40 protein-coding genes and 4 tRNA genes are annotated in these 43,440 nt (G+C 50.8%); 21 read left to right on the forward strand and 23 right to left on the reverse strand.

From position 1 onward, the window contains the following. The 4 genes from ppsA to upp all read left to right on the forward strand — a co-directional run. Nucleotides 1-2,388 (forward strand): phosphoenolpyruvate synthase (ppsA, locus tag F7B33_RS05185; protein ID WP_297073559.1); only part of this gene is annotated, 2,388 nt, incomplete at its 5' end. 123 nt (nucleotides 2,389-2,511) lie between these two features. Beyond that, on the forward strand, nucleotides 2,512-3,873 hold the full coding sequence (locus F7B33_RS05190) for an MATE family efflux transporter (protein WP_297063065.1): 1,362 nt from the start codon (nucleotides 2,512-2,514) through the stop codon (nucleotides 3,871-3,873). A 38-nt stretch (nucleotides 3,874-3,911) separates the two neighbouring features. Beyond that, nucleotides 3,912-5,372 carry an MATE family efflux transporter gene (locus F7B33_RS05195; protein WP_297063063.1) on the forward strand — a complete coding sequence of 487 codons (1,461 nt, stop codon included), beginning with the start codon at nucleotides 3,912-3,914 and terminating at the stop codon, nucleotides 5,370-5,372. Between the two features lie 33 nt (nucleotides 5,373-5,405). After that, nucleotides 5,406-6,074: a uracil phosphoribosyltransferase gene (upp, locus tag F7B33_RS05200; protein ID WP_297073562.1), complete on the forward strand. Its 669-nt coding sequence runs from the start codon at nucleotides 5,406-5,408 to the stop codon at nucleotides 6,072-6,074. Here the strand turns inward: upp and F7B33_RS05205 are convergent. The 4 genes from F7B33_RS05205 to F7B33_RS05220 form a co-directional block, all read right to left on the reverse strand. Beyond that, a complete protein-coding gene (locus F7B33_RS05205; protein WP_297073564.1) occupies nucleotides 6,068-6,397 on the reverse strand; it encodes a hypothetical protein in 330 nt (109 codons plus the stop codon). The two genes, upp and F7B33_RS05205, sit on opposite strands and share 7 nt — an antisense overlap. A 193-nt stretch (nucleotides 6,398-6,590) precedes the next feature. After that, the gene (locus tag F7B33_RS05210; RefSeq protein ID WP_297073566.1) at nucleotides 6,591-7,307 is read right to left on the reverse strand and encodes a DUF2334 domain-containing protein; all 717 of its coding nucleotides are present in this window, start codon (nucleotides 7,305-7,307) and stop codon (nucleotides 6,591-6,593) included. Between the two features lie 34 nt (nucleotides 7,308-7,341). Further along, entirely contained in the window at nucleotides 7,342-8,205 is an 864-nt protein-coding gene (locus F7B33_RS05215) for an alpha/beta fold hydrolase (protein ID WP_297063059.1), read from the reverse strand. 4 nt (nucleotides 8,206-8,209) lie between these two features. Then, nucleotides 8,210-9,535: an MFS transporter gene (locus F7B33_RS05220; RefSeq protein WP_297063058.1), complete on the reverse strand. Its 1,326-nt coding sequence runs from the start codon at nucleotides 9,533-9,535 to the stop codon at nucleotides 8,210-8,212. 150 nt (nucleotides 9,536-9,685) lie between these two features. Between F7B33_RS05220 and F7B33_RS05225 the strand changes: the two genes are divergently transcribed. From F7B33_RS05225 to F7B33_RS05260, 8 genes are all read left to right on the forward strand, one after another. Further along, on the forward strand, nucleotides 9,686-10,435 hold the full coding sequence (locus tag F7B33_RS05225) for a glycerophosphodiester phosphodiesterase family protein (protein WP_297063056.1): 750 nt from the start codon (nucleotides 9,686-9,688) through the stop codon (nucleotides 10,433-10,435). Then, nucleotides 10,425-11,168 (forward strand): glycerophosphodiester phosphodiesterase family protein, encoded by a 744-nt coding sequence (locus tag F7B33_RS05230; protein WP_297073568.1) that lies wholly within the window; start codon nucleotides 10,425-10,427, stop codon nucleotides 11,166-11,168. The genes F7B33_RS05225 and F7B33_RS05230 overlap by 11 nt, the downstream gene beginning before the upstream one ends. Before the next feature lie 69 nt (nucleotides 11,169-11,237). After that, nucleotides 11,238-11,975 (forward strand): hypothetical protein, encoded by a 738-nt coding sequence (locus tag F7B33_RS05235; RefSeq protein WP_297073570.1) that lies wholly within the window; start codon nucleotides 11,238-11,240, stop codon nucleotides 11,973-11,975. Nucleotides 11,976-12,018: 43 nt separating this feature from the next. Then, on the forward strand, nucleotides 12,019-13,500 hold the full coding sequence (glpK, locus tag F7B33_RS05240; RefSeq protein ID WP_297063050.1) for a glycerol kinase GlpK: 1,482 nt from the start codon (nucleotides 12,019-12,021) through the stop codon (nucleotides 13,498-13,500). Between the two features lie 56 nt (nucleotides 13,501-13,556). Further along, nucleotides 13,557-14,252, forward strand: coding sequence for a hypothetical protein (locus tag F7B33_RS05245; protein ID WP_297073571.1), 696 nt, complete (start codon nucleotides 13,557-13,559; stop codon nucleotides 14,250-14,252). A gap of 145 nt (nucleotides 14,253-14,397) precedes the next feature. Continuing rightward, nucleotides 14,398-15,888, forward strand: a complete 1,491-nt coding sequence (locus F7B33_RS05250) for an NAD(P)/FAD-dependent oxidoreductase (protein ID WP_297073575.1) — start codon at nucleotides 14,398-14,400, stop codon at nucleotides 15,886-15,888. Next, on the forward strand, nucleotides 15,888-17,141 hold the full coding sequence (locus F7B33_RS05255) for an FAD-dependent oxidoreductase (protein ID WP_297073600.1): 1,254 nt from the start codon (nucleotides 15,888-15,890) through the stop codon (nucleotides 17,139-17,141). Before F7B33_RS05250 ends, F7B33_RS05255 begins: the two co-directional genes overlap by 1 nt. Beyond that, on the forward strand, nucleotides 17,138-17,482 hold the full coding sequence (locus F7B33_RS05260; protein ID WP_297062455.1) for a DUF1667 domain-containing protein: 345 nt from the start codon (nucleotides 17,138-17,140) through the stop codon (nucleotides 17,480-17,482). The genes F7B33_RS05255 and F7B33_RS05260 overlap by 4 nt, the downstream gene beginning before the upstream one ends. On the opposite strand, the gene F7B33_RS05265 is transcribed toward F7B33_RS05260, so the two are convergent. The 4 genes from F7B33_RS05265 to F7B33_RS05280 all read right to left on the reverse strand — a co-directional run bounded on the left by F7B33_RS05265 (nucleotide 17,479) and on the right by F7B33_RS05280 (nucleotide 20,073). Continuing rightward, a complete protein-coding gene (locus tag F7B33_RS05265) occupies nucleotides 17,479-18,270 on the reverse strand; it encodes a hypothetical protein (protein ID WP_297073576.1) in 792 nt (263 codons plus the stop codon). The two genes, F7B33_RS05260 and F7B33_RS05265, sit on opposite strands and share 4 nt — an antisense overlap. A 160-nt stretch (nucleotides 18,271-18,430) precedes the next feature. Then, nucleotides 18,431-18,649, reverse strand: coding sequence for a hypothetical protein (locus F7B33_RS05270; protein ID WP_297062459.1), 219 nt, complete (start codon nucleotides 18,647-18,649; stop codon nucleotides 18,431-18,433). Further along, nucleotides 18,649-19,350, reverse strand: coding sequence for a PrsW family glutamic-type intramembrane protease (locus tag F7B33_RS05275; RefSeq protein ID WP_297073604.1), 702 nt, complete (start codon nucleotides 19,348-19,350; stop codon nucleotides 18,649-18,651). The genes F7B33_RS05270 and F7B33_RS05275 overlap by 1 nt, the downstream gene beginning before the upstream one ends. A 45-nt stretch (nucleotides 19,351-19,395) precedes the next feature. Then, entirely contained in the window at nucleotides 19,396-20,073 is a 678-nt protein-coding gene (locus F7B33_RS05280; protein ID WP_297073579.1) for a metallophosphoesterase, read from the reverse strand. 91 nt (nucleotides 20,074-20,164) lie between these two features. On the opposite strand from F7B33_RS05280, the gene F7B33_RS05285 reads away from it, so the two are divergent. Further along, a complete protein-coding gene (locus F7B33_RS05285; protein WP_297062463.1) occupies nucleotides 20,165-20,443 on the forward strand; it encodes a hypothetical protein in 279 nt (92 codons plus the stop codon). Here F7B33_RS05285 and F7B33_RS05290 read toward each other — a convergent pair. Continuing rightward, nucleotides 20,430-21,011 (reverse strand): hypothetical protein, encoded by a 582-nt coding sequence (locus F7B33_RS05290; protein WP_297073581.1) that lies wholly within the window; start codon nucleotides 21,009-21,011, stop codon nucleotides 20,430-20,432. The genes F7B33_RS05285 and F7B33_RS05290 overlap by 14 nt on opposite strands. A gap of 36 nt (nucleotides 21,012-21,047) precedes the next feature. Continuing rightward, nucleotides 21,048-21,731 carry an HAD family hydrolase gene (locus F7B33_RS05295; RefSeq protein ID WP_297062480.1) on the reverse strand — a complete coding sequence of 228 codons (684 nt, stop codon included), beginning with the start codon at nucleotides 21,729-21,731 and terminating at the stop codon, nucleotides 21,048-21,050. 175 nt (nucleotides 21,732-21,906) lie between these two features. On the opposite strand from F7B33_RS05295, the gene F7B33_RS05300 reads away from it, so the two are divergent. The 4 genes from F7B33_RS05300 (at nucleotide 21,907) to F7B33_RS05315 (ending at nucleotide 26,566) form a co-directional block, all read left to right on the forward strand. Further along, complete coding sequence (locus tag F7B33_RS05300) at nucleotides 21,907-23,205, forward strand: phospholipase (protein ID WP_297062467.1); 1,299 nt, start codon at nucleotides 21,907-21,909, stop codon at nucleotides 23,203-23,205. 123 nt (nucleotides 23,206-23,328) lie between these two features. Then, nucleotides 23,329-24,675, forward strand: a complete 1,347-nt coding sequence (gcvPA, locus tag F7B33_RS05305; protein ID WP_297073582.1) for an aminomethyl-transferring glycine dehydrogenase subunit GcvPA — start codon at nucleotides 23,329-23,331, stop codon at nucleotides 24,673-24,675. Continuing rightward, nucleotides 24,676-26,184, forward strand: coding sequence for an aminomethyl-transferring glycine dehydrogenase subunit GcvPB (gene gcvPB, locus F7B33_RS05310; protein WP_297073585.1), 1,509 nt, complete (start codon nucleotides 24,676-24,678; stop codon nucleotides 26,182-26,184). It abuts the gene before it with no gap. Nucleotides 26,185-26,272: 88 nt separating this feature from the next. Further along, the gene (locus tag F7B33_RS05315) at nucleotides 26,273-26,566 is read left to right on the forward strand and encodes a hypothetical protein (RefSeq protein WP_297062473.1); all 294 of its coding nucleotides are present in this window, start codon (nucleotides 26,273-26,275) and stop codon (nucleotides 26,564-26,566) included. 617 nt (nucleotides 26,567-27,183) lie between these two features. On the opposite strand, the gene F7B33_RS05320 is transcribed toward F7B33_RS05315, so the two are convergent. Together F7B33_RS05320 and F7B33_RS05325 are read right to left on the reverse strand one after the other, a co-directional pair. Beyond that, nucleotides 27,184-27,261 (reverse strand) — tRNA-Ile (locus F7B33_RS05320). A gap of 5 nt (nucleotides 27,262-27,266) precedes the next feature. After that, nucleotides 27,267-27,342 (reverse strand) — tRNA-Asn (locus F7B33_RS05325). A 97-nt stretch (nucleotides 27,343-27,439) separates the two neighbouring features. Between F7B33_RS05325 and F7B33_RS05330 the strand changes: the two genes are divergently transcribed. Beyond that, a tRNA-Thr gene (locus tag F7B33_RS05330) sits at nucleotides 27,440-27,516 on the forward strand. A 1-nt stretch (nucleotide 27,517) separates the two neighbouring features. Here the strand turns inward: F7B33_RS05330 and tmk are convergent. The 3 genes from tmk to F7B33_RS05345 form a co-directional block, all read right to left on the reverse strand. After that, on the reverse strand, nucleotides 27,518-28,138 hold the full coding sequence (gene tmk / locus F7B33_RS05335; protein WP_297062474.1) for a dTMP kinase: 621 nt from the start codon (nucleotides 28,136-28,138) through the stop codon (nucleotides 27,518-27,520). A gap of 64 nt (nucleotides 28,139-28,202) precedes the next feature. Then, nucleotides 28,203-28,913: a phospho-sugar mutase gene (locus tag F7B33_RS05340; RefSeq protein ID WP_297073606.1), complete on the reverse strand. Its 711-nt coding sequence runs from the start codon at nucleotides 28,911-28,913 to the stop codon at nucleotides 28,203-28,205. A gap of 10 nt (nucleotides 28,914-28,923) precedes the next feature. Then, on the reverse strand, nucleotides 28,924-30,009 hold the full coding sequence (locus tag F7B33_RS05345; RefSeq protein WP_297062484.1) for an NDP-sugar synthase: 1,086 nt from the start codon (nucleotides 30,007-30,009) through the stop codon (nucleotides 28,924-28,926). Between the two features lie 141 nt (nucleotides 30,010-30,150). On the opposite strand from F7B33_RS05345, the gene F7B33_RS05350 reads away from it, so the two are divergent. From F7B33_RS05350 to F7B33_RS05360, 3 genes are all read left to right on the forward strand, one after another. Beyond that, the gene (locus tag F7B33_RS05350; protein WP_297073587.1) at nucleotides 30,151-32,025 is read left to right on the forward strand and encodes a phosphoenolpyruvate carboxykinase (GTP); all 1,875 of its coding nucleotides are present in this window, start codon (nucleotides 30,151-30,153) and stop codon (nucleotides 32,023-32,025) included. Between the two features lie 96 nt (nucleotides 32,026-32,121). Continuing rightward, the gene (gene malP / locus F7B33_RS05355; protein WP_297073589.1) at nucleotides 32,122-34,620 is read left to right on the forward strand and encodes a maltodextrin phosphorylase; all 2,499 of its coding nucleotides are present in this window, start codon (nucleotides 32,122-32,124) and stop codon (nucleotides 34,618-34,620) included. A 131-nt stretch (nucleotides 34,621-34,751) separates the two neighbouring features. Beyond that, complete coding sequence (locus F7B33_RS05360; RefSeq protein WP_297073591.1) at nucleotides 34,752-36,062, forward strand: sodium-dependent transporter; 1,311 nt, start codon at nucleotides 34,752-34,754, stop codon at nucleotides 36,060-36,062. A 1-nt stretch (nucleotide 36,063) separates the two neighbouring features. Here F7B33_RS05360 and F7B33_RS05365 read toward each other — a convergent pair whose 3' ends face one another. From F7B33_RS05365 to F7B33_RS05400, 8 genes are all read right to left on the reverse strand, one after another. Then, nucleotides 36,064-37,782, reverse strand: a complete 1,719-nt coding sequence (locus tag F7B33_RS05365; protein WP_297073594.1) for a glutamate--tRNA ligase — start codon at nucleotides 37,780-37,782, stop codon at nucleotides 36,064-36,066. Between the two features lie 290 nt (nucleotides 37,783-38,072). Continuing rightward, nucleotides 38,073-39,446 (reverse strand): DNA primase DnaG, encoded by a 1,374-nt coding sequence (gene dnaG, locus F7B33_RS05370; protein ID WP_297063081.1) that lies wholly within the window; start codon nucleotides 39,444-39,446, stop codon nucleotides 38,073-38,075. After that, the gene (locus tag F7B33_RS05375) at nucleotides 39,443-39,844 is read right to left on the reverse strand and encodes a toprim domain-containing protein (RefSeq protein WP_297073596.1); all 402 of its coding nucleotides are present in this window, start codon (nucleotides 39,842-39,844) and stop codon (nucleotides 39,443-39,445) included. The genes dnaG and F7B33_RS05375 overlap by 4 nt, the downstream gene beginning before the upstream one ends. Nucleotides 39,845-39,888: 44 nt before the next feature. Next, nucleotides 39,889-40,200: a hypothetical protein gene (locus F7B33_RS05380; RefSeq protein ID WP_297063085.1), complete on the reverse strand. Its 312-nt coding sequence runs from the start codon at nucleotides 40,198-40,200 to the stop codon at nucleotides 39,889-39,891. Between the two features lie 70 nt (nucleotides 40,201-40,270). Further along, the gene (locus tag F7B33_RS05385; RefSeq protein ID WP_297073598.1) at nucleotides 40,271-41,542 is read right to left on the reverse strand and encodes a TIGR04013 family B12-binding domain/radical SAM domain-containing protein; all 1,272 of its coding nucleotides are present in this window, start codon (nucleotides 41,540-41,542) and stop codon (nucleotides 40,271-40,273) included. A gap of 71 nt (nucleotides 41,543-41,613) precedes the next feature. Continuing rightward, nucleotides 41,614-41,817, reverse strand: a complete 204-nt coding sequence (hpkA, locus tag F7B33_RS05390; protein WP_042688694.1) for an archaeal histone HpkA — start codon at nucleotides 41,815-41,817, stop codon at nucleotides 41,614-41,616. A gap of 272 nt (nucleotides 41,818-42,089) precedes the next feature. Further along, nucleotides 42,090-42,569 (reverse strand): dCTP deaminase, encoded by a 480-nt coding sequence (gene dcd, locus F7B33_RS05395; RefSeq protein ID WP_297063091.1) that lies wholly within the window; start codon nucleotides 42,567-42,569, stop codon nucleotides 42,090-42,092. Between the two features lie 744 nt (nucleotides 42,570-43,313). Further along, a tRNA-Arg gene (locus F7B33_RS05400) sits at nucleotides 43,314-43,391 on the reverse strand. Nucleotides 43,392-43,440: the final 49 nt, after the last annotated feature.

Consider the following 43,440-nt stretch of genomic DNA (forward strand, 5'->3'; position numbering starts at 1 on the left):
AAGGGTGCCAACCTCGGTGAACTTACCAACGCTGGAATACCGGTTCCGCCCGGATTCTGCGTCACTGCTGAGGCCTACAAGTACTTTGTCGAGAACGTTAAGCTCAACAAAGGTGACATCGAAAGGATAATGGGAGAGAAGGCCAAAAGTGGTGTCCTCGCAGAGGTTCTCGCAGAGGCCCCCGATGAACCGAGACCACTTCAGGACTGGATTATGGACATAGTAAGCAGAACCAATGTCGACGACAGCAGGGAACTGCTTGACAATACAGCTGTTATTAGAGAACTAATAGAGAGCATCCCAATGCCCGAAGAGATAAAGACCGAGGTTCTGGATGCATACCACAAACTTAGCCAGAGGTTCGGGAAGGAGGCTGTCTATGTCGCCGTTCGCTCCTCTGCTACTGCTGAGGACCTTCCTGAAGCAAGTTTCGCCGGCCAGCAGGAGACATACTTGGATGTTTACGGTGATAACGACGTCGTAGATAAAGTCAAGAAGTGCTGGGCCTCACTCTGGACCGCCAGAGCCACCTTCTACAGAGCCAAGCAGGGCTTTGACCACAGGAAGGTCTACCTCTCAGCGGTTGTACAGAAGATGGTCAACAGCGAGACCAGTGGTGTCATGTTCACCGCGAACCCGGTCACCAACGACAGAAACGAGATAATGATTAACGCTGCTTGGGGACTCGGTGAGGCCGTTGTCAGCGGTGCCGTTACTCCGGATGAATACATAGTCGAGAAGGGAACTTGGAAAATAAAAGAAAAATATATCGCCAAGAAGGAAGTCATGTACATCCGCAACCCGGAGACAGGTAAGGGTACCGTTCTCGTCAAAGTTGCCGACTACCTCGGTCCGGAATACGTTGAGAAGCAGGTTCTCACCGATGAGCAGATAATTGAAGTCGCCAAGCTCGGTGCCAAGATTGAAGAGCACTATCAGTATCCGCAGGACATCGAGTGGGCCTACGACAAGGACGACGGAAAGCTCTATATAGTTCAGTCCAGGCCAATAACAACCCTTAAGGAAGCGCCAAGCGAGGGCGAGGAAGTCGAGGAGACCGAGGAGATGGAGGTCATACTCAAGGGTCTTGGAGCCTCACCCGGTATCGGTGCCGGTAAGGTCGTCATCATCTTCGACGCCAGCGAGATTGACAAGGTCAAGGAGGGTGACGTCCTCGTAACCACAATGACTAACCCCGACATGGTTCCAGCCATGAAGAGGGCCTCAGCAATAGTTACCGATGAGGGTGGAAGAACGTGCCATGCCGCAATAGTTGGTAGAGAACTCGGAATCCCAACCGTTGTCGGAACCAAAGAGGCAACTAAGAAGCTCAAGGACGGCATGCTTGTTACTGTTGATGGAACCAGGGGTGTTGTCTACAAGGGCATAGTCAAGAGCCTCGTAAAGAAGAAAGAAGCGGAAAAAGCCGAGGGCGGTAAGGTTGTCGTCGCAGGCGCTCCACTCATCACCGCCACCGAGGTCAAGGTCAACGTCTCCATGCCGGAAGTTGCTGAGCGCGCGGCTGCAACCGGTGCAGATGGTGTTGGCCTCCTCAGGGCTGAGCACATGATACTAAGCATCGGTCAGCACCCGGTCAAGTTCATCAAGGAAGGAAAAGAGGAGGAGCTTGTCGAGAAGCTTGCTGAGGGCATCAGGAAGGTCGTCGAAGCCTTCTATCCGAGGCGCGTCTGGTACAGGACCCTTGATGCTCCGACCAACGAGTTCCGCGAGCTTCCGGGCGGAGAGGACGAGCCGGTTGAGAGAAACCCAATGCTCGGATGGCGTGGAATCAGGCGTGGTCTCGACCAGCCGGAGCTCCTCAGAGCCGAGTTCAAAGCCATCAAGAAGCTCGTTGATGAGGGATACGACAACATTGGCGTCATGCTCCCGCTTGTCAGCCACCCAGAGCAGATAAGGAAAGCCAAAGAGATAGCTCGCTCAGTAGGCCTTGAGCCGCACAAAGACGTCGAGTGGGGTGTCATGATTGAGACTCCTGCAAGTGCCCTCATCATCGAGGACCTCATCAAAGAAGGCCTCGACTTCGTCAGCTTCGGAACCAATGACCTCACCCAGTACACCCTTGCCATCGATAGGGACAACGAGCGCGTCTTCAAGCTTTACGACGAGAAGCACCCGGCAGTGCTCAAGCTCATCAAGCACGTCATCAAGGTCGCCAAGAAGTACGGTGTCGAGACCAGCATCTGCGGACAGGCCGGCAGTGACCCGAAGATGGCCAGAATCCTCGTCAGGCTCGGAATCGACAGCATCAGCGCCAACCCAGATGCCGTCGAGCTCATCAGAAAGACCGTCGCTCAAGAGGAGCAGAAGCTCATCCTTGAAGCTTCCAGAAAGAGACTCTTTGAGGATGCGGACGAGCTCGACTTCTGAATTCCTTTTCTCTTCTATCATATTTTGTTCTGTCATCTATAGCCAAACAACATTAATGCAACAATGGAACTTTTATCCATCTTAAGGTTTTTATACAAACGTTTCGACTGATATCTGATTAGAATGTCCCTGGAGGATGTCAGGGAAGATATCCTCAATGGCCCTGTGGAGAGAACGCTCTTCAGGTTAGCCGGCCCTTTAATCGTCAGCAACATGGTTCAGGTGCTTTACAACCTTATTGACACCTTCTGGCTCGGCAAACTCGGAAGGGAGGAGCTCTCGGCCCCCGGTGCCAGTTGGCCCTTTATAGCAACCCTCATGAGCATTGGCATAGGGTTCGCGGTGGCGGGCTTCGCCTTCGTGACCCAGTATATCGGGGCAAAAAACTTTAAGAGGGCAAACCGCTCTGCTGGGGCTCTCTATTCCCTGAGCCTCCTCTTTTCGGTTGGGGTGGCCGTAGTTGGCTCCCTCCTCGCACCCACGGTTCTCAGGCTCATGGACGTTTCACCAGACGTCTACCCATACGCTCTCAGGTACACCCTCGTCATCTTCATCGGCATACCCTTTGCCTTCACGTACTTTGCATTCACCTTTCTCATGAGGGCGGTTGGGGACACGAGAACGCCCATGTGGATAAGCTTCTTCACGGTTGGCCTCAACATGCTTCTCGACCCTGTTTTAATTTTTGGAATCGGCCCGTTTCCAGAACTCGGTGTCGTCGGGGCGGCAATAGCGACGATGTTCTCCAACAGCGTCGGCTCCCTGATAGGGGCCTACTACCTGATAACCGGCAGGAAAGGCATAAAGTTCACGCGCGAGGACTTGAAGCCCGACTGGGAGTTTTATAGGAAAATCTTCCGCATCGGTCTTCCCTCCGCGGTGGGTCAGTCACTCAACTCCTTTGGATTCATGGTCCTCACGAGGATAATCTTTCAGTTCGGAACAGTTGCCTTCGCCGCCTACGCGATAGCCAACAGACTCACCAACTTCATGTTCGCAATAGCGAACGGCATAGCCCAGGCAATGGGAACCATGGTCGGTCAGAACATAGGCGCGGGCAGGTTTGATAGGGCTAAGAGGATAGCCGAGAGGACGATGCTCTTGAACTTTGGAATTCTAACGGCGGGAACGGTGTTAATTGTTACCTTTAACGAACCCATTTTTGGTGCATTTATAAAGGACGACGCGGTTCTTCACGAGGCATCCCTCGTCGCGAAGTACTTCCTGACCTCACTTCCATTTTTTGGAATTTTCTCCGTGGTCACCAACGTCTTTCAGACCGCTGGAAAGACCCGGGTCAGTATGACGCTTGGCCTGATAAGGCTCTGGGGCCTGAGGATTCCACTGAGCTATATCCTCGGCTGGATTGTGAGTGCAAGCTGGGGTGTTTACCTTGGCATGGGTTTGAGCAACATCTTAAGTGCCTTCCTTGCCCTCATTTGGTTTTTGAAAGGTAGCTGGATGGAAAGGCTCATCGAGGAGTAGGTTTAAATAGGAACCCTTCGACGGCGGTCTGATAGACCATGAAGCTCAGCGAGATGCGTGAAGAAATAATCAACGGACCAATGGAGAGAACACTCCTCAAGCTAGCGGGCCCGTTGATAGTCAACAACCTCGTCCAGGTCGTTTACAACATAACCGATACCTTCTGGCTCGGCAAACTCGGAAGAGAGGCACTCTCAGCGCCGGGAGTAACGTGGCCGATTATCGGGACTCTGATGGCACTAGGGATGGGGTTTGCCACAGCCGGCTTTGCCTTCGTGGGTCAATACATAGGCGCAGGGGAGTTCAAAAAGGCAGGTCGCTCCGCAGGAGCCCTCTACTCCCTCATGGTCTTCTTCTCGGTGGTGACGGCAATCATAAGCGTCCTAATCCTCCCCTACGCACTTCGCTTCATGAAGGTAACGTCAAGCCTTTACCCCTACGCAAAAACCTATGCGACGATAGTCTTCCTCGGCGTTCCCTTCGCCTTCACATACATGGCCTTCTCGGCTCTGATGAGGGCTTCAGGAGACACGAAGACCCCGATGAAAATAACCCTCCTGACGGTTTTCCTTAATATAGTCCTAGACCCACTCTTCATCTTTGGTGTTGGTCCTTTCCCAAGGCTAGACGTTGCCGGAGCGGCAGTAGCTACCGTTATAGCGAACGCAACCGGCTCGGCAATCGGTCTCTACCTCATGTTCTCGGGAAGGGTAGCGTTAAAACTCACCCCCTCAAGCCTCAGGCCGGATTTGGAGTTCTATAAAAGGCTCTTCCGCGTTGGGCTTCCCTCAGGAATCGGCCAATCTGCCAACAGCTTCGGTTTCGTCGTTCTCACGAGGATTATAATGGGCTTCGGTGACGTCACCTATGCGGCCTATGTCATAACTACGAGGCTGGTGAACTTTCTAACGAGCATTTCCAGGGGTATAAGCATGGCCATGGGGACCATGATAGCCCAGAACGTCGGTGCCGGCAAGTTCGAGAGGGCCAAGAGAATAGCCGAGAGGGCGATGCTCATCAACTTCACCATAGCAAGCCTCGCAGTTCTAATCATTGGAACCTTCCGTGTTCCAATCTTCAAGGTCTTCCTCGACGACCCCAAGGTCATAGCCGAGAGCAAAATCGTCCTTGAGTACTTCCTCATCTCGGTTCCATTCTTCAACGGAATCTTCATCGTCGTCAACAGGACCTTCCTTTCGGCAGGACATACCAAAAAGAGCATGGCCCTAGGCATAATCCGTCTCTGGGGCCTAAGGATTCCACTGAGCTATGCCTTCGGCTACGTTGGGGCCATAACAATCCTTGGGCTAACGATACCCCTCGCGAGCCTCTTTGACTTCACGAGCAGGGGCGTCTTCTTCGGAATGGGCCTGAGTAACTTCATCGGGGCGTTGATAGCACTCGCCTGGTTCCTTCGCGGGAGCTGGATGAGCGCAATAATCGAGAAGAAGTCCAAAGGACTGAGAAAGCTTGGTAAGGTTAAACATTCGGAAGACTAATAAACCCTCCCTCCAAGGGCCAGCGGTGAGAACATGAAGGCCGAAAGGTGGGATGGCGTTTACTCCTTTGAGGACAGCCCCTTTTTGATGGAAATACTGACCGAACTGAGGGACGAGAGAACGGGGCCGATAGCATTCAGAAAGGGCCTCGTAAAGCTCGGTCGCTACATGGCCTACGAGCTGACGAAGACTATGGACGTCGAGAGAATTCCCGTGAAGACGTCCCTTGAGGAAACGGAAGGCGTAATCGTCAAGGACAGGCGCAACGTCGTCATAATAACCGTTCTTCGCGCAGCCATACCACTGATGGAGGGCCTCATCAAGGTCCTCGAACATGCGCGCGTCGGCATCATCTCCGCCTCCCGCGGAAAGGCGCCGAAGTTTGAGATTGAGATGAACTACGTTAAAATCCCAGAGATAAAACCTGAAGACACCGTTATCGTAGCCGACCCCATGATAGCGACTGGCTCAACGCTGATTAAGGTTCTCGACGAGGTCAAGCGCTACGGGAAGCCGAAGAGACTCGTTGTCCTTGGCGTTCTCGCCGCTCCAGAGGGGATAGAGAGAATAAAGGCAGAACACCCAGAGGTTGAAATATTCGTGGCAAAGGTTGACAGGGAGCTAAACGATAAAGGCTACATACTCCCCGGCTTAGGTGACGCCGGAGACAGGGCCTTTGGGGCACCGGTTAAACTTCAGTAAAGCCCTCCCCCTTCTTCCCTTAGTTTCTCCCTCTCCTTCTCGAGTTTCTTTTCGTCCTCAAAGAGCTTGGCCCTGTTTATAAAGGAAACCCTGCTGATGAGTTGAAGGGCGGTGTTCATAAATTTACCAGCGAAGGCACCGATGATAGACGCGACCACGAGCAGACCAACGAAAAAGCCCGCCTCCCCCCAGCTGTATCTACCGAGGGTGTGAAGGGAGTAACCCAGGGCCCCGAGGATAAAGGCGAAGACACCCCCAACGAGAACAACGAGGAGAACCTTGTAGCCATAGCGCTCCATGAACAGCGCGAAGTCCACCTTCATCACCGATTTAACTTCTTCAAAAGAAAGTATTTACGCCTTTCGGTCGGGTCGGCCAGTGCCAGTCTCATCACACATCAGACCGGTAAACGCTCGTCATCCCCCTTCAAATTTTCCCATGTCTTTTTAAACCCACCGACTAACAGGAGACGGCCGATGACGAGCGTTAGCCACGCTGACGATGATGAAAAGAGGGTTAGCCGAGGCCACTTTTTGAAACGAACCCCAGGAACTTCCTTAAAAACTCCATCCCGGCTTTGTTGTTAACGGCCTCCGGGTGGATTGAGAGGAAAAACGTCCAGTTCGTGTTCTCATAGGAGCTTTCGGCACTCGTGAGCTCGTATGGAAGAAGCAACGTGGGGGTATACCACGTGTATTCGTGGTTGTAGATGGGCTTAGTAGTTCCGTTCGGAAAGTAGATGAAATTCTCCCCAAGGACCGTGATATTGTGCTCAAGGAGAACATCCAGGGCTGGCCTTGAAAGGGAATACCTTGGGGCTATGAAGTACTTTGGCGTGAGGTTGAGATAGGAAAGGGCCCTTAAGCCCAGTTCGAGCTTCTTCTCGGCGACACTTGCGTTGCAGTTGAACTCATCTCCAATATGGGTGTATCCATGTAGCTCAATATGGTAACCCTCACGCTTTAACTCCCTGAGAAAGTCCATAAAAGTGCTGTACTTCCACATCGGCATCATTCCGCCGTGGTCAGGGATAACGAAGAGGTAAGTTCTGTTTTGAAGACCGTACTCATTTATAACGGCAGTTATGTTCCCCAGCTGTGGAAGATAAGCAGGGCTGACGTCGTGGACGAGTATGGCAAAACGCCCAAAGGGTTGAATATAGGCCGGACTCGACAGGGAACTTGAGGATAAGAAAACCAAGAGAAATATGACGAACACGAGCAGTCTCTTCATCGGGGAAAGATTGGAAAAAAGCGTAAAAACCTTTCTAGAGGTGCCTCCTCAGGAAGTCACCGACCTTCGCTTTCCACTCCTCGGGGTGAAACTTCAGCGTTCTGACGTGGGGCGAATCAGTGACCCAGAGCTCCACGTTCGGGTTCACCTTTTTGTTCCTCTCATAGAACTCTTTGACCTCATCAACCTTCACGAGGGGGTCCTTTTCACCCGCTATGAGGAGGAGAGGTTTTCTGATTTTTTCAGCGTAGGCTAGCATGTTGAGCTCCTTCGCACCGCTGAAAAGCTTTGTGAAGGGCTTGACAAAGGCGTAGAGCCACTCCGGGAGGTTGGCAAAGTATTTCAAACCGCGCGCACCCGTTCTATCAAGATAAATCGGCGGTGAATCCGCGACGCCGCAGGTAACTCGCTCGTCCTCAGCGAGGGCCCTTATCGTTACCACCGCACCCATTGAAAAGCCAACCAAACCTATTTTTCCGGCCTTCTCCGGGTGGTTCTTTTCCAGCCAGTCCACGGCAGAGATAACGTCAACGAGTTCCCTCTCTCCAACTGTGGTGTAGTTACCCTCGCTCTTCCCGTGGGCACGGAAATCAAAGACGAGAACGCTGTAGCCTTCCCTGAGTAGGAACTCAGTGGTCTGTTTCATGTAGACTTCATCCCACCTGCTCCTCGTATAGCCGTGCAAAGGAATAACCGTCGAGTCCTTCTCGTTGGGAACCCACCAGGCGCTGAGCTTAAGCCCGTCCCTTGTTTCGATGGTAACGTCTTCATATTTGTAGCCAAAGTCTTCCGGCGTCCAGTTCTTGATAAAGCGTGGTGGTTTGACCAGTTTGTAGGCAATAAAGGCAGAAAAAGCTATGAAGAGCAGAAATAGAAAAATTAAAACTTCAACCAACACCGGGTCATACCCCCACTTCCGTTTCTTCAATGTCTTCTATATCGGGCTTGTCTTCAGAGACAACATCGAGGTTCTTCATTCCCCAAATAAGGGGCAGGGCAATTATTACAAATATGGCACCAACGGGGAAAAGGACTCTATAATTACCTCCCGCAAGCTGAACTATTGCACCACCGACCAGACCGGCTATCAGTATCGGGAAGGATTTTGTTGCCTCAAAGAAGCCGTAATAGCGGCCGTTAAATGCTTCACGCTCGTACTTAGTGAGAAGGTCACCAATGACAGGCCAGGATGTAGCCATCAACATTCCCCAACCTATTCCGGCTATTCCAATCAAAGCCGTTATCTGTACTTTGGTGTAAACAAACCAGCCCGCGAGGAAGGGCACCAAGAAGATTATTCCCCCGAGAACAATGGACTTCCTCCTGCCCATTCTGTCGTAGAGTACTCCCCCAACAACGGCACCTACAAGTACAAGGACATTGAAAAGAGCCATTATTGCGTTTCCAAGGGCAGTGACATCCTTTGTTCCAAGAACTGATTCGAGGATTCCAAAGAGGAAGACAGCCACGAACTCGAAGCTCATCCACCATAGTATTTGAGCCGAATAGAACTTCAAGAAGTCTTTGTCGGAAACTATTGAACGGAGATACGCTGTAAGGCCCTCTTCCGGCATTTCCTCGGGTAAGGTGGGTTCTCTAACCTTCATATAGACGACGAGCGCTGAGAGCATCAGGAATCCAGAGACAACAGCAAAGGGAACCCACATGTATCCTGCCTGTATTAGGGCGTTTATTTCGTTTTTAATGTTTGTTTTCTTGGTTGCCTCAATTATTAAAAATGCTAAGCTTCCAAACAGGAAGAGGTTACCCGCCCACTCAAAGAGCGTTATTATACCGCTCGCCCTTCCGCGCTCGCCACTTGGGATAACATCCGGCATCAGTGAACGGTACTGGGCAACGTAGAAGTACATGGCGAAGTAGAACAGCGCGAGCATCGCTGCAAAAGCCAGCAATGGAACCTTTGCTATGTAGCTGAAGTAAACACCAAGGACTACAAAGCCAGCAAAGATACCACCAGCAAGAATAAAGGGCGTTCTCCGTCCCCTGCCAAAACGGCTCTTGTCACTGTAGTATCCCATTAGAATTGGAACAAAGATTCCCATCAGCCCTTGAAGTGAAAGCACAGCACCAATCACAAAGGCGGAATTGGTGTACTCATTCTGAAGCAACTTAAAGGAAAGTCCCTTGTTTAGGGCCCATCCTGTACTCATACTAAAGCCCAAGAGGGCCAGTCCCAAAACGGTTCCCCAGCTAAATTCCCGTTTCATATCCCTCCCCTCCATTTGAGGCCGAAGGCATTTTCATTATTCCAGCACAGATTCAACATTCATACCCCTTTTTCATTCGTAGAACATATTGATACGATGGTGCCATAGGGCTTTTAAGGGTTGTGAGTTCATTTTTGGGCGGTAGTAAAGATGACAATTCCGAACACTGAGAGAAACTTCATGCTATTAGGTCACAGAGGGTTTCGAGGTGTCTTGGAGAACACCCTACCCGCGTTCAGGAGGGCTCTCAAATACGCTGATGGAATAGAGTTCGACGTCAGGTTGACAGGTGACAGAAAGCTTGTAACACTCCACGATGGTGAGTTCCGGGCAAACGGAAAACTCTACAGAGTAAGAGAACTGACCTACAGGGAACTTCTCAGACTGCACCCTCACGGAAGATTAGTTCCAAGGGTGAAGGACGTTATAAAGCTCTCGCCGGAGATTTTAAACGCCGATATTAAAGACCCCGAAGTCGTTGAGAAACTGATTGAAAAACTCGAACGAAGAAATCTCCTGGAGAGAACCGTCATCTCCGCAGACAACCTCGGACTCGCCCTGAAAATTCAGAGGGAATGCCCAGACTGTCGGGTCGGATTTTCGATAATCAGCGCACGCAACCTTTTGATGAGCTTAAGATTAATGAGGAATGTTTACTCTATCCACATCCCCCTCGACCTGACCTCTTACCTCGGAGTGAGAGGAGTATTAACGCTGATAGAGCTCTACCGCCGGAAGGGTCTCAGGGTATGGCTCTGGAACTACAGAATGGACGAGCTTGCCCTCCTGCCGGAGCTTATGGACAGGGCGGATGCTGTTATAGCGGATGACCCTGCCAGGGTAAAAAGGTTTATATCTCTCCAACCCATTGGCATTGAGGCGACCAGATATGTGGGATGAGAAGGTAATAGTGCTCGGCCACAGGGGTTACATGGGCAAGTTCCCAGAGAACAGCCTTTTAGCGTTTAAAAAGGCCGTTGAAGCAGGAGCCGATGGTGTTGAGCTCGACGTCTGGCTAACAAAGGATGGAAAGGTAGTGGTAATGCACGATGAGACTATAGACAGGACAAGCAACATGAAGGGAAGGCAGAAGGAAATGACGCTTAAAGACCTCAAAAAGGCCGATATCGGCTTGGGCGAAAGGATTCCAACTCTTGAGGAGGTCTTTGAAGCCCTTCCAGAAAGCGCTCTAGTCAACGTCGAGCTCAAGGATAAGGATGCCGTTGGGGAAGTTGCTAGAATCGTCAAGAAAAACAACCCCGAGAGAGCCCTGATTTCTTCTTTCGACGTTGATTCTCTCAGGGAATACCGAAAGTTTGATGGGGAAACTAGAATGGGCCTCCTGATTGACAGGGAAGAGGTCGTCCCGCTCATCCCAAAGCTTAAGGAGGAGCTTAACCTCTGGTCAATAAACATCCCGATGGAGGCAATACCGCTTCTCGGCCTCGAAAAAACCCTTCAGGCCATAAAGTGGGCCCGCTCCCTTGGGCTAAAAGTCGTCCTGTGGACGGAAAACGACGAGCTCTTCTACCTCAACGACAACCTTGCAAAACTCAAGGGGCTTTTTGAGGTGGTCATTGCGAACGACGTGAAGAGAATGATTGAATACCTCAAGAAACAAGGGCTGAGATGAAAACCCTGTTGTCTATATTTTTTCCGTTGGCGGACTGTGAAGAGGAAATCCAGAGCGCAGGTGCGGGAAGTGAAGCGTGAGAACCTGAGGACATTCCTTCTACTCACACTTCTTTTTGTTTTCTCAATCACCCGTCTTCAGCTTTCAGGGGACGAATCTGTCCCGGCATATCTACTCCCGGTTGTGTGGGGGTGCCTTCTCCTGCTGGGAACAGCAGGGATACTTTTAAGTGTCAGGGAAGACAAGCGCGATTTTCTCGTGTTCACAGCCTTGGTAATTGTCGCGCTGTTCTTCACGGGAAGCTACATGGGGAACATCTATTTAAGAAAGGAAAGTGCCGAAGCCATCGCCTCAATACTGGCACTCTCTAAGGATTCGTATCCATGCGAAGGTTCCGATGTCTGGCTGACGTTGGGGATACCAATCAAAGATGACAAAGATGTCAAGAAGTTCGAGAACTTTCTGGAGGAGTTTAATCTCAGTCCCCACCTGCAGGATAAAGATACCATAGAAAACACCGCATACGTGTCAATGTGTGCAATGGGGAAAAGCTCAGAGCTCCCTGGTATGGAAAGAAAGGCACCGGAACTTGGCTGGTCATATTACGTCACCAACCTGACGGCACTGAGGCAAAAGACCTACAGAGAAGAGGTTGCAGATGAAAATACCATACGGATAGATTTCTTCATACAGGCATCAATGGGGCACACTGAATCCTATTTCACGTGCATCTCCCGGAAACTGACAGGGGTTGGCATTATACTTTCATTACTGGGCCTCTTACTGAGACTGCCCCGGGGAGAGTAAAGCATAATTATGGGAAGCACCCCATGTTCTAAGGTGGTCAAAGGTGGAGAAGTTCATACTCTCACTCGACGAGGGGACGACTTCGGCAAGGGCGATAATCTTCGATAGGGAAAGCAACATCCTTGGAATCGGCCAGTACGAGTTCCCCCAGCACTACCCTAGGCCCGGCTGGGTGGAACATGACCCGGAGGAAATCTGGGAAGCGCAGTTCAGAGCGATAAAGACTGCCATTGAAAGGGCCAAAATAGAACCTGGCCAGATAGCCGCTATCGGAGTTACCAACCAGCGCGAGACGACGATAGTCTGGGACAGAAACGGGAAACCACTTTACAACGCAATAGTGTGGCAGTGCAGAAGGACGGCGGAGATGGTTGAGGAAATAAAGAGGGAATACGGCGATATGATAAGGCAGAAGACCGGCCTTGTGCCCGATGCCTACTTCTCAGCCTCAAAGCTCAAGTGGCTCCTTGATAACGTGCCCGGTCTAAGGGAGAAGGCGGAGAAAGGCGAGGTCCTCTTCGGGACCGTGGATACCTTCCTCATCTACCGCCTAACCGGGGAGCATGTTACGGACTACTCGAACGCCTCCAGAACGATGCTCTTCAACATCAAGAGGTTAGACTGGGACGACGAGCTCCTTGAGATATTTGGAATTCCCAGAGACATCCTGCCCGAGGTGAGGGAGTCGAGTGAGGTCTACGGCTATACCAGGAGGGACCTCCTCGGTGCAGAGATTCCGGTAAGTGGGGACGCCGGCGACCAGCAGGCCGCTTTATTCGGTCAGGCGGGCTTTGAAACGGGAATGGTGAAGGCCACCTACGGAACCGGGAGCTTCATATTGGCAAACACGGGAAAGACCGTCCGCTACTCAAACAACCTGCTCACAACGATAGCGTGGGGGCTGAAGGGAAAGGTCACCTACGCCCTCGAGGGAAGCATATTCGTAACTGGAGCGGCAGTTCAGTGGCTCCGCGACGGAATAAAGATTATCAGACACGCCGCCGAAACCGAAGAACTCGCAGAAAAGCTGGAGAGCAACGAGGGGGTTTACTTCGTCCCGGCCTTTGTCGGCCTTGGAGCACCGTACTGGGACCAGTTTGCAAGGGGCCTCATAATAGGCATAACGCGCGGAACCGGCAGAGAACACCTCGCGAGGGCAACGCTGGAGGCGATAGCCTACCTCACACGGGACGTCATCGAGGAGATGGAAAAGTTGGTCGGAATAAAGGAGCTCCGCGTTGACGGTGGGGCAACTGCCAACGACTTCCTGATGCAGTTTCAGGCGGACATACTCAACAGGCGTGTCGTGAGGCCAGTGGTGAAGGAAACTACTGCCCTTGGAGCGGCCTATCTTGCAGGACTGGCCGTGGACTACTGGGAAAGCCTTGAGGAGATAGAGCGCCTCTGGAAGGTCGAGAAGATTTTCGAGCCAAAGATGGACGAAAAGACCCGGGAAAAGCTCTACCGCGGCTGGAAGGAAGCCGTGAAGAGGGCGATGGGCTGGGCAAAGGTCGTCGGAGAGTGAGTTACTGTTCTCCCCATATTTTTTATACTTTCGGGCGTATAACAATGGGGGAGAACATGAAGAGGCAAATAGTTCTTTTTAGCGTGTTTGTGATTCTCGTAATACTCGGATATGCCCTGCATGGGGACCAAGGCACACCAATCCACTCGGCAGTCCCCAATGAGAACTCCACGCACACCCCAGTCGGAGAGAAAGCTCCATCAGTCAACGAGGTACTTATTAGCTTGGGCTCCTATGAATCTTTCTGCTGGGTCGTTAATGGAACTTCACTTCCGGTTCCTTTCTTCGGGATTCAGGCCAAGTGGGTAAAGGGTTGCGTGAACTACGCCAACGGCTCCGCCGTTTACTGGGTTAAAAAAACAGACGGAAGAAGCTTCCATTACATAGTAAACGCCACTTTGGATGACCTTGACTGGTCAGTTATTACTCACACGTATTCCCCGGGACTCAACATCATGAACTTCCTGTCGTGGGTTCTGACAGACGGGAACGTCACGGACGTTAAACGAGCTGGGAATCTCTACCAGCTCAACCTGTCATTAGATTACGTGGACGAATCCAACGCAGGAACTATTGAAAATCCACACATAATCAGGATTTACATAACCTGGAACGTTACACTAATCGTCAACGCCGACGGGGAACCAATCGGGGGACACTTCGTGGGAAAGAGTCGCGGTCCCTCCAATGTTAACAGTGCCAACTGGTTCCAAGAGGGAAACTTCACCCTCCTCGGCGAGTGGAAGCAATGAACGTTCATGTCCATTCTCCTTCTGTTCTCCCCTGTTCTCCCTCTCAATGCCCCGAACAGTCCTCTCTACTCTTTTTCACAAAACCAAAGGTTTGAGAAAGCTTTAAAACGTGGAAGGAATTTTTAAGCTCACCGGAGGGTGGCGTATGAAAACGAAAGTTGCCATAATAGGCGCGGGAATAAGCGGTGCGAGCATAGCGCGCGTTCTGAGCAGGTTCGAGAACCTTGAGATTCACCTAATCGAGAAGGCACCCGACGTTGGCTGGGGTGTGAGCAAGGCCAACACCGCCTTAATTCACGGCGGTTACGACGACGACCCGGAAAAGTATCCGACGAGGGCGAGGCTCTGCATAAAAGGCAATAGGCTCTGGCATCAGTGGGTTAAGGAACTCGAGATTCCCCACGTCTGGAACGGGGCTTTGATAGTTGCAACAAAGGAGGAAGACTTTGACGAGCTCGAGAGGCTTTTGGAGCGCGGGAGGAAAAACGGCGTCCCCGAGATGAGAATAGTTGATAAGGAAGAGCTCTTCCACCTCGAGCCGGGCCTCACACCCAAGGCTATCGGCGCTCTATGGGTTCCTATAGTCGGCCAGATAGCACCGATTCCGGCGGTTATAGCAATTGTGGAAAACGCCGTTGCCAACGGGGTAAAGACCCACCTCGAAACGGAAGTGAGGGGCATAAAGGTTGAGAACGGGGAAGTTAAGGGCATTGAAACAAACAACGGTTTCATCGAGGCTGACATCGTAATAAACGCGACGGGCCTTTATGCCGATGAGATAGCGAGAATGGCAGGAATAGACTACTTTGAGATTCACCCGAGGAAAGGGGAATACTGGATTTTCGATGACGACGTCCCTGGGCCGAGGAGGGTTCTTTTCCCTACGCCGACGCCGATAAGCAAGGGAATCGTCGTGACCACGGAGATTTCAGGTCACCTCATGATAGGACCCAACGCCCAGGATTTGCCACCAGAGGAAAAGGAAAACTTCGCCACGACAGAGGAGGGTCTCGAACAGGTCTGGGAAGGTGCCAAAAAGCTCTGGCCCCGGCTACCCCCAAGGAGCAAGGTCATCAGAACCTTTGCCGGGCTGAGACCTGAGCCAACCGGGGGAGACTTCATAATCAAAGCGGAGGAAGAGGTCTGGGGTTTTATCAATGTTGCAGGCATTCGTTCGCCCGGTTTGACAAGTGCACCGGCAATAGCCTACGAGGTGGTTCAAATAATCGAGAGCGACCTCGGAATTGAGCTGAAGGAAAAATCCAAGTGGAACCCCTACAGGAAGGAGATAAGCCACTTCTTCATGATGACACCCGAGCAGGTGAACGAAGCGGTTAAGAGAAACCCGGCCTACGGGAAGATAGTGTGTCGGTGTAACAACGTCAGCGAGGGGGACATTCTGGAGGCAATCGAGAGGATGAAGTTCATAGGCGTTAAAACGCCGAGCGTTGATTCCGTCAAGTTCAGGACGAAAGCTACCACTGGAACCTGTCAGGGAAGCTTCTGCAGGCCGAAAATAGTCCAGCTTTTAGCCAAAGAGTACGGAGTCGAGCCCTGGAAAGTAACGCTGAAGGGCAGGGGAAGCGAGATTGGAATAGGAGACGTCAAGGTCCTGCTCAGGGGGGATGGTGCATGATGTTCCCAAATATCCCGGCCCTTAGCTACGACGTCGTCGTCATAGGCGGTGGGCCCGCGGGAATGGCCGCGGCAATAAAGGCCAAGGAACTCGGTTTAAATGTTCTCCTACTAGATGAAAACGACTACCTCGGCGGTATTCTGCCCCAGTGCATTCACCCAGGCTTTGGACTTCACTACTACAGGGAAGAACTAACCGGACCTGAGTTCGCCTCGCGCCTCGCCAAGAATCTTGTCGAGTTGGGTGTGGAGTACCGAACCTCGGCGAGGGTTCTCGAAATCAGGAACTACTCCGACCTCGAAAAGTTCGTGCTCTTCACGTCTCCAGCCGGAATCTATGGGGTCTGGGCCAAGGCGATAATCTACACCGCTGGGGCTCGCGAAAGGCACGCCTTTGAAATTGGAATAGTTGGTGACAGGGTTGCCGGGATTTACACGGCAGGAGAAGCCCAAACGCTTATGGACATTTACGGAATAATGCCGGGCAGAGAAGTCGTTATCGTCGGTTCCGGCGACGTTGGTCTGATAATGGCCCGGCGCTTTGCCCTTGAGGGAGCGAAGGTAAAGGCCGTTGTGGAACTTATGCCGTATCCCGGCGGACTGGCGAGGAACGTCATGATTCTCAGGGACTTTGGAATTCCCCTCTACCTGAGCCATAAGGTCGTAGAAGTTCGCGGAAGGAGAAGGGTCGAGAAAGTTAAGGTCGTTAAGGTTGATGAGAACCTCAACGAGACGGGCGAAGAGTTCTGGATTGAAGCCGATACCCTAGTTGTCTCAGCGGGCCTTGTTCCTGCGGTGAAGAAGCTGAAGAAGGTTGGGGTTGAAATTGACCCAGCAACCGGTGGGCCAGTTGTCAACGACAGGCTTGAGACGAGCGTTCCCGGAATCTTCGTTGCCGGGAACTCACTCCTTATAAACGACCTCGTTGATTACGTGGCAGAGCAGGGTGAACTTGCCTCTGAGGGGGCCAAAGAGTTCATTGAAAACGGCGGAATCGAGAGCAGAAAGTGGATTAAGGTTAATAGGGGAGAAAACGTTAGGCTCATCGTTCCCCACTACCTGAGCGGAGAGAGGGACGTTTACCTCTACCTCCGCGTTGCAAAGCCAATGGAAAACGTTGAGCTCAGGATTCCAGAGATAGACAAGAGGATAAAGCTTCCTGTGGCCAAGCCCGCTGAGATGCTCAGGATAAAGCTCAAAGCCGAGGAAATCAGGAAGGCAGAGAGGCTCACCGTGGAGGTGGTGAAGGCATGATTTACCGCTTTACCTGTATAGTCTGCCCACTTGGCTGTTCCATTGAGGTTGAAGTTGAGGACGGGAAGATTAAGGATGTCAGGGGTTGTACATGTCCCAGAGGAGAGGAATGGGCAATACAGGAAGTTATAAACCCCAGGCGAGTAGTGATGAGCGTTATTCCTGTTGAAGGTGGTGCTCTTCCAACGGTGAGCGTCAAAACTGCCGAACCAGTCCAGAAAGAAAAGATACCCGAGCTTATGAAATTCCTGGCAAACCTAAGATTAAAAGCCCCCGTAAAAATTGGGGACGTCGTTGCCGAGTGGGAAGGGATAAAAATAGTTGCAACAAGAGGGGCTTAGTCCCAAAGACCGTTGAAAGGTGGGGCATTCTCAATGCCCTCTGGCCTTTTTATTATAACCGGCTCGTTTATCTTTGTCAGCGCTTCTCTATCATGGACGCGGAGGTGAACCGGCACGCTCTCCTTAGTGATGGGGTCTGGAATCATGAGTGTTAGGTCAAAGTAAGTTTCAATGTAATAGGGTGTTCCATCGTTTTTGAGTTTCACGAGCACCCAGCCCTCGTTTGTTTTGACACTTCCATTGAGCCTAAAGAGTTTATCGAGAGCATAAGTTCTTCCCGTTGCATTGACAAACTGTTCAAAACTGAGGTTAAGTTTGAACTGATATCCGTCAGCGGTGGGGAGAATAGTCACGTTTGTCGAGTTCAGCAGAGAGCGAATGGCGTCGAGGTTGTAGGAGCCGGAACCGCTTTCCTGTTTGTCGGTTGCATTGTACCACCTGTTGTTTACTTGAAGGTAGGTATAGTTTCCCTCAATGTAGACGGGCCAGTTGAACGATATGTTCAGGCCGTTGTAATAGGCCCAACCAGTGTAGTTCCCCAGAGCCCTTTTGTTGACCCTATCTAACATGGCGGTGATTCTCAGGCTCATGGTCAGGTTAACGGTCGTGTTCTCCTCAGGCAGGGTAAAGTCCATGGCCATTGTGAAGTTCTCATCATAGTGGGCAGTTTTTATGTTCCTGATGGCATGGATGACCTTCTCCTCCGTTAGACCCGTGCTTTTGCCTACACATCCCGCGGCAAATACGACCAGTAGAGCGACAACAGCTGATAGGAGGGCCTTCTTCATGCTACTACCTCCAGTCGTTTTCACTGAGAGAGGACAGGTCTTCCTTAAATACTTTTCGAATTAAGAAAGCTTAAACAAAAGCACATTGGAAATAGTTCAATCGTAAAAACATGAAAACATAACAAAAAGAACAGTATACTACAGAATATAAACCAAAAGGTCAGTCCTCAATAGCTTCAAGCTTCTGAAGGAAAATCCTCAAATCCGTTTTAAAGGGCTCTTCCACCCGCTGGAGTTCCTCCTTTAAGCGCTCAATGAACTCTTCTTCGTTCTCCGCTTTTCTCCAAAGTTCTTTCACGAGTTTTTCCAGCCTGTCCCAGTACTCCACATAGGGTCGGGTCTCAAAGAGGACCACCTCAAGCTTTTGCGAGTCCTTCATCACCAACCCCTCCTGATGAGATAATACCAAAACCTCTGTCTGTCCTCTTCCTCACCGAGGATTAGGAAGTAGCGCAGGATTGACAGATTAACTAGGAGCAGGAATATGAGCATTATGTTATAGGCAGGAACCGTTACACTCAGGAACGCGAAGTAGTCCCATATGAAGTGGAGAAATATCGCAAGGGCGTAGAACTGAGAGAGGGACTCAACTTTCCCCTCAGCCTTGAGACCATAACCAACACCGATTATGGCCGTCCACGTCCCATGGGCAAAGGGCGTGAGGAAAGCCCTTGTAAGTGTTACGGCCACGCCCCAACCGAGGCCATAGAGGAAGTTTTCGGTAGCCGCGAAGCCGAGACCCGCCGCGACGCCGTAGACTAGGCCGTCCATTATGCCATCCATCTGACCGGCTTTGTAGGGGAATCTAACCGCAAGGGCCTTTGCCGGCTCTTCAACAAGCCCTGCAACCAATGCAACATAGAAAGCTGTGGTCGGAAGTATCGGCTGTATCAGACCTCCAACAGTCAAAACGCTTTCGACGATGTAGGCAATGCCCACCGATAAAGTGGCACCCAGAAGAAACGTTGCTATGACGTATCTCTTGGGTTCTGGCTCGTATCTGTCCTTGTGATAGAAATACCAGAGTATCGCGAGGGCTGGAGCGTATGCAAAGAATACCAACGCCGTCAGCACGTTCATCGCTATCACCCACAAAAGTAATTCCTGAGAGGTTTAAACCTTTCGCTAAAGCCTCTTTAAAACCTCTCGGAGACGGGAAAGCCTACCAAAATCGAGAAGTTCTCCCTCAACGGGAACAACCACTCTAAAGTCCTCCTTGTAAAACCTCAGAAAGGGAGAGACAACCTCCCTGAGGACATCGTTTCCATACGCCCAGGGGCTGAAAGCAGGGAGAACGATAAGCCTTTCGCCAAAGAGAAATGCCGGAACCTTTAGGATGGCACCAACTTCGTCGCGGAGCCTTATAGCGGGGTGCTCATGGCCAATTATAAAGCACTCACCCTCAACCAGTTTGTGGCCATGGACAAGCTTCCAACCATAGATTTCGAGCTCATCAACTATCTCCACTCCCAGCTCCCTGAGCCACAGAATTCCAACGTCGTGGTTACCCCTGACGAGAACTACCTCTCCAACAAGATTGCTTATTTTGTCAAAAAAAGCCTTCAACTCAGCCCTCTCCCTCCACTCGGGGATAAAGGAGTGTTTTAAGTCGCCGTCTATGATAAGTCTTTTTGGCCTCTCCCGCTCTATAAGACCTTTTAGATTTTCAACGACTTCGTGAAATATCCTTGGAAGGTAAAAACCTTCCTTTGCCATCGCAACTTCATAGCCGAGGTGCAGGTCAGCTATTATTAGGTTTTTCCCCAGTTTCAATGCCTTCTCCGGGAGTGGCTCGGGCTTCATAAGAGTAAGTTTGATGAAGCCCTTTTAAGCTTTGTTAGGGGAACCGAAAAGGTTTTAAATCTGACCAATAAGGTAGCAATGGTGAGTAAAAATGGCCTACATTGGGTTCGCCAAGAGTTCTTACGGCCCGGCAAAGACCTACGAGCTAATCCTAGAGGAGCTCAGAAAGATGGGCTTTACAATCGAGTTCTCAAAGCACCACTGGATGGGCGATGCACCCTTTGGGCTAGTCATGGCGGAGACAGACAGGGGAAAAATCGCCATCAGATGGAACCTCGGAAAGGAATTCAGCGTAAGGCTTGAAGAGGTAAATGAAGAGGACTGGGACGAGTTCGTGGAGGACACCCTTGAGTATCTCAGCGGCGATTGATGTAGTGGATTCCAGTTTCGTTTACCATTCTCCTAACCGCGTTGAGGTTAAGGAGCATGTAGTTCTTGTCCATGGGCGGGGCTATGTAGCCGATGTAAGAACCGTTGACGAACCTCCAGCTACCGAGTTCCACAAAGTAAACGTCCTGACCGTTTGAAGAACTTTTACTCGTCCAGACAACTATTGATAGGGAATCAATTTTCTGACTTATGTTCACCGCCACGTAACCGTATTCAAGGTTATCCGTGCAACGGGTTGTGTTTGCCTCAAAGCCCAAGGCCCTTAGGGTTCCTTCGTCGATTTCGTAAATCGTGAGAACGCCAGTCGGAGTGAAGTTGTAGACATAGGCCACGGAGCAGTCACTGAGGAGTCTATCCCCAACGACGAACTGCCACTCACCCGCAGGTGGAGAAACCCCAAGGTAGATTGCTGTAACGTTTGGCGGTTGAGAGGTCACGCTACCCATTAAGTCCTTCCACCAGGGGCCAATAGAGAGGACTAGTATTGCAGTGAACGCAACCAGTGACAGTATCACTACCCTGCTCCTTAGGGGATTTTTCATGGGCATCCTCCAAGGGTAATTGGAAAACATCCTAAAAATATTTTATCCTTCTGGATGTTTTCTCTTTTTCACATTCTCAATCACATCGAATAGACTCCAGAGGTCCCTTATGACGTGAAGGTGCGGAATTAGGGCAAGTTTTTCACGATTCTTTTCAACGAACCTGGCTGTGAAGGGAAAGTAGTACCACACGAACTCGGTGTTCTCATCACCCCTGCCGATGAAGCGCCAGGGCTTGTCGTCCACCCAGATAAAGGTCTCGTTTCCGTATTTTTCCCTAACGAGCCGAAAGGCCTCGTCAAGTGTCATTTCACGACCGAAGACGATAACATCATCGAAGAGGTCGTACAGGCCTACCATCTTGAGCCTTTTAACCTTCATGCCCTCTATGAAGTCCTCGGCCGAGAAAGAAATAACGGTGTGTCCCCCTTCCTTGAGTTTTTTGAGCAGTTCCAGTGAATCGTCTATCGGCTTAGTCAGCTTTGCCCTCTCGATGAACCAGGTCTCGAAGAACTTAGTCCTCAGGAAAAAAGGGGGCTTATGGGTCTTCTTATGTCCCCCTAAGCTCGGTCTCTCGAACTGGAGTTCAATTTTTGTTAGCAACTTCGCCCAGAGCTTTTTTCCGGGAAGCCAGCGATAACGCTTTTCAAGCGCTCGAAGGAAGGCCTCCTCGATACAAGAATAACTGTCAACGAGTGTTCCGTCGAAATCAAATGCTATTATCATTGTCATCCCCTTTTGCCCGAGACATTAGGGTGCTTTAAACTTTTGCCCCCCGGGAACAGTCTGGGAACGTTGAATTAAAGTTTGTTCAATTGTTTTCCAACCATCATAACTATTGTCACTCAAAAAATTTTTATTCGGGTATCATTAACACCATCCCTGCCAAGGAGGTGTTAAAATGAAAAAAGTAATTGCTACAATCATGGTAGTTGTTTTTGTTCTTTTTTCAAGCACCTACGCAATAGCATGGCCGACCAACGGACCCAGTCTAAATGACAAAATGAACGTCCACCAGAGGCTTACCTACATGGCAATAAAGGCCGTCTATCAGGACGACCCCAAACTCGGTGAAATCCTGGTGAAATACCAGAACCAGCTTCTCTACGGTGCCTATGACGAGGACTGGAGAGGCGGGAGCATAACAATCGGGGGCAAGACGTACACCCTTGAGAGCCAGTATCATTTTATAGACCCAATGGACCATGCAGGGCTATTCATCACAGATATAGCGACTGGACACGATGTTTCCGCCGCGGACAAGGCTCAAGAGCTCTATGAGAAGGCAGTGCAACTCTGGAAAGAAGGCAACTACAGTGGGGCCATGCTATACCTTGGCAGGACTGTGCACATACTTGAGGATGCATCGATGATTATAGCCCATAACACTCCCCACCTGTTTGAGGTCCTCGAAGAGTTCAAATACGCCGAGGACGCCCATGATTTCGTTGAAAACAACGTCTCCCCTACGGTTGCCGACGACATGCTAAACGGAAGAGTCCCCCTTAACCTGACCCCCATAAAGTGGTGGCAGATTCCCGAGGAGAAAAAGAAGTTCATTCAGGGGGAGGACATATACCTCGGGCCTCACGAAAACGGCCACATGAGCCTGTCCAATGGCGTCGCTTGGGCCTACGTGGACCTCGCCGCCCACAACTCATGGCGCTATATGGCCTATGCCACAGGAAAAGACATAAACCTCTGGGGGCCCCTTGGTCATTTAGGCCCCTACTTCTGGACGAAGGAGCTCAAAAAGGGCGACTGGAGTGTTCTTAAGCTCCAGTTCCTTGGAGCCAGCTCTATAACCCTTGTCTTCTTCGACATTGACATGCAGAACTTCTACGGAAAAACTCTCGGCTACGTCGAAATCTACGATAAGAACCACAACCTCATAGCCAAGTACTCCCAAGACCCGAACCTTATAGGGCCCACTGAAGTTACCGTTCCAGGGGACACCGTTTACATCTACACCCACGTTGACAAGGATGACTGGCTGGACGACACGGTTGACGGCTGGTCCATCAGAAACATAGTTATTCACGCAAACTTCAACCCCAACTCCCCCAGTAACTTCAAAACCCTGGATGGCAGGACGTATACCAAAGTCCAGTGGGCGGTATATCAGACGATGCAGTATGACATCCAGCTCGTCGCGGGGCTTATGGAGAAGTTCTTTGAGGATGTAGGCGTTACCAGCTGATTTTCTTTTACCCTTTCAATACCCTTTTGCACACTTCCGATGTCGTGTCTACAATTGAGCACAAAACATATATTCTAACCATCCAACTTTCAACGACCGTCTTAACCTTTCGAGGTGATTGGCATGGGAAAGCATTACCTTCCAAACCTCGCCCAGAGGGATGAGATGCTGAGGGAAATCGGGTTCGGTTCTATTGATGAGCTCTTCTCCGACGTTCCTGAGGGCATGGTTAGGGAGTTTGGCCTCCCCGAGGGAAAGAGCGAGTACGAGGTCTTCCTAGAGCTCAACGAAACCCTAAACAAGAACAAAACCGTTCTTGAAATGCCCAGCTTCCTCGGTGCGGGAACATACTTCCATTATATTCCCGCTCACGTCAAATACATAATCGAGAGGAGCGAGTTCTTGACGTCATACACACCCTACCAAGCGGAGATAAGTCAGGGCATGCTTCAAGCCCTTTTCGAGTACCAGAGCATGATGGCTGAACTCTACGGTCTTCCCGTTGTCAACTCCTCGATGTACGACTGGGGAACGGCAATAGCCGAAGCGGCCCTGATGACCGTGAGACTTCATAAGGGTAAGAGAAAGCGCTTCGTAATCCCGAAGGCACTCAGCCCAGAGAAGAGAACTGTTATAGAGACTTACACCAGGGGTGCAAACCTAGAGGTAATCGAGGTCCCCTGGAACGATGAGGGCAAGCTTGACATGGAAAAGCTCAAGGAGGCAGTTGAGAACTCGGCCGGTGTTTACGTCGAAATGACCAACTTCTTTGGACTGGTCGAAGAGAACGTGAGGGAAATAGGAGAGATTGCCCACGAAGCAGGAGCTTACTTTGTGGTAGGGGCAGACCCCACGATGCTCGGAGTTTTTGAAGCTCCTGGAGAACTCGGAGCGGATATAGCCGTCGGCGAGGCCGCTTACCTCGGTAACCCCATGAACTTCGGCGGGCCGAGGGCAGGCATCTTTGCCGTCAGAAACGACAAAAAGCTCATCCGCCAGATGCCAGGAAGGATAATCGGAATGACGAAAGATGCCGAGGGAAGGAGGGCCTTCGTCATGACATTACAGACGAGGGAACAGCACATAAGAAGGGCCAAGGCCACCTCGAACATCTGCTCCAACGAGGCTCTCGTTGCCATCGCTTCGGCCATACATCTCGCGAGCCTTGGGCCAAAAGGCTTGAAGGAGCTCGGCGAGACAATCCTTAAGAACACGGCCTACCTCATGAAACGCCTTTCCGAAATTGCCGAGGTTCCATTCGAGGGACTCTACTTCAAGGATGTTCCTGTTCGCTTCGAAAGGCCCTACAGGGATATACACGAGGCCCTTCTCGCGAGGGGAATCCACGGTGGTTACTACCTCGGAAAGCACTTCCCGGAGCTCGGAGAGACGGCGCTATTCTCAGCAACTGAAACGACGAGGAAAGAATGGGTTGAAGCTTTAATCAAGGCCCTCAGGGAGGTGGCCTGAATGTTCCGCCAGGCTAAATGGGACGAACCGCTCATCTTTGAGCTCTCCCGCGAGGGGAGAATTGGCTACACCCTGCCGAAGCCGATTGAAGATGTTGATGTAGAAATCCCCGAGAAGCTGAGAAGGAAAAGCAGACTCAATCTCCCTGAGCTAAGCGAGCCGGAGATAGTCAAGCACTATACCCGTTTGACCGAGATGAACTACGGTGTTGATTCAGGCATTTATCCGCTCGGCTCGTGCACCATGAAGTACAACCCCAAGATAAACGAGGAGATAGCCTCACACCCCGGCGTCGCCTACATCCACCCGTATCAAGATGAAAGAACCGTCCAAGGAGCGCTCAAAGTTATGTGGGAGCTAGAACAGTGGCTGAAAGAGATAACCGGCATGGACCGCTTCACTCTCCAGCCGGCGGCCGGAGCGAATGGAGAATTTACTGGCGTTTCAATAATTCGCGCCTACCACCTCGATAACGGTGAACCGCAGAGGGATGAGATGCTTGTAGCCGATTCAGCCCACGGAACTAACCCTGCAAGTGCAGCGATGGCGGGCTTTAAGGTCATAGAGATTCCTTCAACGGAAGAGGGAACGATGGACCTAGAGGCCCTTGAAAATGCCGTGAGCGAGAGGACAGCTGGCTTAATGCTCACAAACCCCAACACGCTCGGCATCTTCGAGGACGAGATACTGGAGATAGCGAGGATAGTTCACAAGGCCGGAGGTTTGCTCTACTACGACGGCGCGAACCTCAATGCCGTTCTCGGAAAGGTCAGGCCCGGGGATATGGGATTCGACATAGTGCACCTTAATCTCCACAAAACTTTCTCGACCCCACACGGTGGTGGTGGTCCTGGGAGCGGGCCAGTAGGAGTAAAGGACTTCCTGGAGGACTACCTGCCGGTTCCGCTCGTGAGTTATGACGAAGAAAACGACCGTTACTACCTCGACTACAACGTTCCCAAGAGCATAGGCAAGGTCAAAGAACTGTACGGCAACTTCGCGGTCATGGTGAGGGCCTTAACTTATCTCAAAATAATGGGACGCGAGGGATTGAGAAACGCAAGCGAGATAGCGGTTCTCAACGCGAACTACATTACTCAAAAGCTTAAGGGAACGAGAGGCTACGAACTCCCGGGGAAGAAACTCAGGAAGCACGAGACTGTCTTTTCAGCCGAGCCTATGAAGAAGGAGACCGGAGTTACCGCGATGGACGTGGCAAAGAGATTGCTCGACTTTGGAATGCACGCGCCGACAGTTTACTTCCCGCTGATTGTTCATGAGGCTTTGATGATAGAACCAACCGAGACCGTCAGTAAGGAAGAGCTCGACGCCTATGTGGAAGCGCTGAAGAAGATAAGCGAGGAGGCCTACAGCAATCCCGAAGTTGTGAAAAGCGCCCCCCACAACACCGCCGTCAGGAGAGTTGACGACGTTTTGGCAGCTAAGAAACCTATCCTCAGCTGGAGGATGTACCTTGAGCTGAAGGAGAAGGGCGAGATAGACCATTAACTGTCCTTTTCTACCCATTTTTGTTCAGAAAGGTTTTTAAGGTAAGAGGGCAAATATGTAATAGAAAACTTACACATGGGTGATTAAGATGACAGTTGGGGTCGGACGTGTTGAAAATGCCAGATACGATGTGGGATTTGATGAATACGTGATCCCAGTTAGGGGATTCCTCCTTCAAAGAGGCAAACTGGCCGGAATATACGTGAAGGAAGGAATAATCCCCGTGACTGAGGAGCTACCCAAGGAGGTTCACAGAGCCGTTGTGAAGGGCCGCGTTAAGAACGAAATAACAGTGAGGGAGATACACTACAGAGAAGAGGACACCATTGAGGTTCTTATCGAAGCAGATTACCAGAGCTGGACAGTATTCACAACGGGCTGAAAGGGACATCGTGAGGCTTTTAAAAGAGTTTCCCGGACAAAGTTTCATAAAAGTTCGCGGAGTGTGTGGTCAATTATCTCCACATTCAAAACCGCTCGTTTAAGATAGAATTTCCATTCTACAAGCCCAGAATACAGGCTCAACTATGAGGAGCGCTCCTTCGGAGCGTAAAAGAGCGCAAACCCCTAAACCATGCAACTTAGAGGGAGAAAATGACAACACCAGGACAAACATATAAAAAAGCACACCCTAAAAGGACTTCATAGGGCCACAATCTTTTAGTCGAACTCACGGGAATATTGTCCAATGAGTGGAGCTCTGTTCTAACGTCGCGTAGGTAAGCAATCTTTTGGAAAGGACTCGACCAAAAATGTTCTTGCCATTTAAGAAGGGCAAAAGATTAGCAGTGTACTCTTCAAAAAGCAACTCAAAACAGGGTTTAACACCAAACGAAGCCTTCTTAGTAGTTCCACCTTTGTTTTGACGCTCTCCTGACGCCGTTTAGAAAATGAAACACTCACTAAAGGGACAAATCTGATTGTAAATCCCCCTTAAAAACAAACCTTTAGGAAAAGGCACCTAATCATCTGCCAGCGCTTGCGAAGCAAGAGCTGTAATGGTGGGCCCGGGGGGCTTTGAACCCCCGACCACGCGGTTATGAGCCGCGCGCTCTGACCAGGCTGAGCTACGGGCCCACTACTGGCGCCGCCGCCCGGATTCGAACCGGGGACCGCCGGATTAACAGTCCGGCGCTCTACCAACTAAGCTACGGCGGCTCGACCCAATGTAGGGGATACAGGGGACATTTATAAATTTTGCGGTTGGCAAAAGTAGAAAGATTTATAACTCTCAAATTAATCCTAAAAGCTGACTGCCCCGGTAGCCTAGCCTGGCGGGGCGGCGGACTTGTAATCCGCCGGTCGCGGGTTCAAATCCCGCCCGGGGCTCCATTCATTTCTCGAGTAATGATTCAACCAGGGCAACAATCTGCCTATGAACTCCCTCTACATCCTCAAGTGCGTTGACGATTTTAATTTCGGGGAAGCGCTCCGCAAGTTTGAGGTAGTTTTCCCTGACTTTCTTCTGGAGCTCCACTATCTTGTCGAACTCGCTCTTTATGCTCCTCGTCCTTATGCGCTTCATACTCTCCTTAACAGGAAGGTCGAGGAGAAGAACGAGGTCGGGCCTTATTGCGAAGCGGTTCAAGTCAATAAGCCAATCAAGGTCAAGCCCCCTAGCCCACTGGTATGCAAGAGATGAATAGAAGTAGCGGTCAGAGATTACAACCTTTCCGGATTCAAGCGCGGGTTTTATAAGTTTATCAACGTGTTCAGCCCTATCAGCGGCGAAGAGCAAAGCCTCAGCCTCGTGGCTTATTTTAGCGCCGTCTATGATTCCCTCCCTGCCCCCAGTTAGGACAAGTCGCCTTATGAGCTTTCCGAAGGGTGTATCAGTTGGTTCCTTTGTTAGAACAACCTCATATCCCTTCTCCTCAAACCAGAGCTTAAGCAACTTCGCCTGCGTTGACTTCCCGGCACCATCAATGCCCTCAAGCACTATGAATATACCCAAAGCCCGTCACCTCCAAAATGAAAGAACGTGTAGACCCCTCGGTGGGGGATTTATAAAATTGCCGCTAGACCGAGAGCTCCTTCATGTGTTCAAGCAGAGACCACATACTGGTAAACTCCTTCTGCCCGTCTCCCCGGTAGAACTCCACAACACCATCTGGTCTGAAGCGCATTCCAAAATCGTAGCCTCCCTTGTTAAGCTTGTGGAGAAAAACCTCCTTGGGTTTCGGTGGCAGGTAGCTGGTCATCATGTCGTTCATGAGCTCGACCTCGAAGCCAAAGTGCTCGTTCATCCTCGGGAAGAAGAGAACGGCAGGGGTGTTCATAGCATCAACAAGTGCCTTACCCTCAATTCTAAAGTTATAACGCTTAAAGAGGTCGTGCATGAAGTCGTCTAAGGCATTGGGATAATATACGGTCGCACCTATATCGTTGGGCTGGGCCTCGATAAAGCTCCTGCTTTCTAGGATGGCGTTTATCTCGTCAACGTCAATCCCGCTGACGTAAACGCGAACGCCGCTATAGTAGTAGACGTAAGCCAGAGGAAGACCCTTCTTGTGGGCGAAGTCCTTGAGGGCTATGAGCGGAATCAGGCGAACGTCCATTATGGTAGAGCCCGTGCTGACTATCCCGACAACCATAGCCCTCTTCCCATAGCGTGAGATAGCCCTTCCGTCCCTGCCCACTATTATCGTTCCGTGGGAAACCGTCCCTATGGCCCTACCTAGGAGGGCGAGCTCCTCGGGATTGAACCTCTGGGAGTAATACACTTCCACTTCCACCACCTCAATCCGGGAGTATTATACTTTCCCGACCGATTCTTGACTCCACCCAAATCTTAACGTTTGAACCAATCTTGCTGAAGTCCTCAATGAGCGTGTTGTCCCCGATAACGCTTCCGGGCTGGATAACAACGCCTTTACCAATGTGGACGTTTTCGCCGATTATCGCTTCCTTAATCTCGGCACCGTCCTCAATAGTCACTCCTGAGAAGATTACCGAACGCTCAATTTTAACGTTTCTGCCTATCTCAACATCGTTGCCGATGACGGCAAAACCCCTGATTTCGGGTTTCCTCAGGATACAACGCCTGCCTGTATAGAGCGCACCCCCGTACTCAAGATTGCCCTTAAGGCTCTCGGTCTTGACCTGAGGAAGTATAAGTCTGCCGAGAAAGACGTCCTCCGTCGCTTGAAGATAGCTGGAGGGCCTCCCAACGTCGTTCCAGTACTCCTTAAAGGGAAATCCGTAAAGAGCCAAATCGTTCTCCAGCATCCTCGGAAACAAATCCTTGGAAAAGTCGAAGTTCCTGGCCTTGGGAACTAGGTCAAAAGCTTCCGGCTCAAAGACGTAGATGCCCGCGTTAACGAGGTTGCTGAAGACCTCCTCAGGCTTTGGCTTTTCCTTGAACTGCTGAATCCTGCCCTCTGAGTCTATTATCGCTATGCCGTATTGGGTGGGGTCGTCCACCTCAGAGAGGGCTATTGTCGCGAGGGCCTTCTTCTTTTTGTGATAATCATAGAGAGCCTTCAGGTCGAGGTTCGTAAGGACGTCACTCGAAACCACCAGAAATGTGTCGTCCATGTGTTTCACGACCTTTTTCGTTGCCCCAGCCGTTCCTAGCTTCACGTTGTCCTTGTTAGAGTAGTGAATCTCTATCCCCCACTCGCTCCCGTCACCAAAGTACTCAATGATGCGCTCCTTTAGATAACCTACGAGGACGTAGACTTCATCGACGCCAGCCTTGGTAAGGTTCTGGAGGGCGTATTCCATAAGGGGCCTGTTGAAGAAGGGCATCATAGGCTTGGGCCTGTAAACCGTCAGGGGAAGGAGCCTCGTCCCCCTGCCCCCAGCCAAAATCACTGCTTTCATACCTGGCACCATCCTGATATATCACTCCCAGTTAAAATATTTTGCGATGTCCCATCCTGAACTTGGAGGTTCATTATCGTACCTGTATAGCCGCAACAACTATTTTAAGTCATCGGTTAACATGGTGCGAGGCGGTCAAAAATGGAGGCACTTGAAAAACTCAGAGAGCTCCTCCCCGAGGAGCAGTTTGAAAAAATAAAGGCCATAGACAACCCCGAGCTTCATTCTTTTCTGGCTGAGTGGATTGAGTGGCTCGAGCCCAGCAAGGTTTTCGTCTGCACTGACAGCGAAGAGGACGAGCTCTACGTCCGCTGGAAGGCCCTCTACTACGGCGAGGAAAAGATGCTCGAAACGCCAAACCATACAGTTCACTACGACAACTACTACGACCAAGCGAGGGACAAGGCCAACACCAAGCTCCTTATCCCCGGTGGAAAGGAGGTTCCGTTCCTCAACACGATGGACAGGGAGGAGGGGTTGAGGGAGATAAGGGACTTGATGAAAGGGATTATGAGGGGCAAGGAGCTCTTCGTATGCTTCTTCGTGTTGGGACCAAAGAACTCGATATTCACGATTCCAGCGGTTCAGCTAACGGATTCGGCCTACGTTGCCCACTCGGAGTTCATCCTCTATCGGAAGGGCTACGAGGAGTTTAAGAGACTCGGTAGAAATGCCAAGTTCTTTCGTTTCGTTCACTCGGCTGGGGAGCTCGACGAGAGGAAGACCAGCAAGAACCTTGAGAAAAGAAGGATTTACATTGACCTCGAAGACGAGACAGTCTATTCGGTCAACACCCAGTATGGTGGCAACACGATAGGCCTGAAAAAGCTCGCCTTCCGCCTTACAATCCAGAAGGCCGTTAGAGAGGGGTGGCTGAGCGAGCACATGTTCCTCATGCGCGTTAACGGTCCAAACGGCAGGAAGACCTACTTTACAGGGGCATATCCAAGTATGTGCGGAAAGACGTCAACCGCCATGATACCCTGGGAGAACATAGTTGGTGACGACTTGACATTCATACTCCCCGTTAACGGTATAGCCAGAGGAGCGAACGTCGAGAAGGGTGTCTTCGGCATTATTCAGGGCGTAAACCCCAAGGACGACCCAATTATTTGGCAGGTTCTCCATTCCCCAGTCGAGATAATCTTCTCGAACGTTTTGGTGAAGGACGGCAAGCCCTACTGGAACGACATGGGCGTTGAGATTCCGAAGGAAGGAGAAAACCACAGCGGAAAGTGGTGGAAGGGCAAGAAGGACAGGGAGGGCAACGAGATACCGGCAAGCCACAAGAACGCGCGTTTCACCGTTTCCCTTGAACACTTTCCAAACGTTGATTTGGAGGCCCTTAACAACCCGTGCGGTGTGGAAGTGGGAGGAATGATTTTCGGTGGGAGGGACGCTGACACATGGCCTCCGGTGAGAGAAGCCTTCAGCTGGGAGCACGGCGTTATAACGATGGGCGCCTCACTTGAGAGCGAAACAACCGCGGCTACTCTCGGAAAGGAGGGCGTTAGGACCTTCAACCCGATGGCAATACTCGACTTCATGAGCGTTCCCCTGGGGGATTACATCAGAAACTACCTCGAGTTTGGTAAAAAGCTCAGGAAGACGCCGAAAATATTTGCTGTAAACTACTTCCTCCGCGAAAACGGTAAGTGGCTCAACCACAAGCTCGACAAAGCGGTGTGGCTCAAGTGGATGGAGCTTCGCGTGCATGGTGATGTTGAGGCAATAGAGACGCCAATAGGCTACATTCCTAGGTATGAAGACCTGAAAAGGCTCTTCAAGGAGGTTCTCAACAAGGACTACAGCAAGGAGGATTACGAGAAGCAGTTCACCATCAGGGTTCCGGAGTTGCTTGCCAAGATTGAGCGCATAGAGAGAATTTACCATGAGAAGGCCAAGGACGTCCCCGAGGAGCTCTTCAAAGTTCTTGAAGAAGAGAGAAAAAGGCTCCTTAAGGCTAGGGAGAAGTACGGCGACTACATAAGTCCGTTCGCACTGGAAGAAGCCTGATTGCTCCCTTCTATTTTCCTTCGTCGTCCGCCAAGAGGCAGGGTTTTTAAGGTTCGGGGAAATTAGTATCACCCATAATGATATGCGGTGGTTTCTATGGTGAGGGTTGATAACTGTCTCTGCGAGGCCATTCGCAAGAGGCTTCCAAGCCCGCTCCGGGGTCTGGTAGACTTGGCATACAACTATTGGTGGAGCTGGAACAGGCGAGCAACGAAACTATGGAAGAAAATAGACCCCGAGCACTGGGCCGAATACAAGAACCCAGTAAAACTACTTCTTGATACTCCAACCCACAGGTTCAAGGAGCTACTCCGAGATGATGATTTTATGAACCTCTACGAGCTCGTCATGGAGCAGTTTGAGGACTACATAAACCAGGAATCAACATGGTTTTCGACCAACTACCCAAAATGGGACAGGCCAATAGTCTATTTATGTATGGAGTACGGCATAAGCAAAAGCCTGCCGATTTACTCCGGCGGTCTTGGAATCCTTGCCGGAGACCACGTTAAAACAGCCAGCGACCTAGGGTTGCCCTTCATAGCCGTTGGTCTACTCTACAAACACGGTTATTTCAAACAGGAGATAGACGAAAAGGGTAACCAAATTGAGATTTTCCCAGAATACAGGCCCGAAGAGATGCCAATAAGACCCGTTCTTGATAAGGGCGGCAAGAGACTACTTGTAGAGGTTCCTATAGAAGATAGAACAGTATACGCAAGGGCCTTCGAGGTCCAGGTGGGACGGGTCAGAATTTACCTTCTCGACACTGACGTTCCCGAGAACAGCCCCGAAGACAGAACCATATGCGATTACCTTTACAACGCCGATATGGACAAGAGGATAAAACAGGAGATACTCCTCGGCATCGGCGGAATGAGGCTCCTCAAAGCCCTTGGCATTGAACCCGGGGTAGTCCACCTAAATGAGGGACACCCGGCCTTCGCCAACCTCCAGAGGATTGCATGGCTCATGGAGGAAGGCCTCACATTCACCGAGGCCCTGAGCGTTGTTAGGGGAACGACTGTCTTCACGACCCACACACCGGTTCCAGCTGGTCACGACAGGTTTCCCATTGAGGAAGTCAGAAAAAGGCTCTCGCAGTTTCTCAAAGGAAGGGAGGAGCTCATTAAGTTGGGGAAGGAAGGAGACCAGTTCAACATGACGCTCCTAGCCATAAGGACGTCGAGCTACGTGAACGGTGTCAGCAAGTTACATGCCCAAGTGAGCAGGAGGATGTGGCAGAACCTCTGGCCCGGCGTCCCCCTAGACGAGATACCGATAGGGGCGATAACCAACGGTGTCCACACGATGACGTGGGTGCACAACGAGATGAGGAAGCTCTTCGATAGATACATCGGCAAGATCTGGCGCGAGCACACGAACCTAGAGGGAATATGGTTCGCCATCGAGAGGATTCCTGACGAGGAGCTCTGGGAGGCCCACCTTGAGGCGAAGAGGCAGTTTATCGAGCTCCTCAGGAGAAAAGCCATAAAAAGAAACGAGCGCCTAGGGATAGACGACCCAATTCCATCTATAGATGAGAACGCACTCATAATAGGGTTTGCAAGAAGATTTGCAACGTACAAGAGGGCTACCCTCCTCTTCACGGACCTTGAGAGGCTCAAGAAACTCCTGAACGACCCGACCAGACCGGTTTACCTCGTCTTCGGAGGGAAGGCACATCCAAACGACTGGGGAGGAAAGGAGTTCCTGAGGAGGGTCTACGAGGTCAGCCAGATACCGGAGTTCAGGGGAAAGATATTCATCTTGGAGAACTACGACATGGGTAGTGCGAGGCTGATGGTGGCTGGAGTTGATGTCTGGCTCAACACGCCAAGGAGACCGTTAGAAGCGAGTGGGACGAGCGGAATGAAGGCAGGTCTCAACGGCGTCCTCAACGCGAGCATCTTCGACGGCTGGTGGGTCGAGGGCTACAACGGCAAGAACGGCTGGGTTATCGGTGAGGAAAGCACCGGGCCGGAGAGCGAGGAAGACGACGTTAAGGACGCCGAGTCCCTATACGACCTCCTCGAGAGGGAAATAATCCCTACATACTATGGCAACCGCGAGAAGTGGATTTACATGATGAAGGAGAGCATAAAGAGCATCGCACCTCGCTTTAGTACTCACCGGATGGTCAAGGAGTATATGGACAGGTTTTATTCCAAAGCCATGAGCAACCACATTTGGCTTACCCGAGATAATTACAAGGGAGCAAAAGAGATAGCGGGATGGAAGGACAGGGTCACGGAGTCATGGTCTAAAGTCGGTTTCGTTGACGTCAGGGTTCTCGACAATCGCTCGGGCCTTGAGGTACTGATTGACCTCGACGGCCTCAAGCCAGAAGACGTTCGCGTCGAACTCTATTACGGTGTCCGCGCCGAAGGGTACCACATCGAAAGACCCCATATAATCGAGCTCAGACACCCACGGAGGCTTGAAGGTAGAAAGTGGCTCTATTTATACAGAGGAAACGCATTAAAACACCTTGGGAATCCCTGCTGGCACTACGCTCTAAGGGTCTATCCGTACCATGAGAAATTACCCCACAGGTTCCTCCTAGGATTTGTTAAGTGGTTTGGATTGGACTAAATGTTCTAAATTGTTTCCTTAATTTTTAAAATAGTCCGTATTTCCAAATTTTTTTGGAAAATCTGCACGGCAAAGCTTTTATTTTTCGGAGTTCTAACTCCGCAGAAAAACCTTAAAGGGGGGCATGGGGGATGGATGAAATAAGGAAGTGGACACTCTACCTGATGTTTATGGTCGCGGGTTTCACGACGGGAATAGGGACAATAGGACTGTTCCCCCAGTTCTGGATGGAGTACGGTCTAACAGGACTGGCTGTGTACCTATTTTTCCTAGCGATATTCACATACGTTGCAATAGTTGAGGCAGAGAAGGTCATCAGGTCAGGCTACTACTTCGTTGAGCTCTACAACAAAATCCTGAAAAAACCAGCGATGATACTTGCCATACTGACGACGATAATCGTGTTCCTCTCATATTATACTGCCAACACCATGCTTGTTCTTCTATCCCCTGTGGTTGGAACTGGCACAGTTGGAAGGCTCATAGCCAAAGTCCTGATGATTGCCATCGTGTTTATAGTCCTCACAAGGGCCAAGGAAAAGACATTCGCAATAATGTCAGCGGGTTCAATGATTCTGGTCATCTCGGTAATAGTGACCACGATTGCATTTGTCTCAAAGATACCTCCAACAGCAGCATTCCTAGGCATGGCAAAGCACATGATAATGAGCAGGAACCCCCTAACGGTAAGGATGATTATGGCCGCAATCGAGAAAGCTCTCTACGGAGTGGGGCTTGGATTTGCGTTTTACCTAATGCTCGGAAGTTTTATGAACGAGAGATTCAACGCGAGGCTAATTATAGCTGTTGGTGTCCTGATACAGGCTATTCTGGGAATCCTGGCCACAATAACAATAGTTTACGCAATAGCACCATCAACACCAGGGGACCTCTTGAAGTACGTGTATGGGGGAGAAGAGGGGGCAATTCGCCTGATGGGACAGCTCCCCTCCATTCTAGCAGATTACAGGTTTCTTTTAATCCTAATAGCCGTTTCGATATTCCTGGCTGGAGTTACAAGCATCCTCCCAACGGCAGAGGTCGGGCTTCAGATTCTTGAATTCAACATGAAAGTCGGAAGAAACAGAGCTGCCGCCTATCTGCTGGGACTTGCCCTCCTCATAGGCATTCCTGACTCCGTTCCAAAACTTGCCCAAGCACTACTACTCGCCGTGTCCATATCAATATTCTTTACCGCTTTGTTTGAGTACTACCCAGTAATCTCGAAGGAAGTAGAGAGGATAAAAGGACTGAAACCAACAACCGCACAGTTAATAGCGGGTGCAATACTCTTCGGCGTCCTTATCCCAATGGGTCTATACGCCCTATACGAGACGGCCAAAAAAGGAGGGGCCGACATTATCGGGGCATTACTGGCGGTCATAATAGTAGCAACTGGCATCTTTGCCAACAACCCCATTAAAAAGAAAAAAGAAGAGTAAGTCACTTGTGGGCGAAAATCGCCCTGACCTTTCCATCTTTTACCTCATCTATTCTCACGAAACCAAAGCGCTCGAACTGAACAACGTCGTCAACCTTAACGTCGGCATTGCTCTCGAGGAGACCGTGTCTTATTATCAGTTCCTCACCCTCGGGAACCCAGACCTCACAGGGCTTGCCCTCGGTGACCCAGTGGACCATCCTCCAGCGGTTTTTCCTGGCTATTTCGTACTCAACGCTATGAAACCTGGCCCTTATACCGTCCTCGTTAACCTCGAGGATTTCAACGTTGAAGAGGTCCTTCAAGCGGACGAAGTTCCCGGGCTTAAAGAGCTCTGTATCATCCCCAGAGACATAAACGGGTCTACCTGGCTTGAACTTAAGCCTTCTAACTCCCCTCTCTGGATAATCAGGATGGAGCGGTATCTCGGCTATAAATTCCTTCTCGTAACCCTCCACGTGCATCGGAATCGGGTCTGCAACGAAGAAGTAGCGGTTGGCTATCGGTTCAACTATCCTCCTGTTTATCGCGGCAAGGTTATCCCAGCTGACTGTTGTGTCACTTCTCTTTAGGCCAACCTCGATGATTAGCTCCCTGATTGCCTCTGGCTGAATTCCACGCCTTCTCAAGGCGCGAATCGTCCCGAGCCTCGGGTCGTCCCAGCCGAGATATTTCCCTTCCTCGATACCTTTCCTAGTCTTTGACTTGCTGAGAATAACGCCTTCAATACTCAGCCTGCCGTGGTGGACTGTAACCGGGTACTCCCAGCCGAAGTAGTCGTAAACGTAGCGCTGCCTCGTCTCGTTCTCTGCATGCTCCTGTCCGCGGAAAATGTGGGTAACTCCGAGCTCGTGGTCGTCTATGGCTGAGGCAAAGTTGTAGAGGGGCCAAACTATATACTTGTTTCCAGTCCTCGGATGGTTTGGGTTGTCTATGATTCTCAGAGCGGGCCAGTCCCTCACCGCTGGATTTGGATGCTTGAGGTCAGTCTTTATCCTGACTACCGCTTCGCCCTCCTTGTACTCGCCGTTGAGCATCTTCCTCCAGCGTTCAAGCTGAACCTCAACCGGCTCGTCCCTGTGCGGGCAGGCGATGCCCTTGTCGCGAAGCTCGCGGAACTCCTCAGGTTTGCATGTGCAGACGTAGGCCTTGCCCATCTTTATGAGCTTCTCGGCGTAGTCGTAGTATATCTCAAGTCTGTCGCTTGCTATGTGTATCTCATCAATCTTAAAGCCGAGCCACTCAAGGTCCTCCTTAATCCACTCGTAAAAGATAGGTTCAGGCCTCTTGACCTTCGGGTCGGTATCGTCGAAGCGCAGGATGAACTTGCCGTCGTACATGCGAGCGTATTCATGGCTGAGAATAGCGGCCCTCGCGTTCCCGAGGTGGAAGGCGCCGTCAGGATTTGGGGCGAAGCGCGTAACAACCTTGCCCTTTTCAGCCTTCGGGAGAGGGGGTAGGCCTCTCTTTTCCTCTTTCTTTCCCTTTTTCTCCTTGAAGAATTCTGGATAAATCTCGCGGAGCTTTGCCTCCTGCTCCTCAATAGATAGGGAGTTCACCTTCTCGACTATCTCGTTTACGAGCGGGATTATCTCCTTTGCTTTAGGCCTCAGTTCGGGGTTCTCGCCGAGTACCTTTCCTATGACCGCCTTCGGGTTAGCCTTTCCTTTATGGGTGTAAGCGTTAACCAGCGCGTACTTCCAGATTAGCTCTTCCACCATCTTTGACCACCCGTGGGAGAATCGGAAAAGCGGTTATAAAGGTTAGTCCTAAAGCGGGGTTCTATCTTCCGGAGTTTTCTCCAAGCTAACAAACTCAACGAACATCATGACAATGCCAACCCCTCCAAAAATGAGGGCCATCAAGGAAAAGCTCAACACTGCAAGAAGAATCCCCCAGAGAATAAGACCAATCCCAAAGAGCATTTTCCCTAAATCCATTGGAGTTCCCCACCGTAGAAACATATTACCTACTAAAAAGCTTTGCAATTTGCAAGAAGAAAAGAGGGGAATCACTCGGCAAAGGTGATTATCTTCAGGTTGACCGGCCTTCTAACGACGTTGTACTTCCTCGCCCCAACCAAGTATCTAACCCCGGTTTCGCTGACAGTATCTATGAGTCTCTGGGTTATGACGCCGTTAAAGACCACGGCGTAAACGTCCTTGCGCTCCTTGAGCTGGTTGGTGAGCTCCCTCACCGGTATCTCGGTTATGACGTTCTTGTTCTCGTCGAGGAGGAGGGCTATGCCGTCCTTCTTAACACGCTCGATGAACTCGCCGAACTCTTCAAGTTCGGGAGCTTGGGCCTTCTCGATGGGTTTGACTATTTTCTCCTCCTTAGGAACCGGCTTCTCGACCTTCTCAGGCTTTCCCTCTTCAACCTTAACCGGGACAACCCTTGGTTCTTTTGGTTCAACTTTTCTGGTTTCCTGCTTCTCCTGCCTCTCCTTTATGATGTCGTAGAAACTCCTGCCCTTGTTGAACATCTCGTTAATGACCTGCTCGGCGGGAACCTTGCTCCTTAGGGCCTTGACGATTTCCTTCTTGGTGAGCTCCTCAACTTCCTTACCCTCAGGAGCCCTCGCCACGTAGTCCACATCGGCAACCTGAAGGAGCTCCTTGAGGATTAGCTCCCCACCGCGGTCACCGTCGGTGAAGGCCGTAACTATCCTCTCCTTGCTGAGCTTGATTATGGTCTCCGGAATGGACGTTCCTTCAACGGCTATGGCGTTCTTTATGCCATGCTTGAGAAGGTTGAGCACATCAGCCCTGCCCTCAACCACGATGATTGAATCCGAAAACGGAACGTGTGGCCCAGCTGGAAGCTTCTCGGGGCCGTACTCGATAAGCTCCTTAGCTCTAACAGCTTTCTTAACCTCCTCGGTGAGCTCCTGAGTTTCGGGAATCTCCTGCTCCATGAGGGTTTCAAGTATCTCCTTGGCCCTCTCGATGATGTACTTCCTCTTCGTTGCCCTCACATCTTCAATGCGGAGAACCCTTATTTTGGCCTCCGCCGGACCAACCCTGTCTATTGTCTCCAGTGCGGCCGCCAGAATCGCTGTCTCAACCCTGTCGAGGCTCGACGGAACCGTTATTGTTCCGTAGGTCTTGCCGGCCTTGTTGTGGACCTCAACGCGAATCCTGCCAATCCTTCCGGTCTTCTGAAGCTCCCTGAGGTCGAGGTCGTCCCCAAGGAGGCCCTCCGTCTGTCCAAAAATAGCACCAACAACGTCGGGCCTTTCAACGATGCCGTTAGCCTCAAACTCGGCGTAGATGACGTATTTGGTAGTTCCAAACTCGTCCTTTCCTGACATAAAACCACCCTCTTTAGCCTTTTTTCGTTTTTCAGCCAAAACTTGCTGGAGTATCGTCTTCTTTCTCTTCATCGAATCCCCTCCAGCCGGGGGTCAGAAACGGAGATAACCTTTAGGTAAAGGCCGTAGAGGTCCTCGACGCCCTTGATGTCCTTCTTGACAAGTTTTCTGAGCTCCTTCCATGTTTCAACGTCAACCCTGCAGGGGTAGCCGGCCAGATAGCGGAGCAACTTCCTAGCCAGCTCTTCACCCTTTCTGTCGAAGTCTGTGAGTATTTTGACGTCCCCATGGGATGAGGCGATGAGCGCGACCTCTGGCAGAGGCAGACGGGAGAGCCGGATTATCTCCGCCCTGACCCCCAGATTCCTCAGAGCCACCTCGTCTCGCATGCCCTCAACGATGAGGGCGCCCTCAAACTCTCGCAGTTCGTCTATAAGCTCCAGGAATCTTTTATAGTTTTCGGCGTACATAACGCCTCGCTACCGAGTACTCCCTAGAGTTAAAAGCTTTTGGGTCACGGTTTCAGGGAGAACCAGAGACGATAATTGTTTTTCTTTCCGATGAACAGAGCAATAACGGGGCCTATTATAAGGAGCGAGAAGAGTGTGTAACTTCCAATCCTTGAATTTTTAAATACCGTTAACCCTAGGAGCAGAGCCAGGAGAAAGCCTCCTAGGAAACCAAGAAGACCATAAAAGAGGGGGCCTCCAATGGAGGGGTTAATGGTGACAACGTACATTAAAGCACCCATTATCAGAATCGAGAGCCCAAAGTAAGGGTCACCTGAAATGGCGTAAGCCAGCAGGGTTGAAATCACGATAGCCAAGAGTGGAGCCAATCCCCTCATGGCAATAAAAATTAGGACGTCTCTTCAAAATATAGTTTTCGCTCATTGGCTAACAAACCGGTGTTATCGAACCGTGGTAACTCATCGGTTCCTCGTAGAACTCCTCGATGAGTTTCTGAAGTTTTCTCGAGAGCTCTATCTGAACTCCCCACGAGCCCTCGATTTTGCCCTTGGCGGCCATCCTCCCTAAAAAGCGCTTCATCTCCTCGCTCAATGGAGAAGGTTTGCACCGTGCCCATGGCGTCCCCGGGAGGGGCATGAAATAGTGGGCCCTCACCTTTCCACCCTTGCTCATAATCCACTTCATCAGCTCGATGCTCTTACGCTGGCTCTCCTCAGTCTCGTTTGGCAGGCCCACAATGAAGTCCACCACGGGCTCGAAGCCGTACTCGAGCATGTACTCAACGGCCTGTTTAACATGCTCAACTTTGTGGAGCCTGTGCATCGCTTTGAGCATTGCATCGTCACCACTTTGGGCACCAATCGCTAACCTTCTATTGTCGGCATAATCTATGAGTAGCTCAAGTGTCTCGGGTAGAACAAACTCGGGCCTTACCTCGCTTGGAAAAGTTCCATAAAAGAGCCTCCTGCCTTCTTTCCTTAGCGGCTGGAGGGCCTTGAGAAGGGCCTCGAGCTTGTTCAGCTTAAGTATAGCACCCGGGGAGCCGTAGGCGAAGGCGTTAGGGGTTATGTAGCGCATGTCCTTCATCCTTCTGGAGTACTTCACAATCTGGTCTATCGGCCTGTGCCTCATTCGGAAGCCCTTTATGTAGGGGGTCTGGCAGTAATAACAGCGGAATGGACAGCCACGGCTTATTTCTATCGGTGAAATCAGTCGAACGGATTCCGGATACGGTGGAAAGCGCCAGAAGTCCTCGACTTTGGCGAAACCCGTAAAGACGAACTCGCCGTTTAGGTAAAACGCCAGCCCCCTTATGTTCGCAAGCTCTGGGGTTATCTTGTAGTCAGTCCTCTTGAGTGTTGTAAGAAGCTGGTATATTACCTCCTCACCCTCGCCAACAACTGCTATGTCAAAACCGAGCTTTAGGGTATGCCTCGGCATCGCTATGGCATGATAACCCCCTGCCACTAAAAGGGCACCCCTCTCCTTGAGGAGCTTAACTTCCCTCGGAAGATTACCCCAGATTTCCTCGGTGAAGAAGGAGTAGAGAACCACCTTAGGGTTTGCCTTTAGTATCTCGCCAAAGTCCTTGGTTATCAAAAGCTCTCCCAAATCGAAGTCCTGACTCTCAAGGGCCCCTAAAAGGTGGACGAAGGCGTTGTGATTGCGCTTTGTCATCCTGACAGCTATTTCCGGCATGGTCGAAAGCGCGAGAAGAGCCTTAAAACGATAACGGTTCAGAAATGGGAAGTTAAAAAGTCAAAAAGGGTTCAGGCCTTGATGGCAAGCTTGATGTCCTCGGCCTTGACGGTCTTCCTGCCAGCGTGCCTGGCGAACTCGTTGGCCTTCTTGGCGAGCTCGATGGCGTACTCCTCGAGGTACTCGGCGAGGACCTTGGCGGCCTCCTCGCTGACCCTCTCGGCGCCGGCCTTCCTAATAAGCCTGTCAATTGGAGCAATCGGAAGCTCGGCCATTCACAACACCTCCATAAAAACTTTTTCGGTAGTTTCTAGGCATTTCGAGGTATATAAAACTTTCGGTAAAAAAGGTCTCTAAATGCCCCAAATCGAACATACCCTTAGAAGGAAAGGTTATTCTGGAGGGAAAAAACTCTGCCGGGCTCTGAACATCGTAGGGTTTACGACAATTGTTAAAAAAGCGTAAAGGGACACCACCTAGATACAGCCCCTAAAACAGTAGAATTACCCAAAACAATGACTTTAGGCACAATGGACACTTTTAGAACTCACTTGGACTCACGACTCCTGCGCTTGGACAGGACTATTCCCCCGCTCCCCTGATACCGTCCCCTGTAAGGATTTCTGGCCGGACCCTCGAGGCGGATGAAGGCAATCTGAACAAAGCGCTCGCCGTAGGAGAGCTCAACCGGTTTGTCCGAGGCGTTGTAAACGCCCAGAGTAAGCTTTCCGTCCCAGCCCGGGTCAACCCATGCAAGAGAACCAATTAAACCCTCCCTAGCTAAACTGCTCCTGAGCTTCATGTCTCCCATGATATCATCAGGAAGTTTAATCCGTTCGAGCGTCAGAATAAGGGCATGAGCCTTAGGAGGAATTACCAAAGTTTCAAGCTCCTTAACGTTGACGATTTTACCCCTAAGGTAAGCCTCATCACCGACTCGAAGGTCGTAACCTGCTGGCTGAAGTGACTCCTCCGAAAAAGGTTCGATTAGAATCTCTTTCCTTATCTTCCAATCCGGAAGCATCATCGTGACCACCGATGGGAATTTAAGGGCTGGGTATAAAAACAAACCGGCCGATGATGAGCGGTTGGCCCGGCACTGAACCGTGCTGAGGGCCACCACTCCTGAGGCCAGCAAGATTTGCTTGCGCAAAGCTTGACCAAAATGGTTTAACTGTCCGAAAGGGCAAAAGGAAAGTTGCATGCGTTACCAAGCAGTCCACTGGTTCGGGGTTTACGTTCATGGTGGCGTGAAGAAAGGCGTTTAATTTAAAACAACGCCCTTCGGGCGCTAATGAGGGGAACACACGCTCAAAACTGGCAAGAGGGTTTATCCTGAAAACAAGTGTTTCTCAAGCAGTTTTACGTTTTTATCGGCGCTCGAAGGGCGCCTTAGTAAGGTGAAACACTCACCGATGGGGCAAATTTAGTAGAAACCATTTTAAGACCTGCAATTTTCGAAAAAAAGCACCTACTCTTCCGCCAGCGCTTGCAAAATCAAACTTTACCTTGCAAAGTTTGACCAAAGAGTGAACTTCCACCAAAATAGCCAGAATGAGTTGGCATGTCTTTTCAACATTTCAAACTCAAAGCGGGTTTTCCTTAAAAAAGCAAACCAAAACAGGTTTCAACTTTTTATTAACACCTAAAGGGCGTTATTCCAAAAAGAAACCACCAAAAACAAGCAAGTTCAAGAATAAACCCCTATTAAAACTGCAACCCAAAAGGACATGCAAACCCCGGCCAAACTTCGCGCAGGCGAAGTTTGTACTGGCGGGCCGGGCGGGATTCGAACCCGCGACCTTCGGCTCCGAAGGCCGACGCCCTGTCCAGACTAGGCCACCGGCCCAACCCTACATGGGTTAAGTCAACCAAACATAAAGCTTGCGGTTCAGTAA

The sequence above is a fragment of the Thermococcus sp. genome, assembly GCF_015523185.1.
Lineage (GTDB): Archaea > Methanobacteriota_B > Thermococci > Thermococcales > Thermococcaceae > Thermococcus.

Coding starts and splice junctions, on each gene's coding strand:
- F7B33_RS05190 (WP_297063065.1), top strand. CDS start 2,512: ATGTCCCTGGAGGATGTCAGGGAAGATATCCTCAATGGCCCTGTGGAG.
- F7B33_RS05195 (WP_297063063.1), top strand. CDS start 3,912: ATGAAGCTCAGCGAGATGCGTGAAGAAATAATCAACGGACCAATGGAG.
- upp (WP_297073562.1), top strand. CDS start 5,406: ATGAAGGCCGAAAGGTGGGATGGCGTTTACTCCTTTGAGGACAGCCCC.
- F7B33_RS05205 (WP_297073564.1), bottom strand. CDS start 6,397: ATGAAGGTGGACTTCGCGCTGTTCATGGAGCGCTATGGCTACAAGGTT.
- F7B33_RS05210 (WP_297073566.1), bottom strand. CDS start 7,307: ATGAAGAGACTGCTCGTGTTCGTCATATTTCTCTTGGTTTTCTTATCC.
- F7B33_RS05220 (WP_297063058.1), bottom strand. CDS start 9,535: ATGAAACGGGAATTTAGCTGGGGAACCGTTTTGGGACTGGCCCTCTTG.
- F7B33_RS05225 (WP_297063056.1), top strand. CDS start 9,686: ATGACAATTCCGAACACTGAGAGAAACTTCATGCTATTAGGTCACAGA.
- F7B33_RS05230 (WP_297073568.1), top strand. CDS start 10,425: ATGTGGGATGAGAAGGTAATAGTGCTCGGCCACAGGGGTTACATGGGC.
- F7B33_RS05245 (WP_297073571.1), top strand. CDS start 13,557: ATGAAGAGGCAAATAGTTCTTTTTAGCGTGTTTGTGATTCTCGTAATA.
- F7B33_RS05250 (WP_297073575.1), top strand. CDS start 14,398: ATGAAAACGAAAGTTGCCATAATAGGCGCGGGAATAAGCGGTGCGAGC.
- F7B33_RS05255 (WP_297073600.1), top strand. CDS start 15,888: ATGTTCCCAAATATCCCGGCCCTTAGCTACGACGTCGTCGTCATAGGC.
- F7B33_RS05260 (WP_297062455.1), top strand. CDS start 17,138: ATGATTTACCGCTTTACCTGTATAGTCTGCCCACTTGGCTGTTCCATT.
- F7B33_RS05265 (WP_297073576.1), bottom strand. CDS start 18,270: ATGAAGAAGGCCCTCCTATCAGCTGTTGTCGCTCTACTGGTCGTATTT.
- F7B33_RS05270 (WP_297062459.1), bottom strand. CDS start 18,649: ATGAAGGACTCGCAAAAGCTTGAGGTGGTCCTCTTTGAGACCCGACCC.
- F7B33_RS05275 (WP_297073604.1), bottom strand. CDS start 19,350: ATGAACGTGCTGACGGCGTTGGTATTCTTTGCATACGCTCCAGCCCTC.
- F7B33_RS05280 (WP_297073579.1), bottom strand. CDS start 20,073: ATGAAGCCCGAGCCACTCCCGGAGAAGGCATTGAAACTGGGGAAAAAC.
- F7B33_RS05285 (WP_297062463.1), top strand. CDS start 20,165: ATGGCCTACATTGGGTTCGCCAAGAGTTCTTACGGCCCGGCAAAGACC.
- F7B33_RS05290 (WP_297073581.1), bottom strand. CDS start 21,011: ATGCCCATGAAAAATCCCCTAAGGAGCAGGGTAGTGATACTGTCACTG.
- F7B33_RS05295 (WP_297062480.1), bottom strand. CDS start 21,731: ATGATAATAGCATTTGATTTCGACGGAACACTCGTTGACAGTTATTCT.
- F7B33_RS05300 (WP_297062467.1), top strand. CDS start 21,907: ATGAAAAAAGTAATTGCTACAATCATGGTAGTTGTTTTTGTTCTTTTT.
- gcvPA (WP_297073582.1), top strand. CDS start 23,329: ATGGGAAAGCATTACCTTCCAAACCTCGCCCAGAGGGATGAGATGCTG.
- gcvPB (WP_297073585.1), top strand. CDS start 24,676: ATGTTCCGCCAGGCTAAATGGGACGAACCGCTCATCTTTGAGCTCTCC.
- F7B33_RS05315 (WP_297062473.1), top strand. CDS start 26,273: ATGACAGTTGGGGTCGGACGTGTTGAAAATGCCAGATACGATGTGGGA.
- F7B33_RS05345 (WP_297062484.1), bottom strand. CDS start 30,009: ATGAAAGCAGTGATTTTGGCTGGGGGCAGGGGGACGAGGCTCCTTCCC.
- F7B33_RS05350 (WP_297073587.1), top strand. CDS start 30,151: ATGGAGGCACTTGAAAAACTCAGAGAGCTCCTCCCCGAGGAGCAGTTT.
- malP (WP_297073589.1), top strand. CDS start 32,122: ATGGTGAGGGTTGATAACTGTCTCTGCGAGGCCATTCGCAAGAGGCTT.
- F7B33_RS05360 (WP_297073591.1), top strand. CDS start 34,752: ATGGATGAAATAAGGAAGTGGACACTCTACCTGATGTTTATGGTCGCG.
- F7B33_RS05365 (WP_297073594.1), bottom strand. CDS start 37,782: ATGGTGGAAGAGCTAATCTGGAAGTACGCGCTGGTTAACGCTTACACC.
- dnaG (WP_297063081.1), bottom strand. CDS start 39,446: ATGAAGAGAAAGAAGACGATACTCCAGCAAGTTTTGGCTGAAAAACGA.
- F7B33_RS05375 (WP_297073596.1), bottom strand. CDS start 39,844: ATGTACGCCGAAAACTATAAAAGATTCCTGGAGCTTATAGACGAACTG.
- F7B33_RS05385 (WP_297073598.1), bottom strand. CDS start 41,542: ATGCCGGAAATAGCTGTCAGGATGACAAAGCGCAATCACAACGCCTTC.
- hpkA (WP_042688694.1), bottom strand. CDS start 41,817: ATGGCCGAGCTTCCGATTGCTCCAATTGACAGGCTTATTAGGAAGGCC.
- dcd (WP_297063091.1), bottom strand. CDS start 42,569: ATGATGCTTCCGGATTGGAAGATAAGGAAAGAGATTCTAATCGAACCT.